This is a genomic window from Paraburkholderia phenoliruptrix (assembly GCF_902859825.1).
In the GTDB taxonomy this organism is placed as follows: domain Bacteria; phylum Pseudomonadota; class Gammaproteobacteria; order Burkholderiales; family Burkholderiaceae; genus Paraburkholderia; species Paraburkholderia phenoliruptrix.
Genome location: NZ_CADIKB010000005.1, coordinates 57,280 through 114,950 on the forward strand (window position 1 = coordinate 57,280; position 57,671 = coordinate 114,950).

Annotated in this window: 50 protein-coding genes and 1 pseudogene (2 of these 51 only partly in view); 42 read left to right on the forward strand and 9 right to left on the reverse strand. The window is 63.8% G+C overall.

Annotated features, from left to right (window positions below):
- The 4 genes from smc to def form a co-directional block, all read left to right on the forward strand.
- Nucleotides 1–1,663, forward strand: the final stretch of a protein-coding gene (gene smc / locus HV711_RS07900) for a chromosome segregation protein SMC (protein WP_035477464.1). 1,856 nt of this gene lie to the left of the window's left edge; the window shows 1,663 of its 3,519 coding nt (coding positions 1,857–3,519); the start codon falls outside the window, past its left edge; it ends in the stop codon at nt 1,661–1,663.
- Nucleotides 1,664–1,780: 117 nt separating this feature from the next.
- Nucleotides 1,781–3,091 (forward strand): cell division protein ZipA C-terminal FtsZ-binding domain-containing protein, encoded by a 1,311-nt coding sequence (locus tag HV711_RS07905; protein ID WP_013588805.1) that lies wholly within the window; start codon nt 1,781–1,783, stop codon nt 3,089–3,091.
- Between the two features lie 186 nt (nt 3,092–3,277).
- Nucleotides 3,278–5,344 (forward strand): NAD-dependent DNA ligase LigA, encoded by a 2,067-nt coding sequence (gene ligA, locus HV711_RS07910; RefSeq protein WP_035477462.1) that lies wholly within the window; start codon nt 3,278–3,280, stop codon nt 5,342–5,344.
- The gene (gene def, locus HV711_RS07915; protein WP_015003089.1) at nt 5,341–5,874 is read left to right on the forward strand and encodes a peptide deformylase; all 534 of its coding nucleotides are present in this window, start codon (nt 5,341–5,343) and stop codon (nt 5,872–5,874) included. The genes ligA and def overlap by 4 nt, the downstream gene beginning before the upstream one ends.
- A gap of 130 nt (nt 5,875–6,004) precedes the next feature.
- Here def and HV711_RS34075 read toward each other — a convergent pair whose 3' ends face one another.
- Genes HV711_RS34075 through map form a run of 3 tightly spaced genes read right to left on the reverse strand, consistent with a single transcriptional unit; the run spans nt 6,005 to nt 11,452 of the window.
- Nucleotides 6,005–8,026, reverse strand: a complete 2,022-nt coding sequence (locus HV711_RS34075; RefSeq protein WP_082201377.1) for a pseudouridine synthase — start codon at nt 8,024–8,026, stop codon at nt 6,005–6,007.
- Nucleotides 8,027–8,032: 6 nt separating this feature from the next.
- Nucleotides 8,033–10,612: a [protein-PII] uridylyltransferase gene (locus HV711_RS07925; protein ID WP_035477460.1), complete on the reverse strand. Its 2,580-nt coding sequence runs from the start codon at nt 10,610–10,612 to the stop codon at nt 8,033–8,035.
- 30 nt (nt 10,613–10,642) lie between these two features.
- Entirely contained in the window at nt 10,643–11,452 is an 810-nt protein-coding gene (gene map / locus HV711_RS07930; protein ID WP_013588799.1) for a type I methionyl aminopeptidase, read from the reverse strand.
- Nucleotides 11,453–12,002: 550 nt separating this feature from the next.
- On the opposite strand from map, the gene rpsB reads away from it, so the two are divergent.
- The 16 genes and pseudogenes from rpsB to HV711_RS08010 all read left to right on the forward strand — a co-directional run bounded on the left by rpsB (nt 12,003) and on the right by HV711_RS08010 (nt 28,421).
- The gene (rpsB, locus tag HV711_RS07935) at nt 12,003–12,755 is read left to right on the forward strand and encodes a 30S ribosomal protein S2 (protein WP_013588798.1); all 753 of its coding nucleotides are present in this window, start codon (nt 12,003–12,005) and stop codon (nt 12,753–12,755) included.
- Between the two features lie 202 nt (nt 12,756–12,957).
- Nucleotides 12,958–13,839 (forward strand): translation elongation factor Ts, encoded by an 882-nt coding sequence (gene tsf, locus HV711_RS07940; RefSeq protein WP_013588797.1) that lies wholly within the window; start codon nt 12,958–12,960, stop codon nt 13,837–13,839.
- Between the two features lie 216 nt (nt 13,840–14,055).
- Nucleotides 14,056–14,769: a UMP kinase gene (gene pyrH / locus HV711_RS07945; protein ID WP_006048674.1), complete on the forward strand. Its 714-nt coding sequence runs from the start codon at nt 14,056–14,058 to the stop codon at nt 14,767–14,769.
- A gap of 98 nt (nt 14,770–14,867) precedes the next feature.
- Nucleotides 14,868–15,428, forward strand: a complete 561-nt coding sequence (gene frr / locus HV711_RS07950; RefSeq protein ID WP_013588796.1) for a ribosome recycling factor — start codon at nt 14,868–14,870, stop codon at nt 15,426–15,428.
- A 153-nt stretch (nt 15,429–15,581) separates the two neighbouring features.
- Nucleotides 15,582–16,364 carry a polyprenyl diphosphate synthase gene (gene uppS / locus HV711_RS07955; protein WP_013588795.1) on the forward strand — a complete coding sequence of 261 codons (783 nt, stop codon included), beginning with the start codon at nt 15,582–15,584 and terminating at the stop codon, nt 16,362–16,364.
- Nucleotides 16,358–17,179: a phosphatidate cytidylyltransferase gene (locus tag HV711_RS07960; protein ID WP_013588794.1), complete on the forward strand. Its 822-nt coding sequence runs from the start codon at nt 16,358–16,360 to the stop codon at nt 17,177–17,179. Before uppS ends, HV711_RS07960 begins: the two co-directional genes overlap by 7 nt.
- A gap of 10 nt (nt 17,180–17,189) precedes the next feature.
- On the forward strand, nt 17,190–18,395 hold the full coding sequence (locus HV711_RS07965) for a 1-deoxy-D-xylulose-5-phosphate reductoisomerase (protein ID WP_015003079.1): 1,206 nt from the start codon (nt 17,190–17,192) through the stop codon (nt 18,393–18,395).
- Between the two features lie 7 nt (nt 18,396–18,402).
- Nucleotides 18,403–19,818 (forward strand): RIP metalloprotease RseP, encoded by a 1,416-nt coding sequence (gene rseP, locus HV711_RS07970; protein ID WP_035477458.1) that lies wholly within the window; start codon nt 18,403–18,405, stop codon nt 19,816–19,818.
- Between the two features lie 66 nt (nt 19,819–19,884).
- Nucleotides 19,885–22,197, forward strand: a complete 2,313-nt coding sequence (bamA, locus tag HV711_RS07975; protein ID WP_013588791.1) for an outer membrane protein assembly factor BamA — start codon at nt 19,885–19,887, stop codon at nt 22,195–22,197.
- A 47-nt stretch (nt 22,198–22,244) separates the two neighbouring features.
- Nucleotides 22,245–22,766, forward strand: coding sequence for an OmpH/Skp family outer membrane protein (locus HV711_RS07980; RefSeq protein ID WP_028363344.1), 522 nt, complete (start codon nt 22,245–22,247; stop codon nt 22,764–22,766).
- Between the two features lie 74 nt (nt 22,767–22,840).
- A complete protein-coding gene (lpxD, locus tag HV711_RS07985) occupies nt 22,841–23,965 on the forward strand; it encodes a UDP-3-O-(3-hydroxymyristoyl)glucosamine N-acyltransferase (RefSeq protein ID WP_028363343.1) in 1,125 nt (374 codons plus the stop codon).
- Nucleotides 23,966–24,169: 204 nt separating this feature from the next.
- Nucleotides 24,170–24,634, forward strand: coding sequence for a 3-hydroxyacyl-ACP dehydratase FabZ (fabZ, locus tag HV711_RS07990; RefSeq protein WP_006048683.1), 465 nt, complete (start codon nt 24,170–24,172; stop codon nt 24,632–24,634).
- A gap of 128 nt (nt 24,635–24,762) precedes the next feature.
- Nucleotides 24,763–25,551 carry an acyl-ACP--UDP-N-acetylglucosamine O-acyltransferase gene (lpxA, locus tag HV711_RS07995; protein WP_013588788.1) on the forward strand — a complete coding sequence of 263 codons (789 nt, stop codon included), beginning with the start codon at nt 24,763–24,765 and terminating at the stop codon, nt 25,549–25,551.
- 3 nt (nt 25,552–25,554) lie between these two features.
- Complete coding sequence (lpxB, locus tag HV711_RS08000; RefSeq protein WP_013588787.1) at nt 25,555–26,724, forward strand: lipid-A-disaccharide synthase; 1,170 nt, start codon at nt 25,555–25,557, stop codon at nt 26,722–26,724.
- Nucleotides 26,725–26,771: 47 nt separating this feature from the next.
- Nucleotides 26,772–27,533, forward strand: a complete 762-nt coding sequence (rnhB, locus tag HV711_RS08005) for a ribonuclease HII (protein ID WP_035477497.1) — start codon at nt 26,772–26,774, stop codon at nt 27,531–27,533.
- A gap of 100 nt (nt 27,534–27,633) precedes the next feature.
- Nucleotides 27,634–28,421: pseudogene (locus HV711_RS08010) on the forward strand (TrmH family RNA methyltransferase).
- A 9-nt stretch (nt 28,422–28,430) separates the two neighbouring features.
- Here the strand turns inward: HV711_RS08010 and ppsR are convergent.
- Complete coding sequence (gene ppsR, locus HV711_RS08015) at nt 28,431–29,246, reverse strand: posphoenolpyruvate synthetase regulatory kinase/phosphorylase PpsR (protein WP_012433432.1); 816 nt, start codon at nt 29,244–29,246, stop codon at nt 28,431–28,433.
- Nucleotides 29,247–29,769: 523 nt separating this feature from the next.
- On the opposite strand from ppsR, the gene ppsA reads away from it, so the two are divergent.
- From ppsA to HV711_RS08030, 3 genes are all read left to right on the forward strand, one after another.
- The gene (gene ppsA / locus HV711_RS08020) at nt 29,770–32,175 is read left to right on the forward strand and encodes a phosphoenolpyruvate synthase (RefSeq protein ID WP_013588783.1); all 2,406 of its coding nucleotides are present in this window, start codon (nt 29,770–29,772) and stop codon (nt 32,173–32,175) included.
- A gap of 166 nt (nt 32,176–32,341) precedes the next feature.
- Nucleotides 32,342–32,797, forward strand: a complete 456-nt coding sequence (locus HV711_RS08025) for an NfeD family protein (protein WP_035477456.1) — start codon at nt 32,342–32,344, stop codon at nt 32,795–32,797.
- Nucleotides 32,798–32,849: 52 nt separating this feature from the next.
- A complete protein-coding gene (locus tag HV711_RS08030) occupies nt 32,850–33,782 on the forward strand; it encodes an SPFH domain-containing protein (RefSeq protein WP_013588781.1) in 933 nt (310 codons plus the stop codon).
- 252 nt (nt 33,783–34,034) lie between these two features.
- Here the strand turns inward: HV711_RS08030 and smpB are convergent, their stop codons facing one another.
- A complete protein-coding gene (gene smpB, locus HV711_RS08035) occupies nt 34,035–34,481 on the reverse strand; it encodes an SsrA-binding protein SmpB (RefSeq protein WP_013588780.1) in 447 nt (148 codons plus the stop codon).
- A 100-nt stretch (nt 34,482–34,581) separates the two neighbouring features.
- Here smpB and HV711_RS08040 point away from each other — a divergent pair, with 100 nt between their 5' ends.
- A complete protein-coding gene (locus HV711_RS08040; RefSeq protein ID WP_015003071.1) occupies nt 34,582–35,019 on the forward strand; it encodes a type II toxin-antitoxin system RatA family toxin in 438 nt (145 codons plus the stop codon).
- On the forward strand, nt 35,016–35,348 hold the full coding sequence (locus HV711_RS08045) for an RnfH family protein (protein WP_028363335.1): 333 nt from the start codon (nt 35,016–35,018) through the stop codon (nt 35,346–35,348). Before HV711_RS08040 ends, HV711_RS08045 begins: the two co-directional genes overlap by 4 nt.
- 183 nt (nt 35,349–35,531) lie before the next feature.
- Here HV711_RS08045 and HV711_RS08050 read toward each other — a convergent pair whose 3' ends face one another.
- Nucleotides 35,532–36,509 (reverse strand): DMT family transporter, encoded by a 978-nt coding sequence (locus HV711_RS08050; RefSeq protein WP_035477455.1) that lies wholly within the window; start codon nt 36,507–36,509, stop codon nt 35,532–35,534.
- Between the two features lie 246 nt (nt 36,510–36,755).
- Between HV711_RS08050 and guaB the strand changes: the two genes are divergently transcribed.
- The 5 genes from guaB (at nt 36,756) to HV711_RS08075 (ending at nt 43,305) form a co-directional block, all read left to right on the forward strand.
- Nucleotides 36,756–38,216 carry an IMP dehydrogenase gene (guaB, locus tag HV711_RS08055; protein WP_013588776.1) on the forward strand — a complete coding sequence of 487 codons (1,461 nt, stop codon included), beginning with the start codon at nt 36,756–36,758 and terminating at the stop codon, nt 38,214–38,216.
- A gap of 6 nt (nt 38,217–38,222) precedes the next feature.
- Entirely contained in the window at nt 38,223–38,972 is a 750-nt protein-coding gene (locus tag HV711_RS08060; RefSeq protein ID WP_035477454.1) for a hypothetical protein, read from the forward strand.
- A gap of 127 nt (nt 38,973–39,099) precedes the next feature.
- A complete protein-coding gene (gene guaA / locus HV711_RS08065) occupies nt 39,100–40,683 on the forward strand; it encodes a glutamine-hydrolyzing GMP synthase (RefSeq protein WP_028363332.1) in 1,584 nt (527 codons plus the stop codon).
- Between the two features lie 440 nt (nt 40,684–41,123).
- On the forward strand, nt 41,124–41,408 hold the full coding sequence (locus HV711_RS08070; protein WP_013588773.1) for a DUF3303 domain-containing protein: 285 nt from the start codon (nt 41,124–41,126) through the stop codon (nt 41,406–41,408).
- Between the two features lie 517 nt (nt 41,409–41,925).
- Complete coding sequence (locus HV711_RS08075) at nt 41,926–43,305, forward strand: MFS transporter (RefSeq protein ID WP_035477453.1); 1,380 nt, start codon at nt 41,926–41,928, stop codon at nt 43,303–43,305.
- Between the two features lie 92 nt (nt 43,306–43,397).
- Here the strand turns inward: HV711_RS08075 and HV711_RS08080 are convergent, their stop codons facing one another.
- The 3 genes from HV711_RS08080 to HV711_RS08090 form a co-directional block, all read right to left on the reverse strand.
- Complete coding sequence (locus HV711_RS08080) at nt 43,398–43,805, reverse strand: hypothetical protein (protein WP_035477452.1); 408 nt, start codon at nt 43,803–43,805, stop codon at nt 43,398–43,400.
- A 105-nt stretch (nt 43,806–43,910) separates the two neighbouring features.
- Nucleotides 43,911–44,678: a glycosyltransferase family 2 protein gene (locus HV711_RS08085; RefSeq protein WP_035477451.1), complete on the reverse strand. Its 768-nt coding sequence runs from the start codon at nt 44,676–44,678 to the stop codon at nt 43,911–43,913.
- Between the two features lie 116 nt (nt 44,679–44,794).
- Nucleotides 44,795–45,496, reverse strand: a complete 702-nt coding sequence (locus HV711_RS08090; RefSeq protein WP_254604760.1) for a hypothetical protein — start codon at nt 45,494–45,496, stop codon at nt 44,795–44,797.
- Nucleotides 45,497–45,806: 310 nt separating this feature from the next.
- Between HV711_RS08090 and HV711_RS08095 the strand changes: the two genes are divergently transcribed.
- The 12 genes from HV711_RS08095 to HV711_RS08150 form a co-directional block, all read left to right on the forward strand.
- Nucleotides 45,807–46,568: an enoyl-CoA hydratase/isomerase family protein gene (locus HV711_RS08095; RefSeq protein ID WP_028363327.1), complete on the forward strand. Its 762-nt coding sequence runs from the start codon at nt 45,807–45,809 to the stop codon at nt 46,566–46,568.
- A 56-nt stretch (nt 46,569–46,624) separates the two neighbouring features.
- A complete protein-coding gene (locus tag HV711_RS08100) occupies nt 46,625–47,686 on the forward strand; it encodes an ABC transporter substrate-binding protein (protein ID WP_028363326.1) in 1,062 nt (353 codons plus the stop codon).
- 10 nt (nt 47,687–47,696) lie between these two features.
- Complete coding sequence (locus tag HV711_RS08105) at nt 47,697–48,794, forward strand: ABC transporter ATP-binding protein (RefSeq protein ID WP_028363325.1); 1,098 nt, start codon at nt 47,697–47,699, stop codon at nt 48,792–48,794.
- Nucleotides 48,795–48,805: 11 nt separating this feature from the next.
- Nucleotides 48,806–50,587: an ABC transporter permease subunit gene (locus HV711_RS08110; RefSeq protein WP_035477448.1), complete on the forward strand. Its 1,782-nt coding sequence runs from the start codon at nt 48,806–48,808 to the stop codon at nt 50,585–50,587.
- 26 nt (nt 50,588–50,613) lie between these two features.
- Nucleotides 50,614–52,164 carry an AMP-binding protein gene (locus tag HV711_RS08115; RefSeq protein WP_028363323.1) on the forward strand — a complete coding sequence of 517 codons (1,551 nt, stop codon included), beginning with the start codon at nt 50,614–50,616 and terminating at the stop codon, nt 52,162–52,164.
- A 61-nt stretch (nt 52,165–52,225) separates the two neighbouring features.
- Nucleotides 52,226–53,068, forward strand: coding sequence for an IclR family transcriptional regulator (locus tag HV711_RS08120; protein WP_013588763.1), 843 nt, complete (start codon nt 52,226–52,228; stop codon nt 53,066–53,068).
- Between the two features lie 113 nt (nt 53,069–53,181).
- Nucleotides 53,182–53,448, forward strand: coding sequence for a hypothetical protein (locus tag HV711_RS08125; RefSeq protein ID WP_013588762.1), 267 nt, complete (start codon nt 53,182–53,184; stop codon nt 53,446–53,448).
- A 219-nt stretch (nt 53,449–53,667) separates the two neighbouring features.
- A complete protein-coding gene (locus tag HV711_RS08130) occupies nt 53,668–54,234 on the forward strand; it encodes a TetR/AcrR family transcriptional regulator (protein ID WP_035477446.1) in 567 nt (188 codons plus the stop codon).
- A gap of 188 nt (nt 54,235–54,422) precedes the next feature.
- Complete coding sequence (locus HV711_RS08135; protein ID WP_028363321.1) at nt 54,423–54,848, forward strand: organic hydroperoxide resistance protein; 426 nt, start codon at nt 54,423–54,425, stop codon at nt 54,846–54,848.
- Nucleotides 54,849–55,170: 322 nt separating this feature from the next.
- Nucleotides 55,171–55,476, forward strand: coding sequence for a DUF485 domain-containing protein (locus HV711_RS08140; protein ID WP_013588759.1), 306 nt, complete (start codon nt 55,171–55,173; stop codon nt 55,474–55,476).
- Entirely contained in the window at nt 55,473–57,134 is a 1,662-nt protein-coding gene (locus HV711_RS08145; RefSeq protein ID WP_013588758.1) for a cation acetate symporter, read from the forward strand. Before HV711_RS08140 ends, HV711_RS08145 begins: the two co-directional genes overlap by 4 nt.
- A 280-nt stretch (nt 57,135–57,414) precedes the next feature.
- Nucleotides 57,415–57,671: the 5' portion of a VOC family protein gene (locus tag HV711_RS08150; protein ID WP_013588757.1), read on the forward strand. It continues 214 nt past the right edge of the window; the window shows 257 of its 471 coding nt (coding positions 1–257); it begins with the start codon at nt 57,415–57,417; its stop codon lies beyond the right edge, outside the window.

The window sequence follows — 57,671 nt, forward strand, 5'->3', positions numbered from 1 at the left end:
GCAGGCGCTCAGCCTGCGCTCGCAATTGCCCGAAGGCGGTTCGTTCGTCGTCAAGGCGGGGCATGTAGTGACGCGCGTCGGCGTGCAGCTGTATGCCGCGGACTCGGAGCAGGCCGGCATGCTGGCCCGTCAGCAGGAAATCGAAAACCTCGCGCGTCAGGTGCGCGCGCAGGCGCTGCTCGCCGACGAAGCGAAGGCCGCCGCGATTCGCGCCGAAGCTGCGCACACGCAGGCCGCGCAGGCCCTCACCGACGTGCGTCAGCAGGCCGAGCGCGCGACCCAGCGCGTGCATGCGCTGCAGCTCGACGTGCTGAAGCTCACGCAGGCACACGAGCGCTACACGCAGCGCAGCACGCAGATCCGCGAGGAGCTCGAGGAAATCCACGCGCAGGTCGAGGAACAGCGCGCGCTGCGCGCCGAGTCCGAAGCGAACTTCGAGCGCTACGACGGCGAGCTCGCGGAGCTGCAGGCGCGTTTCGAAGATCATCAACTGGCTTTCGAGGCGCTCGACGAAGCGCTGACCACGGCGCGCGGCGAGTCGCGCGATCTCGACCGCGCCGCCACGGACGCGCGCTTTGCCGCGCGCAATATGGCGAACCGCATCGACGAACTCAAGCGCAGCATTCAGGTCGCGCATGAGCAGAGCGAACGCGTGGCGGCCTCGCTGGAAGACGCGCGCGCCGAGCTCGAAACGATCAACGAGCAGACCGCGCACACCGGTCTGCAGGACGCGCTCGACATTCGCGCGGTCAAGGAAGAGGCGTTGCACGCCGCGCGTCTCGAACTGGACGATCTGACCGCCAAGCTGCGCGCCGCCGACGAAACGCGTCTGTCGACGGAACGCGCGTTGCAACCGCTGCGCGATCGCATCAATGAATTGCAGTTGAAGGAACAGGCCGCACGGCTGAACGGCGAGCAGTTCATCGAGCAGCTGGCCGCGGCCGGCGTCGACGAAGCGGAGCTGCAGGCCAAGCTCACGCCGGACATGAAGCCTTCGTATCTGCAGGGCGAGGTCACGCGCATCAATAACGCGATCATCGCGCTCGGTCCGGTCAACATGGCCGCGCTCGACGAGCTGAAGGCGGCGACCGAGCGCAAGACCTTCCTCGACTCGCAATCGGCCGACCTGACGAGCGCAATCGAAACGCTCGAAGACGCAATCCGCAAGATCGACGCCGAAACGCGCACGCTGCTGCAAGGCACGTTCGACGAAGTGAACCGTCATTTCGGCGAACTGTTCCCGCGTCTTTTCGGCGGCGGCCAGGCAAAGCTCATCATGACCGGCGACGAGATTCTCGACGCGGGCGTGCAGGTCATGGCGCAGCCTCCGGGCAAGAAGAATTCGACCATTCACCTGCTGTCCGGCGGCGAAAAAGCGCTGACCGCGACGGCGCTGGTGTTCGCGATGTTCCAGCTGAATCCCGCGCCGTTCTGTCTGCTCGACGAAGTGGACGCGCCGCTCGACGACGCCAACACCGAACGTTTCGCGAACCTCGTGCGCGCGATGTCGGACAAAACCCAGTTCCTTTTCATTTCGCACAACAAGATTGCGATGGAAATGGCGCAGCAACTGATCGGCGTGACGATGCAGGAGCAGGGCGTGTCGCGCATCGTTGCCGTCGACATGGAAACGGCTGCGGGTTTCGCCCAGAATATCGTTTAAGTTTTGTTTGAATCATGGAAGCGCGGGCGCCCGCGTCGAGCGCTGCGGCCGCGGGCCGCGCGACAACGTGGGGCGGGCGTGAGGCCGCGCACATAAAGAATTGCTGATGGAGCATGCATGGACGAGTTGACACTCGGTTTGATCGGCGCGGGTGCCGTGGTGGTCGGGGGCGTGGTCGTGTACAACGCGTGGCAGAGCGCCAAGGTGCGCCGCAAGATGCCGCGGCCGATGCCGGCGGACGCGGCGGAGAGCTTCGCGCGCGACGAGCACGAGGAACAGAGCCCGTTCATCGAACCGGCCCGGCCGACCACGCGCCGCGAGCCGGTGGTCGGTGCGGATGCGGCCGGCGACACGGCGTCGGCGCGCGTCGAGCCGACTTTTGGCGCGCCTGTGGGCGCGGCGCCGCTCGACACACCGGCGGATATTCAGGCGGAAACCACCACGCCGAACGGCTTTGTCGCGGGTGTGAATGAAGATGACGAGCAGCATGCCGCGCCGGACGAAACCGGCAAAGACGCAACGGCGGCCCGACCCGCCGGCGAGGCGCCGCGCGAGCCCGACGAGCAGATCGAACCGATAATGCCCGCGGCCACCACGATCTCATCGGCGCCGCCCGCCATCGTCGACCGGCGCATCGATTGCATCGTGCCGATTCGTCTGAACGGACCGGTTGCGGGCGACAAGGTGATTCCGCTCGCGCAGCGTCTGCGTCGCGCGGGCAGCAAGCCGGTGCATATCGAAGGCAAGCTAGAAGGCGGGGCCTGGGAGCTTCTGCAAAACGGCGCGCGTTATGAAGAGCTGCGCGCGGCCGCGCAGCTTGCCAACCGCAGCGGCGCGCTCAACGAACTGGAGTTCTCCGAGTTCGTGACCGGCGTGCAGCAGTTCGCCGACGCGCTCGACGCATCGCCGGAATTTCCGGACATGCTCGAAACCGTGGCGATGGCGCGGGAACTGGACGGCTTCGCCGCACAGTGCGACGCGCAATTGTCGATCAACGTGCTCTCGGACGGCGCGCCCTGGTCGGCCAACTACGTGCAGGCCGTCGCGTCGCAAGACGGTCTGCTGCTCTCGCGCGACGGCACGCGTTTCGTGAAGCTCGACGCGCGGCAGAGCCCCGTGTTCATGCTGCAATTCGGCGACACCAATTTTTTGCGCGACGACCTCACCTACAAGGGCGGCCAGATGATCACGCTGGTGCTCGACGTGCCCGTGGCCGACGAAGACATCCTGCCGTTCCGCCTGATGTGCGACTACGCGAAGTCGCTGGCGGAGCGCATCGGCGGCCGGGTGGTGGACGACGGCCGCCGCCCGTTGCCTGAGGCCGCACTGCTCGCCATCGAAAAGCAGTTGATGACGCTCTACGCGAAGCTCGAGCAGGCCGGCATTCCGGCAGGCTCGCCGGCCACGCGCCGCCTCTTCAGCCAGTAAGTCACCGGCGTTATCTGTGTGCCCGACGGCCGCGCGATGCGCGGCCGTTGTCGTTTCGGACAAGCCAACGCGCCGACTATAGCGCGCTCGCGTACCGCCCGAAACCTGGCCATTCGGCCGATGTAAAGGGGAACGCTTCCTGCGATAATCCACTGTCCGATTTCATTCAAAGAAGCGTTCTACAGCATGGCTCGAACTACCGCCTCGAACCCAGCATCCAGCGCTCCGGCCGAGCGTGCCGCGTGGCTGCGCGCGGAACTTGAACGCGCCAACTACGCGTACTACGTGCTGGACCAGCCCGACTTGCCCGACGCGGAATACGATAAGCTGTTCAAGGAGCTGGAAAGCATCGAGGCGCAGCATCCGGATCTGATCGTGCCGGATTCGCCCACGCAGCGGGTGGGCGGCGAGGCGGCGAGCGGCTTCGAGCCCGTCGTCCATGATCAGCCCATGCTGTCGCTCAACAACGGTTTCGCCGACGAAGACATCGTCGCGTTTGACAAACGCGTAGGCGATGCGCTCGGCAACAATGCGAAGGAACCGCCGGTGCCGGTCGACTATGCGACGGAGCTGAAATTCGACGGCCTCGCCATTTCGCTGCGCTATGTCGACGGCGTGTTCGTGCAGGCCGCCACGCGCGGCGACGGCACGACCGGCGAGAACGTCACGGCAAACATCCGCACCGTTCGTTCCATTCCGCTCAAACTGAAGGGCAAGCGCGTGCCGCACATACTCGACGTGCGAGGCGAAGTGCTGATGTTCAAGCGCGACTTCGAGCGCCTGAACGAACGGCAGCGTGCGGCGGGCCATAAGGAGTTCGCCAATCCGCGCAATGCCGCCGCGGGCAGCCTGCGCCAGCTCGACCCGAAGATCACCGCGCAACGGCCGCTGTCGTTCTTCGCGTATGGCATTGGCGTGTTGGACGGTATGGAGATGCCGGCCACGCATAGCGAACTGCTCGACTGGTACAAGGAACTTGGCCTGCCGGTCAATTCGGAGCGCGCGGTCGTGAAGGGCGCGGAAGGTTTGCTGGCGTTTTTCCGTGCGGTAGGCGAGAAGCGCGACAAGCTGCCGTACGACATCGACGGCGTGGTGTACAAGGTCAACCGGCGCGACGAACAGGACGCGCTCGGCTTTGTATCGCGTGCGCCGCGTTTTGCGCTCGCTCACAAGTTTCCGGCGCAGGAAGCGCTCACGAAGCTCGTCGCCATCGACGTGCAGGTGGGCCGCACCGGTGCGATTACGCCGGTCGCGCGGCTCGAGCCGGTGTTCGTCGGCGGCGCCACGGTCACCAATGCGACGCTGCATAACGAAGACGAAGTGCGGCGCAAAGACATCCGGATCGGCGACACGGTGATCGTGCGGCGCGCCGGCGACGTGATCCCGGAGGTGGTGAGCGCGCTTCTCGACCGTCGTCCGGACGACGCGCGCGAGTTCGTCATGCCCACGCATTGTCCGGTGTGCGGCTCGAGCATCGAGCGTCTGCCCGACGAGGCGATTGCGCGTTGCACGGGCGGCCTGTTCTGTCCGGCGCAGCGCAAACAGGCACTGTGGCATTTCGCGCAGCGGCGGGCCTTGGACATCGACGGACTGGGCGAAAAAATCATCGATCAACTGGTCGAACAGAACCTCGTGCGCACGCCCGCCGATCTGTTCAACCTCGGCTTCTCGACGCTTGCGGAGTTGGACCGTTTCGCCGACAAATCCGCGCAGAACCTGCTCGACTCGCTCGAAAAGGCCAAGCACACTACGCTTGCACGTTTCATCTACGCGCTCGGCATCCGGCATGTCGGCGAATCCACGGCGAAAGATCTGGCGAAACACTTCGGCTCGCTCGATCCGATCATGGAGGCCTCGGTGGAGGCGCTGCTCGAGGTCAACGACGTGGGACCCGTCGTGGCCGAATCGATCCACCAGTTTTTTGCCGAAGAGCACAACCGCACGGTGATCGAGCAGTTGCGCGCGCCGGGCAAAGTCACGTGGCCCGAAGGTCCGCCCGCGCCCAAGGCGCCGCAAGGTGTGCTGGCCGGCAAGACGATCGTGCTGACCGGCACTTTGCCGACTCTTGCTCGCGAAGAGGCCAAGGAAATGCTCGAAGCGGCGGGCGCCAAAGTGGCCGGATCGGTGTCGAAGAAAACAGACTATGTGGTGGCGGGAGCCGAAGCTGGCAGCAAGTTGGCGAAGGCCGAGGAACTCGGCATTCCGGTACTCGACGAAGATGGTATGCGTAAGCTCCTGGAGGGGCAGTCATGATCCGCGAAATTCTCAAGATGGGCGATCCACGCCTCTTGCGTATTGCCGATCCGGTCGATCATTTCGATACGCCGGAACTGCATGAGCTCATTAAAGACATGTTCGAGACCATGCACGACGCGAACGGGGCGGGGCTCGCCGCGCCGCAGATCGGCGTCAATCTGCAGGTGGTGATATTCGGGTTCGGCAGCAACGAGCGCTATCCGGATGCGCCGCCCGTGCCGGAAACGGTGCTGATCAATCCGACCATCACGCCGGTCTCTCTGGATATGGAAGAGGGCTGGGAAGGCTGCCTCTCGGTGCCGGGCTTGCGCGGCGCGGTGAGCCGCTTTTCGATGATCAAATATCATGGCTTCGATCAGTACGGCAAGCCGATCGACCGTGTCGCCGAAGGTTTTCATGCGCGCGTCGTGCAGCACGAGTGCGACCATCTGATCGGCAAGCTGTACCCCATGCGCATCACTGACTTCGCGAAGTTCGGCTTTACCGAAGTGCTGTTTCCGGACCTGGATCCGAATAGCGACGATTGATGCTGCGCCTCGCGGGCGGCAAATCGGTGGGCGTTCCGCGGCAATGAAAAACCCACGCGATCGCGTGGGTTTGATGAGAGGGTCGGCCTGAATCGGGCCGTCTGGTTATCGGACAGGTTGAAAAGACCGCTCAGAACGACTCGTCCGGACCCAGGTAGCGCCATTGTCCCGGCGGCAGCGCGCCGAGCATCACGCGGCCCATCCGCACGCGTTTCAGGCCGATGACTTCAAGGCCGACGAGTTCGCACATCCGGCGAATCTGGCGCTTCTTGCCTTCGCGCAGCACGAACCGCAACTGCTCGCCGTTTTGCCAGCTCACTTGCGCCGGCTTGAGAGGAACATCGTCGAGCGAAAGGCCGTGGCGCAACAGCGCGAGGCTTTCCGGCGGGAAGTGACTTTCAACGTCGACGGTGTGCTCGCCGTAGGCGACGCGCACCAGGTATTCCTTGTCGATCTCCGAATGGCCGCCGATCAGCTGTTTGGCGATGCGGCCATCTTGCGTCAGGACCAGCAAGCCCGTCGAATCGATGTCGAGACGTCCGGCCGGCGCCAGCTGGCGCAAGTGAGCGACGGAAAAGCGGATGTCCGAGCGGTCGCCTTCCCAGCGGTTTTCCGGCGTGACGAGCGTGATGGCCGGCTGGTAGCCGTCTTCCGCCTGGCCCGACACGTAACCGACTGTCTTATGGATCAGCACCGTGACCTGGCTCGCTTGCGCGGCTTCGGCCGCCGGGTCGATCTCGATCCGCTGATCGGGGCGAACCTTGGTGCCGAGCGTGTCGATCCGCTCGCCGTCGACGAGCACCCAGCCTTTTTCGATCCACTCGTCCGCCTCGCGACGCGAGCAAAGGCCGAGTTCCGACATGAGCTTCGAGAGGCGCAGCGTGCCGGGCGCATCTTCGATGTCGCGACGCGGCGTGCGCGGGGCCGTATCCACGTGCGAGTGCTGCCCGGCCGGGGCGGTGCTGCGCGGCTTGCCTGCTCGCGGGGCGCTATCATTGGCCCGGCGCCGGGCGGCTGCAGGCGCTTTATCGAAGCTGCGTGTTCCGCGGTCGGTGCGGTCGCTCCGGTCGCTACGCGCCGCCGTGCGGTCGCCGAACTCCCGACGGGCCGACCCGCCGTCGCTTTGTTCGTCGCGTGGCGCGCGTGCCGGACGGTCCGCGCGCTCGCCGTAGCCGCTCTTCACCGGCCTTGCAAAGCTTCGCTCGCCGCGTTCGGCGCGCTCGCCGGCCGGGCCACGGGGCGTGCGCTCACCGCCAGCGCGATCCTCGAACCGTCGCGGTCCACGCTCGCCACTGCCTGCGCGATCTTCAAAGCGGCGCGGCCCACGCTCGGCGCGCTCGCCGGCTGGGCCACGGGGCGCGCGCTCACCGCCAGCGCGATCCTCGAAACGTCGCGCTGCGCGCTCGCCACCGCCTGCGCGATCCTCAAAGCGGCGCGGCCCACGCTCGGCGCGCTCGCCGGCCGTGCCACGGGGCGGCCGTTCGCCGCCAGCGCGATCCTCGAACCGTCGCGGTCCGCGCTCGCCACCACCAGAACGATCTTCAAAGCGGCGCGGTCCACGCTCGGCGCGCTCGCCGGCCGTGCCGCGGGGCGGGCGTTCGCCGCCTGCGCGATCCTCGAAACGTCGCGATACGCGTTCGCCACCGCCTGCACGATCGTCAAAGCGGCGCGGTCCACGTTCACCGCCGCGTTCCGCTGTCCCCCCAGCGCCCTGGCCGCGTTCATCACCACTCCGGCGCGGCGCTCGTTCGCCGCGCTCGCCGCCACCGGCAAAGCCACGCGCCGCTCGCTCACCGCCGTCCCGACGCGTCCCACGTTCACTGCTCGCCTCCGGGCGGCGTTGAGGCGCGCCGCTCGTGCTTTCGCGGCGCGGCGGCCGATCCGACGTCACCCGCCGTGCCGCGCCTGCATCGCCGCCACGCGCAAAAGTACCTTCGTCGCGACGCTCCGTGGTTCCTCGCGCGCCCGCCGGGCGCTTGCCACCCGCCGACGATGCTCTCGCACCTTGGCCGCGCGTCCCCGCGGGGCCCGACGTCGACGGTTGAGGTCCCGCCGGCCGGCTCGGCTTGCGTGCCGATGCGCTGCCGCTACGGACAGGGGCGCGTTCGGACGAAGCCGGCCGCGGATGCTTGGCTGTTAATTTGACTCGCATGAAATCTCACACTGCGATCGCGCGCAGCAGTTCCGTCTCGACCTGAATTTGCAGCCGGTTGTCCGACAGCCCGTGCCCGTCCAGCAGGAACACGTCCTCGACGCGTTCCCCCAACGTGTTGATCCGCGCCGACGCGACGCCGACACGGTGTTCGGCGAGCACGCGCGCGATCGAATAAAGAAGGCCCGGCCGGTCGTTGGCCGACACGGACAGGATGTAGTATTGGCCGCGCTCGTCGGCCCGAAGATCGACGCGCGGCGTAACGGGGAAGGTGCGCGAGAGACGCGACAGGCGGCCCTTCGACGGCCCCGGCAACCAGGTGCCGTCGCCGGTGAGGCGTGCCGTCAGTTCCTGTTCGACGAGATTGGCAATGTCGCGGTAATGCACGTCCTCTTCGGTATGTGCGACGAGGAAGTTGTCCAGCGCATAGCCGTGCCGCGTGGTGCTGACGCGTGCATCGAGCACCGACAACCCGTTGCGGTCGAAGTACGCGCAAATGCCGGCAAACAGATCCGGCTGATCTTTCACATACACGAGCACCTGAAGCGCCTCGCCGATAGGCGAGGGGCGGGCCCGCACGATCGGCGCGGGCGTTTCGACATAGCGGTACAGCACGCGCGTCTGCCACGCAATGTCCGCGGCGTCGTGGCGCAGAAAATAGCCGACGTCGAGCTTGTCCCACAGCGTCTTCTGCGCGCCTTCCGGCACGGTTTCGAGGCGCAGCAGCGCGAGCGCTTCTTCCTGCCGCGACTCGAGTTCCGAGTGCGCATCCGGCCGCGCGCCCCCGAGCACGGCGAGCGTCGCGCGATACAGGTCTTCCAGCAGCTTGCCTTTCCACGTGTTCCAGACTTTGGGGCTCGTCCCGCGGATGTCGGCCACCGTCAGCAGATATAGCGCCGTCAGGCGGCGCTCGCTGCCGACCAGTTCCGCGAAACGCTTGATAACCTCCGGATCGCTCGTGTCCTGTTTTTGCGCAACCTGGCTCATGGTCAGATGCTGTTGCACCAGCCAGACCACGAGTTCGCCGTCTTCGCCTTCGATGCCGTGATTGCGGCAGAAGCGCCGTGCGTCGGCCATGCCGAGCGTCGAGTGGTCGCCGCCGCGGCCCTTGGCGATATCGTGGAAGAGCGCCGCGACGTAGAGCACCCATGGCCGGTCGAAGCCGACGATCAACTGACTGCAGAACGGATATTCGTGCGCGTGTTCCGCGACCGCGAAGCGCCGCAGATTGCGCAGCACCATCAGAATGTGCTGATCGACCGTGTAGACGTGATACAGGTCGTGCTGCATCTGGCCGACAATGCGCCGGAAGTTCAGCAGATAACGTCCGAGCACGCTCGTCTGGTTCATGAGGCGCAGCGCGTGCGTGATGCCGGCCGGCTGCTTCAGGATGTCCATGAAAAGGCGCCGGTTTTCCGGATCGCGCCGCCAGTGCTGGTCCATCACGTCGCGGGCGTTGTAGATCGCGCGCAGCGTGCGCGCCGACAAACCCTTCACGCCGGGCGTCTGCTCGTAGAGCAGGAAGGCTTCGAGAATGGCGTTCGGCTCGCGCTGGAACAGGTCGTCGCTGGCAATTTCGAGCATGCCCTGTTTTTCGACGAAACGGTCCGACAGCACCCGCGTGATGCCGCTCGTGTTGGGAAAGAGCTGCGCCTCGATGTTCTGGATCAGGATCGTCGCGAGCTGCGTGACGGCCTTCGCCGCCCAGTAATAACGGCGCATCAGCTGTTCGCTGGCGCGCTTGGTCGCGGTCGGCTGGTAGCCGAAGCTCTCGGCCACCGGCGTTTGCAGGTCGAATACCAGAATGTCCTGGCGACGGCCGGCAGTGACGTGCACGCGTGCGCGCAGCGACTTCAGAAAGCCTTCGTTGCGCCTGAGCTCCTGCGCTTCGCGCTCGGTGATGAGTCCGCGCGCTTCGAGTTCGCGCCAGCTGCTGCCGAAACCCGCTGCCTGCGTGACCCAGAGAATGAGTTGCAGATCGCGCAAGCCGCCCGGGCTTTCCTTGATGTTCGGTTCGAGGGCGTAGGGCGTGTCCTGGAATTTGGCGTGGCGCTGACGCATTTCCAGCACTTTCGCCTGAAAGAACGCTTTCGGGTCGAGCGCCTCGCGGTAGCGTCTCGCGAAGTCGTCGAACAGGGCGGCGCTGCCCGTAATGCGCCGCGCCTCGAGCAGCGACGTGCGCACGGTCACGTCGTTAGCGGCTTCCTCGAGACACTGCGAGACGCTGCGCACGCTGCTGCCCAGTTCGAGCCCGAGATCCCACGCGAGGCTGATGAACCGCTCGATGCGCGCTTCGAGATGCTCGAGCGGCGCGTCCGGCAGCAGCACCAGAATGTCGATGTCCGAATGCGGCGCCAGTTCGCCGCGCCCATAGCCGCCGACCGCGAGCAGCGCGAGGTCGGCCGGAAGTTCGCAGGTGTTCCAGGCGGCGCGCAGCGAGTCGTCGGTGGTGCGGGCAAGCGCCGCCATCAACGCCTCGACGTTCGTGGCGGTCCTGAAGCGTTCCAGCAACTGGGCTTTGGCCACTTTGTAATCCGCCTTGAGCGACGTGGCATGCGATGGGGCGACGGCTGGAACACTACTCATGAGCGGCGGGCGGTAAAGAGACGAATGCGGTCAGGCCGTGGCGGCGACGACCGGCGGGCGCGCGGGCGTGCCGGCGGAGACGGTCAGCACGTCATAGCCGGTTTCCGTCACGAGCACCGTGTGTTCCCATTGCGCGGAGAGGCTGCGGTCTTTCGTCTTGACGGTCCACTGGTCCGGCATGGTGCGGATGTCGCGGCGGCCGGCGTTGATCATCGGCTCGACGGTGAAGATCATGCCCGCCTGCAGTTCGAGGCCGGTGCCGGGGCGGCCGTAGTGCAGAATCTGCGGGTCTTCGTGAAACACCGTGCCGATGCCATGGCCGCAATACTCGCGCACCACGCTGTAGCCTTGCGCCTCGGCGTGTTTCTGGATGGCATGGCCGATGTCGCCGAGATGCGCGCCCGGGCGCACCTGGTCGATGCCGAGCCACATGCATTCGAACGTAGTCTGCACGAGGCGTTTTGCAAGGATCGAACCCTCGCCGACAATGAACATCCGGCTCGTGTCGCCGAAATAGCCGTCCTTGATGACGGTGATGTCGATATTGAGCGCGTCGCCGTTCTTGAGCGTTTTTTCGCCCGGAATGCCGTGGCAGATCACGTCGTTCACGGAGATGCAGGTGGCCTTGGGGTAAGGCGGGTAGCCGGGCGGCTGATAATTCAGCGGCGCGGGCACGGTGCCCTGTTCCTTCAGCATGTATTCGTGGCACAGGCGGTCGAGTTCGCCGGTCGTGACGCCGGCGGTGACGAACGGCGTGATGTAGTCGAGCACTTCGCTCGCGAGTCTGCAGGCGACGCGCATGTGCGCGATATCGTGTTCGTTTTTGAGCGTGATAGCCATGAGTCGGGCCTGAAATGCGATTTATTGCGGGATTATCGCACCATATTCCCCGTGCCGCAGTCTTTTGCCCGGTTTCGGCTGCTGTGGGGATGCGCTTTTCGGGCCGCTGGCTGGCGGTTTGTCCCTAGTTTGCGCGACCTTCGCGGATAAGGCCTGCTTTGCCCGCGCCCGCCCGTGGTCCACGCCTTCAATTGCGCCTGGGCACCGCCGGGTGCAACCCGCGGCCCGCAATGGCAGCTACCGGGCGGGTTGAGTCGGCCGATAGTCCCATGCTATAATGTTTGGCTAAGTCGATTCCTTTTTTGGCCTTTGCTGTGGTGAGTTTGAATTACCCGACCATTAGTGAGGCCAAGGGGCGGTTCGAAGCTTCCCGTGGCGCTACCGCCTGAGCCACGGGTCGAATGTTGCAGTACCAGGTAGTACCAGGCGGCAAACTCGCAAGCCGGCGCACCCAGGGTGTTCGCGGCGCTCAGCCTTACCGCACAAGACGTGCAGGGCAGCGCCTCGGATACGGCAGCCGGCTTAAGACCCAACCCTCGCGGAGATTTTCATGGCAGTTACCATGCGTCAGATGCTGGAAGCCGGTGTCCACTTCGGTCACCAAACGCGCTTCTGGAACCCGAAGATGGCCCCCTTCATTTTCGGTCATCGCAACAAGATTCACATCATCAACCTCGAAAAGACGCTGCCGATGTACAACGACGCGCTGAAGTATGCGCGTCAACTGGCGGCGAATCGCGGCACCATCCTGTTCGTTGGCACGAAGCGCCAGTCGCGCGACACGATCGCCCAGGAAGCGCAGCGCGCCGGCATGCCGTACGTGAACGCACGCTGGCTCGGCGGCATGCTGACCAACTTCAAGACGCTGAAGGTGTCGATCAAGCGCCTGAAGGACATGGAAGCAGCGCTGGAAGCTGGCGAAACCGAGCGCATGAGCAAGAAGGAAGCGCTGCTGTTCGAACGCGAAATGCTCAAGCTGCAAAAGTCGATCGGCGGCGTGAAGGACATGGGCGGTATTCCTGACGCGATTTTCGTGGTCGACGTCGGCTACCACAAGATTGCCGTGACCGAAGCGAACAAGCTCGGCGTGCCGGTTATCGCCGTGGTCGACACGAACCACTCGCCGGAAGGCATCGACTACGTGATCCCGGGTAACGACGACGCAAGCAAGGCTGTCGCCCTGTACGCGGCTGGCGTTGCGGACGCCATCCTCGAAGGCCGTGCGAACGCGGTCAACGAAGTGGTGCAGGCTGCCCGTGGTGACGACGGCGACGAGTTCGTCGAGGTCAACTCGGAGGCGTAAAGCTGCCCCGTGTCCGGCAAAAAAGGGGGCTTTCTACAGGCCCCCTTTTTTTAAGCCGCGACGTTGTAGCGGGGCGCCGGCCAAGGCTGGAGCGGTGCCCTCAGCGTTATCCGTAAAAAATTCGCGTAACGTTGAAACGAATTCTTGCCGCCGGCATCGAAGTGCGGGCGGCGTGTGACAGACGGAACTCAAGGAGCAAATGATGGCGGCAATTACCGCAAGCATGGTTGCAGAACTGCGCGCAAAGACCGACGCGCCCATGATGGAATGCAAGAAGGCGCTGACGGAAGCCGACGGCGACATGGCGCGCGCCGAAGAGCTGCTGCGCGTGAAGCTGGGCAACAAGGCGAGCAAGGCGGCATCGCGCGTCACGGCTGAAGGCGTGGTCGCGTCGTTCATCGACGGCAATGCAGGTTCGCTCGTCGAACTGAACTGCGAAACCGACTTCGTCTCGAAGAACGACGACTTCCTGGCGTTCTCGAAGAAGATCGCCGAGCTGGTGGCGAAGCAGAATCCGGCTGACGTCGCGGCGCTGTCGGCTCTGCCGCTCGACGGCGAGACCGTCGACGCAGTGCGTCTCGCGCTCGTCGGCAAGATCGGCGAAAACCTGTCCATCCGCCGTTTCGTGCGCTTCGAAACGTCGAACAAGCTGGCGGCGTACCTGCACGGCACGCGCATCGGCGTGCTGGTCGAATACACGGGCGCCGACGAGCAGGTCGGCAAGGACGTGGCCATGCACATCGCCGCAATGAAGCCGGTTTCGCTGTCGTCGGAAGACGTGCCGGCGGATCTGATCGCCAAGGAACGCAGCATCGCCGAACAGAAGGCGGCCGAATCGGGCAAGCCGGCTGAAATCGTCGCCAAGATGGTCGACGGCAGCGTGCAGAAGTACCTGAAGGAAGTGTCGCTGCTGAACCAGCCGTTCGTTAAGAACGACAAGCAGACCATCGAGCAGATGCTGAAGGCCGGCAATGCGAGCGTCCAGAAGTTCGCGCTGTTCGTGGTGGGCGAAGGCATCGAGAAGAAGCAGGACGACTTCGCGGCTGAAGTGGCCGCTCAAGTGGCTGCTGCAAAGCAACAATAAGTATCGCCGGTCTCAATCTGTACCGTTGTACCCGCGGCACGGCAAGACTGTGCCGCGGTCGGCAGCGCCGCAAGGCTGCACGCGGGTCGATCCTCGCAGTGCAGCCGCCGTTGGCGGACCTCCGGGGTCCGTGAATTTGGCGGCGCTTGCCCGAATCAGCGTTTCACCCCTACATTAGTCCCTTGTTGTTGCCCTCTGCGCGATCTGGATACCTCTATGCCCACTGCCTACAAACGCGTCCTGCTCAAACTCTCCGGTGAAGCTCTGATGGGCGACGATGCCTTCGGCATCAATCGCGCGACCATCGAACGAATGGTGGCGGACGTGGCCGAAGTGGTCCGTCTCGGAACGCAGTTGGCCGTGGTGATCGGCGGCGGCAATATCTTTCGCGGCGTGGCAGGCGGCGCGGCCGGCATGGATCGCGCTACGGCCGACTACATGGGCATGCTGGCCACCATGATGAACGCGCTGGCGCTGCAGGACGCCATGCGCCATGCGGGTATCGAGGCGCGCGTACAGTCCGCGCTGCGCATGGACCAGGTGGTCGAGCCGTATATCCGCCCGCGCGCGATTCGCCAGCTCGAAGAAGGCAAAGTCGTGATTTTCGCGGCCGGCACCGGCAACCCGTTCTTCACGACCGACACGGCCGCTGCGCTGCGCGGCTCGGAAATCGGCGCCGAAGTCGTGCTGAAAGCCACCAAGGTGGACGGCGTCTATTCCGCCGACCCGAAGAAAGATCCGAGCGCGACGCGCTACACCACGATCAGCTTCGACGAGGCAATCGGCCGCAACCTGCAGGTCATGGACGCCACCGCGTTCGCGCTGTGCCGCGACCAGAAGCTGCCGATCCGCGTGTTTTCGATCGTCAAGCCGGGTGCGCTCAAGCGCATCGTGCTCGGCGAGGACGAGGGCACCCTCGTCCACGTGTAAACTCTCGTTCACATAACGTGGGCTTTGTGCGAGCCCGGGCCGCCGCATACCTCGCGTGCCGGCCGGCTCGCCCGTTTTGAAGGTTGGGAGGTTTAAAAATGTCTGTGGCTGATATCAGGAAGGGCGCTGAGCAAAAAATGCAGCGTTCCATCGACGCGTTCAAGAACGATCTGTCGAAAATCCGTACGGGCCGTGCGCACACGGGCCTGCTCGATCATATCCAGTGCGACTACTACGGCTCGCCGGTGCCTATTTCCCAGGTCGCCAACCTCACGCTGATCGACGCACGCACGATCGGCGTGCAGCCGTGGGAAAAGAAAATGGTGCAGGTCGTCGAAAAGGCGATTCGCGAGTCGGACCTCGGCCTGAACCCCGCCACGCAGGGCGATGTGATCCGCGTGCCGATGCCCGCGCTGACCGAAGAGCGCCGCCGCGAACTGACGAAAGTGGTCAAGAGTGAAGCGGAAACGGCCAAGGTCGCCGTGCGCAACCTGCGCCGCGACGCGAACGAGCAACTGAAGAAGCTCGTGAAGGACAAGGAAATTTCGGAAGACGACGAGCGCCGTGCAGGCGACGACGTGCAGAAGCTGACGGACAAGTTCGTCGCGGAAATCGACAAACTCGTCGCGACCAAAGAAGCAGAGATCATGACGGTATAAGGCTGCGAGGCTCCGAACAGAACGCCGGCGTATTCCGGCGTTACTGTGTAGCCGGGGCGCGCCTGAAGTCCAAGTCGTGAAGCGCCAGGTCTGGGAGCACTCACCACTTTCAGGATTTTTTCTTCTTCTTTTGCAGTTATTGTCCCGACGGCCATGACCTATACCAGCTCAACCGTGCGCGTGCCTGATGTCGCCGCGGTGCCGCGACATATCGCGATCATCATGGACGGCAACGGCCGTTGGGCCACCCAGCGCCGCTTGCCGCGCGTGGCCGGTCATACGCGCGGCGTCGACGCGGTGCGCGCGACCGTCGAGGCCTGCGCCCGGCAGGGCGTCGAATATCTGACGCTGTTTGCTTTCAGTTCCGAAAACTGGCGCCGCCCAAACGACGAAGTGTCGTTCCTGATGCGCCTGTTCGTCACCGCGCTGGAGCGCGAAATCGGCAAACTGCATGCCAACGGTATCCGTTTGCGCGTGGTCGGCGATCTCGAACGTTTCGACACCCGCATCCGCGACCTGATCAGGCGCGCGGAGACCAAGACCGCGCGCAATACCCGTCTTACGCTGACCATCGCGGCCAATTACGGCGGCCGCTGGGACATCATGCAGGCCACCCGCAAGCTCGTCGAACAGGCGGCGCAGACGGGCGAAGCGGTCGAGGTGAACGAGGAATCGTTCGCCGAGCATCTGTCCATGGCCTACGCACCCGAGCCGGACCTGTTTATCCGCACGGGCGGCGAGCGGCGTGTGAGCAATTTCCTGCTCTGGCAGCTCGCCTACACCGAGTTCTATTTCACCGACACCTTCTGGCCCGATTTCGACGCCGACGCACTCGGTCGCGCCATTGCTTCGTACGGCGAGCGTGAGCGCCGTTTCGGCCGCACCAGTGCACAGCTCGAGCCGCAATCGCAAAACGTCGATTCGCTTCCATGCTAAAAACCCGTGTCATCACGGCGGTTGTCCTCCTGGCGGTGTTTTTGCCCGTCACGTTGTTCGCACCGGTCGGCGCGTTTGGCGCGTTAATCGCTTTCGTCGTCGTATTCGCCGCGTGGGAGTGGGCCCGTCTGCTGAAGCTGGGCGGCGCCGGCCCGGTGATCTACGCGCTCGTGGCGGCTGTTGCGCTCGTCGCCAGTACCCGCCTTGGCATCGGCGTGGACGACGCGCGGCCCTTTTACAAGGCGGCGGCCATTTTCTGGGTGATCGCCGGCCCGTTCGTGCTGCTGCGCAAGCCCACGCTCGCACAAGGCGCGTGGCGCAGCTTTCTGTTTCTTGCCGGGATTGTGATATTCGTCGCGTGCTGGCATGCTCTCGTCGCCGCGCGCCTGCAGGGCGTGCCTTTCGTGCTGTCGCTGCTGCTGTTGGTATGGCTCGCCGATATCGGCGCATACTTCTCGGGTAAGGCGTTCGGCAAGCACAAGCTCGCGCCCGCCATCAGCCCGGGCAAGACGTGGGAGGGCGCGATCGGCGGCTGGGTGGCGGTCATGATCGTCGCCCTCGCGGCCGTCCTTCTGCATGCGTTCGAGCCAACCCTGTATTCTGCGTTGTGGGCGCGCTGGGGCGCCCCGCGCGCGCTGCTTGCGCTGACCGTGCTGGTGGCGTTCAGCGTGGTGGGCGACCTTTTTGAATCGATGATGAAACGCCAGGCCGGTGTGAAAGATTCGAGCGGCCTGTTGCCGGGGCACGGCGGCGTGCTCGACCGCATCGACGCACTGTTGCCGGTGCTGCCGCTCGCCATGCTGCTCCTCGGCTAGAGAAAGAGATATGCACAAACGTCTGACATTGCTCGGTTCCACGGGCTCGATTGGAGACAGCACGCTCGACGTCGTCGCGCGTCATCCGGAGCGCTTTTCGGTGTATGCGCTCACCGCGCACCGCAACGGCGACAAGCTCGTCGAGCAATGCCTGCGCTTCCGGCCCGAAGTTGCGGTGGTCGGCGACGCCGACACGGCCGCGCGGGTCGCGGCAAAGCTGCGCGACGCAGGCTGCAAGACCGAGGTGACGCACGGCGCCGAGGCGCTCGTTCAGGTCTCGAAGAGCGACGGCTGCGACACCGTGGTCGCGGCAATCGTCGGCGCCGCCGGCCTCGCGCCGAGCCTCGCCGCCGCGCGCGCCGGCAAGCGCATCCTGCTCGCAAACAAGGAAGCGCTCGTCATGTCCGGCGCGATCTTCATGGACGCGGTCCACGACAACGGCGCGGTTCTGCTGCCGGTCGACAGCGAACACAACGCCATTTTCCAGTGCCTGCCGCGCGAAGCCGCGCTGCATGGCGGCGTCTCCAAGATCATTCTGACCGCGTCGGGCGGCCCGTTTCGCACGCGCGAACCGGCCACGCTCGTCGACGTGACGCCGGAAGAGGCCTGCAAGCATCCGAACTGGGTCATGGGCCGCAAGATTTCGGTCGATTCCGCCACCATGATGAACAAAGGCCTCGAAGTGATCGAGGCGCATTGGCTGTTCGGTCTGCCGGGCGAACGAATCGACGTGCTGATCCATCCGCAAAGCGTGATCCATTCGCTCGTGTCCTATGCCGATGGCTCGGTGCTCGCGCAGCTCGGCAATCCCGACATGCGCACGCCGATCGCCCATGCGCTCGCGTTCCCGGATCGCGTGGATTCCGGGGTCGCGCAGCTGGACCTCGCTGAAATCGCGTCGCTGTCGTTCGAAAAACCGGATTACGCGCGGTTCCCTTGCCTCGCATTGGCCATGAAGGCGCTCGCCGAAGGCGGCGTCGCCAGCGCGGCGCTGAACGCCGCTAACGAAATTGCTGTTGAAGCGTTCCTGTCACGCCAGATCGGCTTCATGGCCATCGCGCAGGTGGTCGACTCGGTGCTCAACGCGTTGCCGAATCGCAGCGCGCACGCGCTCGAAGACGTGATCGAAGCGGACGCCGCCGCGCGCCGCGCCGCTGCCGAATTCATCGCACGTCTGCCCGACGCCGCCCGCCGCACGGAACGCGCCGTCCAGTGAGGCGACTATGAATCTGCTGATCGAAGTGCTCGCCTTCGCGGTTGCGATTGGCGTGCTCGTGGTCGTCCACGAATATGGGCATTACAGCGTGGCGCGGCTGTGCGGCGTCAAGGTGCTGCGCTTTTCGATCGGCTTCGGCAAGCCGCTTTTCCAGTGGGTCAGCCCGAAAAGCGGCACGGAATGGACAATCGCCGCGCTGCCGCTCGGCGGCTATGTGAAGATGCTCGACGAGCGCGAGACCGGCCAGGCGCCGATCCCCGCCGAAGCGTTGCCGCATGCGTTCAACCGGCAGTCGGTGTGGCGCCGCATTGCGATCGTCGCGGCCGGCCCGGTCGCCAATTTCCTGCTGGCCATCGTGCTGTTCAGCCTCGTGTTCGCCACCGGCGTAACGGAGCCGGCGGCGATCCTCGCCACGCCGGCACCCAACACGGCCGCTGCGGTGGCCGGTTTCGAAGGCGGCGAAACGGTGGTGGCCGTGCGCGCGGAGAATGCCGCCGAATCCGAGCCGGTGCGCTCCTGGTCCGACTTGCGCTGGAAACTGCTCGGCGCGGCGTTCGATCACAAGCGCGTCGTGCTGAGCGCAAAAGGCGCGGACGGCACGTCGGACTTCCAGCTGGACCTGCGCGGTCTCACTGAAAAAGATGTCGACGACGACTTCATGTCGCGCCTCGGTTTCGAGCCTGGCGGCGGCAAGCTGACGGTCGCGGGCGTGCAGCCGGGCAGTGCGGCGCAAAAGGCGGGGCTTCGTCCGGGCGACCGTTTGCGCGCGATCAACGGTATCGCGACTGACAATGCCACGGCCTTCATCGCGTATGTAAAATCGCACGCCGGCCAGCCGCTGACCCTGCAGGTGGAGCGGGCGGGCGCGGGGCGGACGCAAACGCAAGCGCAGGGCCAGGCACCGGGCAAGCTCGAAGATATCCGCATCGTGCCGCAAGCACAGCGCGACCCGGCAACCGGAGAGCAGGTCGGCCGCATCGGCGCCGAACTCGCGACCCAGGTGCCGTCCATCAACGTGCGTTATGGACCTGTCGAAAGCCTTCGGCTGGGCGCGCGTCGTACATGGGATCTCGCGGCGTACTCGGTGCGCATGTTCGGCCGCATGATCGTCGGCGACGCATCGCTCAAGAATCTGTCGGGTCCGGTAACCATCGCGGATTACGCAGGAAAGAGCGCACGTCTAGGTCCTTCTGCATTTTTGTCGTTTCTTGCCCTCGTCAGTATTAGCCTCGGTGTACTGAACCTGCTACCAATTCCGGTATTGGACGGGGGGCATCTGTTATATTATTTGGTTGAAGCTGTGACCGGTAAAGTTGTCTCCGATCGCTGGCAACTCGTTTTTCAGAGGGCGGGTCTCGCCTGCATCGTCGCTTTGTCGGCGATTGCACTGTTTAACGATCTCGCTCGTTTAATCCACTTTTAAAGTGTCCGGCGGCGCTCACATGGCGGCCGTCCGGCCTGATGCAGCTATACACACTGGGGAAGCACGTTGTTTAAACCTCATCGCTTTGTTCCGAAGACGGTTATAACCGCGGCACTCGCCGCGCATGGGCTGGTTGCTCACGCAACGACGCCGTTCGTGGTGCAGGACATCCGGATCGAGGGGTTGCAACGCGTCGAACCTGGTACCGTGTTCGCCTATCTGCCCATCAAGCAGGGCGATACGTTTACCGACGACAAGGCGTCCGAAGCCATTCGCGCGCTGTACGCAACGGGCTTCTTCAACGACGTCAAGATCGCCACCGAAGGCAATGTGGTGATCGTGCAGGTGCTGGAGCGTCCGGCCATCGGCACGATCGACTTCGCGGGCATTCACGAGTTCGACAAGGAAAACCTGACCAAGGCGCTGCGCGCGGTCGGTTTGTCGCAAGGCCGTTACTACGACAAGGCGCTCGTCGACAAGGCGGAGCAGGAACTCAAGCGCCAGTACCTGACGCGCGGCTACTATGCGGCCGAAGTCACCACCACGATCACGCCGATCGACCGCAATCGCGTCTCGGTGCTGTTCTCGGTGGCGGAGGGCCCGAGCGCCAAGATTCGCCAGATCAACTTTATCGGCAACAAGGCGTTCAGCACCGGCACGCTGCGCGACGAAATGCAGCTGTCCACGCCGAACTGGTTCTCGTGGTACACGAAGAACGACCTGTACGCGAAAGACAAGCTCACCGGCGACCTCGAAAATATCCGCTCCTACTACCTGAACCGCGGCTATCTCGAGTTCAATATCGAGTCGACCCAGGTGTCCATCACGCCGGACAAGAAGGACATGTATCTGACGGTCACGCTGCATGAAGGCGAGCCGTACACCATCTCGAGCATCAAACTTGCCGGCAATCTGCTCGATCGCGAGCCCGAGCTCGCCAAGCTCATCAAGATCAAGCCGGGCGACCGCTTCTCGGCCGAAAAGCTGCAATCCACGACCAAGGCGATCGTCGACAAACTGGGCGAATACGGCTACGCATTCGCGACCGTCAACGCGCAGCCGCAGATCGACCAGGCCAATCACAAGGTCGACCTGACGCTGCAGGTGGACCCGAGCCGCCGCGTCTACGTGCGCCGCATCAACGTGGTCGGCAACACCCGTACGCGCGACGAAGTGGTGCGCCGCGAAATGCGCCAGCTCGAAAGCTCGTGGTTCGACTCGAACCGCCTCGCGTTGTCGAAAGACCGTATCAACCGTCTTGGCTACTTCACGGACGTCGACGTGACCACGGTGCCGGTGGAAGGCACGCCGGACCAGGTCGACGTGGACGTGAAGGTCGCCGAAAAGCCGACCGGCGCGATCACGCTCGGCGCGGGCTTCTCGTCAACGGACAAGGTGGTGCTGTCCGCGGGCGTCTCGCAGGACAACGTGTTCGGCTCGGGCACGAGCCTCTCTGTGAACGTCAACACCGCCAAGACGTACCGTACCCTGACGGTCACGCAGGTCGACCCGTACTTCACGGTGGACGGCATCAAGCGTATTACCGACGTCTATTACCGCACATATCAGCCGCTGTACTACTCCACCGATTCGAGCTTCAAGATCGTCACCATGGGCGGCGACCTGAAGTTCGGCATTCCGTTTTCGGAAGTCGACACGGTCTACTTCGGCGCGGGTCTCGAGCAGAACAAGCTCGACGTCGACGCGAACACGCCGGCGTCGTACAAGCAATACGTGCAGGACTTCGGCCGTGTGTCGAACAACGTGCCGGTCACGGTGGGCTGGTCGCGCGACGCGCGTGACAGCGCGCTCGTGCCGAGCCGCGGATACTTCACGCAGGCGAACGCGGAGTACGGCACGCCGATCGGCGGCACGCAGTACTACAAGGCCGACATCAACGCGCAGTACTATTACTCGTTCGCGCGGGGCTTCGTGCTGGGCTTCAACTTCCAGGGCGGCTACGGCAAGGGCATGGGCGGCAAGCCGTACCCGATCTTCAAGAACTACTACGCGGGCGGCATCGGTTCGGTCCGCGGCTACGAGCCGAGCTCGCTGGGTCCGCGCGACAAGACGACCGGCGACCCGATCGGCGGTTCGAAGCTGCTCGTCGGCAATATCGAATTGACATTCCCGCTGCCGGGCACCGGCTATGATCGCACCTTGCGCGTGTTCACGTTCCTCGACGCCGGTAACGTCTGGGCGGACGCGAGCAGTGCGGCCACCTCGAACGGCGCCAATGGTCTGCGCTACGGCTACGGTGTCGGTCTCGCGTGGATTTCGCCGATCGGGCCGCTCAAGTTGAGTCTGGGCTTCCCGCTCACCAAGCACACGGGCGACCAGTATCAGAAGTTCCAGTTCCAGATTGGGACGGCGTTCTGATCCGCGCCGCGGACGGCTCGCCAAACAACAGTATCGAGAGGATCACTTTGCTAACCGGTATGTTTTCGAAACGTGTGGCTTGCGCGCTGGCGCTGGCATTGACGCTGGGCGTCGGAGTGGCGCACGCGCAGGAAGCCAGGATTGCCGCGGTGAATTCCGACCGGATTCTGCGGGAATCGGCCGCGGCGAAGGCGGCCCAGGTCAAGCTCGAGGCCGAGTTCGCCAAGCGCGACAAGGACCTCGCGGACATGGCGCAGAAACTCAAGTCCATGTCCGATTCGCTCGACAAGAACGGCGCCTCCATGTCGCCCACGGACCGTGCGCAAAAGCAACGCGATCTGTCGCAGCTCGACACCGACTTCCAGCGCAAGCAACGTGAATTTCGCGAGGACCTGAACCAGCGCCGCAATGAAGAACTGGCGGCGGTGCTGGACCGCGCGAACAAGGTGATCAAGCAGATCGCCGAGGCGCAGCACTATGACCTGATCGTGCAGGAAGCGGTGTACGTGAGCCCACGCATCGACATTACGGATCAGGTGCTGAAGGCGCTGGCGGCTTCGGGCAACTGAAGGCGACGGGCACGAAAAGTCCAAAGATACGTCGCACCAACAGGTTGTAGTGAACAGCAGGAGACAGGATAGGCATGGCTTTTACGCTCGAGGACATCGTTCAACGGTTCGGCGGTGAAGTAGTGGGAGACGGTTCGCAGCGCGTCGGCAGTCTGGCGCCGCTCGACCAGGCAGGCCCGGACCAGCTGGCGTTCCTCGCCAACCCGAAGTACCTGTCGCAAGTCGAAACGACTCGCGCGGGTGCGGTCCTGATCAATGCCGACGACCTCGCCAAGCTCAGCTCGCACAGCGGCCGTAACTTCATCGTCACGCCGAATCCGTACGCTTACTTCGCGCGCGTCGCGCAAACCTTCATTGACCTCGCCACGCCGAAGGTTGCGCCGGGCATCCATCCGAGCGCGACGATCGATCCGTCCGCGCAGGTCGCCGCGAGCGCGGTGATTGGACCGCACGTCACGGTGGAAGCGGGTGCGGTGATCGGCGACAATGTGCGGCTCGACGCGAATGTGGTGATCGGCCGCGGCACGCGCATCGGCGCCGGTTCGCATCTGTATCCGAACGTGGCCGTCTACCACGGCTGCAAACTCGCCGAACGCGTGATCGTTCACGCGGGCGCGGTCATCGGCTCGGACGGCTTTGGCTTCGCGCCGGATTTCGTCGGCGAAGGCGAGGCGCGTACCGGTAGCTGGGTCAAGATTCCGCAGGTCGGGGGCGTGTCGATCGCGGCGGACGTCGAAATCGGCGCGAACACCACGATCGACCGCGGCGCGATGGCCGACACGGTCATCGAGGAGTGCGTGAAGATCGACAACCTCGTGCAGATCGGGCACAACTGCAAGATCGGCGCATACACCGTGATTGCCGGCTGCGCGGGCATTGCGGGCAGCACGACCATCGGCCGCCATTGCATGATCGGCGGGGCGGTCGGCATTGCCGGCCATGTGACGCTGGCCGACTACGTTATCGTCACGGCCAAGTCGGGCGTGTCGAAGTCGCTGTTGAAGCCCGGCATGTACACCAGCGCGTTTCCGGCTGTGAATCACGCCGACTGGAACAAAAGTGCGGCCTTGCTGCGCAACATCGACAAGCTGCGCGACCGTATCAAGGCGCTGGAAAGCGCCGCAGCCCAGCAGCCGGGCAGTCAGCCGGCGCGCGGAGCAGCGGGCGCGGCCGACCCGGCGCGGGGCGATAAAAGCTAGATTTCCCGGCGGGCCGCCGACACCGCGTAAAATAGCGGGCGAACACAGTTAAGCGAAGGCGGTTGCCGCGACCCGGTGGCACGGCAACCCATTCACGGCGAGCGTCGACAGCAAGCACTCAGAACGGCTCTCAACCCGCTGACAATCCACCTGCACCAGCATCCGCAGTCATCATCGCGCAGTCAATGCGCGAGCAGAAACACCATGAGCACCGAAAAAATCAATCTCGACATTCATAAGATTCTCACGCTGCTGCCCCATCGTTACCCGATCCTGCTGGTCGACCGGGTGCTCGAACTTGAGCCGCACAAGAGCATCAAAGCGTTGAAGAACGTGTCGATCAACGAGCCGTATTTCCAGGGGCACTTTCCGACGCGCCCGGTCATGCCGGGCGTGCTGATCCTCGAAGCGCTCGCGCAAACGGCGGCGCTTCTGACGTTCTCGGAAGAGCCGAGCGATCCGTCGAACACGCTGTACCTGTTCGTCGGTATCGACAATGCGCGCTTCAAGCGCGTCGTGGAACCGGGCGATCAGCTCATCCTGAACTGCACGTTCGAGCGGCATATGCGCGGCATCTGGAAGTTCAAGGCGCGAGCCGAGGTGGACGGCGTCGTGGCGGCGGAAGCCGACCTGATGTGCGCGGTGCGTCACACGGACAAGGACGCCTGACGTCCCGTGCAAGCGCCGCGCGCGCGAGGGCGCCCGAGTCGACGTTCGGCCAGCCGGCGCCTCCCGCAGCGCAGCCGGCTCGCCGCGGCGCACCCCAGACAACGCAACAGAATCAGAAGCGAGGACGCATGAGCAGGATTCATCCCACTGCGATCATCGAACCGGGCGCACAACTCGACGAATCCGTCGAAATCGGACCGTATGCCGTGATCGGCGCGCACGTGACGATCGGCGCGCGGACCACGATCGGCTCGCACAGTGTGATCGAAGGTCACACCACCATCGGCGAAGACAACCGCATTGGCCATTACGCGTCGGTCGGCGGCCGTCCGCAGGACATGAAGTACAAGGACGAGCCGACGCGGCTCGAAATCGGCCACCGCAACACGATCCGCGAGTTCACCACGATCCACACCGGCACGGTGCAGGACGCCGGCGTGACCACGCTCGGCGACGACAACTGGATCATGGCGTACGTGCACATCGGCCACGACTGCCACGTCGGCAACAACGTGGTTCTGTCGAGTAACGCGCAAATGGCCGGCCATGTGACGATCGGCGACTTTGCGATCGTCGGCGGCATGTCGGGCGTGCATCAGTTCGTGCGCATCGGCGCGCATTCCATGCTGGGCGGGGCGTCCGCGCTCGTGCAGGACATTCCGCCGTTCGTGATCGCGGCCGGCAACAAGGCGGAGCCGCACGGCATCAACGTGGAAGGTCTACGCCGCCGCGGCTTTTCGCCGGACGCCATCTCGGCCCTGCGCTCGGCATACCGTCTGCTGTACAAGAACAGCCTGTCGCTCGAGGAAGCCAAGGCGCAACTGCGCGAGCTCGCGTCCGCCGGCGGCGACGGCGACGAGCCGGTGGCCACGCTGCTGGCATTCGTCGAAGCGTCGCAGCGCGGCATCATCCGCTAAGCGATGGCATTGCAACCCAGTCCGCTGCGCATCGCCATGGTGGCCGGCGAGCCGTCCGGCGACCTGCTGGCCTCGTCGCTGCTGGGCGGCCTCGCGAGCCGCTTGCCTGCCGCCGCGCATTACTACGGCATTGGCGGCCCCCGCATGATCGCCACGGGTTTCGACGCCCATTGGCCGATGGAAAAACTGTCCGTGCGCGGCTATGTCGAAGCGCTGCGGCACATTCCCGAAATTCTGCGCATCCGCAACGACCTGAAGCGCCAGTTGCTGGCTGAGCCGCCTGCAGTGTTCGTCGGCGTGGATGCGCCCGATTTCAACTTCGGGCTCGAGCATCCGCTGCGCGAGGCGGGCATTCCGACCGTCCACTTCGTGTGCCCGTCCATCTGGGCGTGGCGCGGCGGGCGCATCAAGAAGATCGCCAAGGCGGTCGACCACATGCTGTGCGTGTTTCCGTTCGAAACCGCGCTGCTCGAAAAGGCGGGCGTTGCCGCGTCCTATGTGGGCCATCCGCTTGCCGACGAGATCCCGCTCGAACCGGACACGCTCGGTGCGCGCCGCACGCTGGGTCTCGCGGAAAGCGGTCCGGTCATCGCGGTCTTGCCCGGCAGCCGCCGCTCGGAGATCGACCTGATCGGGCCGACGTTTTTTGCCGCGATGGAAATGATGCAGCACCAGGAGCCCCGCCTGCGCTTCGTGATGCCGGCGGCCACGCCCGCTTTGCGCGAGATGCTGCGTCCGCTGGTCGATTCGCACCCGGGGCTTGCGCTCACCATTACGGACGGCCAGTCGCAACTCGCCATGACCGCGGCCGACGCGATCCTCGTGAAAAGCGGCACGGTCACGCTCGAGGCTGCGCTTCTGAAAAAGCCGATGGTGATCTCCTACAAGGTGCCCTGGCTGACCGGTCAGATCATGCGCCGGCAGGGCTATCTGCCGTACGTGGGCTTGCCGAACATTCTGGCCGGGCGCTTCGTCGTGCCGGAAATCCTGCAGCATTTCGCGACGCCTCAGGCGCTCGCCGAGGCCACGCTGAAACAGTTGCGCGACGAAGCCAACCGGCGCACGCTGACGGAAATCTTCACGGAGATGCATCACGTGCTGAAGCAGAATACCGCGCAGCGTGCGGCGGAGGTTGTCGCGAGCATCGTCGAAAGGCGTGGGGCGCGGCCGTGACCAAGCCGCGCGCCAGCGAGCGCCCCGGCGCAACAGCCGCCGCAGGCATGCCGCGCCGCAAGGCCGGCGCCAGCGCGGCCAGTCGGCAGGTGGGCCTGAACTTCGAGACGGCGGACGACATCGTCTGCGGCGTCGACGAAGCCGGGCGCGGGCCGCTGGCCGGCCCGGTCGTCGCCGCGGCGGTGATTTTCGATCCGTCAAAGCCGATGATTCGCGGCCTCGACGATTCCAAAGCGCTCACCGCAAAAAAACGCGACGAACTGTACGAGAAGATCGTCGACCGCGCGCTCGCTTACTGCATTGCCTCGGCAACCGTCGAGGAAATCGATTCGCTGAACATCCTGCACGCCACCATGCTGGCAATGAAACGTGCCGTGGAGGGCCTCGCGGTCACACCCACGCTCGTGAAAGTGGACGGCAATCGCTGCCCGATGCTGAGCATCCACAGCGAAGCGGTGATCGGCGGCGACGCGCTGGTGAAAAGCATCTCGGCGGCGTCGATTCTCGCCAAGGTCACGCGCGACCGCATGCTGCTCGAGTTGCACCAGACTTATCCCATGTACGGTTTCAATGCGCATGCCGGCTACGGCACGCCGCAGCATCTGGCGGCGTTGCGCGAGCATGGGCCGTGCGAACATCACCGACGCTCGTTCGCGCCCGTGCGCGAAGCGCATCTGCGGTTCGGCACCGGCGTGCCGTTGCCGGCAGGCGAGATTATCGCGGTGCCGGAGATGCTGGCCGACGGCATGCTGGACGATGCGCTGCTCGATACGGATGCTTTCGGCGAGCGCAGCGGCGCGGGAGCATGAGGCGCGAGCGTCCACGTGACGCTGCGGCGCATGCAGCGCCGCCGTACTGCCTGCCGACCATCGCGAACTCTTTTCCTCATTCATCACGCCCTCGCTGCCTGTGAAAGCCATCACCTCGCGGGACAATCCGCTCTATAAACGCCTGAAGGCGCTGGCCGGCTCGACGCACCAGCAGCGCCGCAGCGGCCACGCGCTGCTCGAAGGCTTTCATCTGGCGAGCGCGTATCTGGACGTCGCGGGCCAGCCGGACATGTGCATCGTCACCGAAGGCGCGCTTGCCCATGACGAAGCGCAGGCCATCGTGTCGCGCATCGAGGATCACCGCATCGTTACGCTGCCGGATGCGTTGTTCGGGCAGCTGTCGAACGTGGTGCACGGCGTGGGCATGCTTCTGCTCGTGGAAAAGCTCAGCGCGCCGTTACCGGATACCGTCGAAGAAACGTGCATCGTGCTCGACGGTGTGCAGGACGCGGGCAACGTCGGCTCCATTTTGCGCAGCGCGGCCGCGGCCGGCATTCAACGGGTGTTCTGCGCGCCGGGCACGGCGTACGCGTGGTCCTCGAAGGTGCTGCGCTCAGGCATGGCGCGCACTTCCTGTTGCAGATTCACGAAGATGTCGACGCCGCTGCATTGATCGGGCGTCTCGCGGTGCCGATCGTCATCACCGATTCGCACGGAGCCGAGGCGATTGACGAGTGCGACCTGAGCGGCGAACTGGCCTGGGTGTTCGGCAACGAAGGCGCGGGCGTCTCGCAAGCCTGGCGCGACGCGGTCTCGTTGCGGGTGACGATTCCGCAGCCGGGCGGCATGGAGTCGCTCAACGTGGCGGCGGCGGCCGCCGTCTGCATGTTCGAGCAGTGCAGACAGCAACGCGCGCGCCGCGCATAGGAAGGCTCGTCAGTACGACGGCCGGTCCAGTTTGATTTCCTGCAGGATCGTGGTTGCGATCTCCTCAATCGACTTGTGCGTCGACGACAGCCACTTGATGCCCTCGCGACGCATCATCGCTTCCGCTTCGTTGATCTCGTAACGGCAATTTTCCGGCGCCGCATATTTGCTGCCCGGCCTGCGCTCGTTGCGGATTTCCGAAAGCCGCTGCGGATCGATCGACAAGCCAAACATTTTCTGCCGGTGCGCCAATAGGGGCGTGGGCAGTTTGCCGCGCTCGAAATCTTCCGGAATCAGCGGATAGTTGGCCGCTTTCACGCCGTATTGCATGGCGAGGTAAAGGCTCGTGGGCGTCTTGCCGCTGCGTGACACGCCGACGAGGATCACGTCGGCGTCCGCCAGATTGCGGTTCGACTGGCCGTCGTCGTGCGCGAGCGAGAAGTTGATCGCCTCGATCCGGTTCTTGTATTCCTCGGTGTCCGCGTTCTGGTGACCGCGTCCCATTGCATGGCTCGACTTGAGCTCCAGTTCCTGTTCGAGCGGCTCGACGAAGGTCTGGAACATATCGAGCACGAGCGCATTCGAGCCCTTCACGATCTGATTCGACGCGCTGTCCACGAGCGTCGTGAAGACGATCGGACGACGGCCGTCCTGGACGATGGCCTCATTGATCTTTTCGAGCGTGGCGTATGCCTTCTCGGTCGAATCGACAAAAGGCACGCGAACCAGGCGGAATTTCTGGTCGAACTGGGAGAGGATCGAATGCGCGAAGGTTTCGGCAGTGATCCCGGTACCGTCGGAGACGATGAATACGGTGGGCGGCATCAGTGGGACAGGGAACGTGAGCGGCAAAAAGCGCTCGAATGGAACATGGCTGCATCGGCTTCGCTGCGCGGTGGCTGACCGCTCTACAGCGCCGTCGAAGCAGCGCGCCGTGGGCACCGCTACTGCGCCGGGACGGCCGGGGAACTCTTTGACAGCATGGAAAGAGCGCCACGGCACATTCGGGCGCGATTCGAGGCGCAATTCTCGTCCGACCGTCACATTTCGAGAGTCGGCACGGTAGAATAGCGGCAACCTGTTGGATAAGCAATTGCAGGCGATTGGCGCCTAACTCACTGCGAACGGTCGTTCAACGCGCCGCTATCCGGCGCCAACGTGAACGCAACGCGCTAAATCGGGCGCTAATTCCGTTCATTCGCCTTCTTCGTCGCGCTAATGTGCGGCGCGGCGCAAGCGATTGTTTCTCCAACAGGTTGTGCAAGACGTGAGGTCACGCTTCCAATGAGCGTCTCGCGTTCGAGCCCACTTGCACAGCCGTGAATTTCTTTCACACTTAGGGGCTTGTATGACTAACGCAGTTACCGTCGCAAAGGATAAGGCGTATGTAGTTCCGTTCGAGCAGTTGCGGATGACCGATGTGGAGATTGTCGGCGGCAAGAACGCGTCGCTTGGCGAGATGATCAGTCAACTCGCCGAAGCCGGCGTGCGCGTGCCGACCGGTTTCGCCACGACGGCACTGGCTTTCCGCGACTTCCTGCATCACAACAACCTGACCGAACGCATCGCCAAACGTCTCGAGACGCTCGACGTCGACGACGTGAAGGCGCTCGCCGAAGCGGGCAAGGAGATCCGTCAATGGATCGTCGAGGCGCCGCTGCAGCCCAAGCTCGAGGCTGATATTCGCGCAGGCTTCGACACACTGCAGAACAGCTCGCCCGAAGAGCTGTCGTTTGCCGTGCGCTCGTCGGCAACGGCGGAAGACCTGCCCGACGCATCGTTCGCGGGTCAGCAAGAGAGCTACCTCAATGTGGTCGGTATCGAAGACGTGCTCGATCGCATGAAGCACGTGTTCGCGTCGCTGTACAACGACCGCGCTATTTCCTATCGCGTCCACAAAGGTTTCACGCATGCTGAAGTTGCGTTGTCGGCGGGCGTGCAGCGCATGGTGCGCTCCGACGTGGGCGCGGCCGGCGTGATGTTCACGCTCGACACCGAATCGGGCTTCAAGGACGCGGTGTTCATCACGTCGAGCTACGGCCTCGGCGAAACGGTCGTGCAGGGCGCGGTGAATCCGGACGAGTTCTACGTCTACAAGACCACGCTCGCGCAAGGTAAGTATCCGATCATCCGCCGCTCCATCGGCTCCAAGCTCATCAAGATGGAGTTCACGAAGGCCGGCGAAGAAGGCCGCGTGAAGACCGTCGACGTGCCGCACGAGCAGCGCAACCGCTTTTCGATCACCGACGAAGACGTGATCGAACTGGCGAAGTACGCGGTCATCATCGAAAAGCACTACGAGCGTCCGATGGACATCGAGTGGGGCAAAGACGGCCGCGACGGCAAGATCTTCATCCTGCAGGCGCGCCCGGAAACGGTGAAGAGCCAGGCTTCCGGCAAGGCGGAGCAGCGCTTCAAGCTGAAGGGCCAGTCGAACGTGCTCGCCACCGGCCGCGCGATCGGCCAGAAGATCGGCGCGGGCCCAGTGCGCGTGATTCACGATCCGTCGGAAATGGACCGTGTGCAGCCGGGCGACGTGCTGGTCGCCGACATGACGGACCCGAACTGGGAGCCGGTCATGAAGCGCGCTTCCGCGATCGTCACGAACCGTGGCGGCCGTACCTGCCACGCGGCCATCATCGCGCGTGAACTCGGCGTGCCGGCCGTGGTCGGCTGCGGCGACGCAACGGACGTGCTCAAGGACGGCGCGCTCGTGACGGTTTCGTGCGCCGAAGGCGACGAAGGCAAGATCTACGACGGCCTGCTCGAAACCGAAATCACCGAAGTGCAGCGCGGCGAACTGCCGCCGATTCCGGTGAAGATCATGATGAACGTCGGCAACCCGCAACTGGCTTTCGACTTCTCGCAACTGCCGAACGCAGGCGTGGGTCTCGCGCGCCTCGAGTTCATCATCAACAACAATATCGGCGTTCACCCGAAGGCGATTCTCGAATATCCGAACGTCGATCAGGACCTGAAGAAGGCGGTGGAAAGCGTCGCTCGCGGTCACGCGTCGCCGCGCGCGTTCTACGTCGACAAGCTGACGGAAGGCATTGCCACGATCGCGGCGGCGTTCTATCCGAAGCCCGTGATCGTGCGCATGTCCGACTTCAAGTCGAACGAGTACAAGAAGCTGATCGGCGGTTCGCGCTACGAGCCGGACGAAGAGAACCCGATGCTCGGCTTCCGCGGCGCGTCGCGCTACATCGCCGAAGACTTCGCCGAAGCGTTCCAGATGGAATGCGTCGCGCTGAAGAAGGTGCGCGAAGAAATGGGCCTCGACAACGTCGAGATCATGGTGCCGTTCGTGCGTACGCTGAAGCAGGCGGAGCGCGTGGTCGGGCTGCTCGAGAAGTTCGGCCTGAAGCGCGGCGAGAACGGCCTGCGTCTCATCATGATGTGCGAAGTGCCGTCGAACGCGATTCTGGCCGAAGAATTCCTGCAATACTTCGACGGCTTCTCGATCGGTTCGAACGACCTCACGCAGCTCACGCTCGGCCTCGACCGCGACTCCGGCATGGAACTGCTCGCCGTCGACTTCGACGAGCGCGATCCGGCGGTGAAGTTCATGCTGAAGCGTGCGATCGAAACGTGTCTGCGCCTGAACAAGTACGTCGGTATCTGCGGTCAGGGTCCGTCGGATCATCCGGATTTCGCGCAATGGCTGACGGATGAGGGCATCAAGTCGATCTCGCTGAACCCCGACACGATCATCGAGACGTGGCAGCAACTGGCGAAATCGTCGACGAAGTAAGCGCCGCGCGTGCCGCGTCCTACGCGGCACGCATAACGAAGCTGGGGCCGATCAACGGTCGCTGAAAGGCACGCTCAACGGCGTCTCTGAATGCCGGTCATTTGCCTGCGCTTCGTGCTATAAACACCCCGGTAGATCCGGGGTGTTTTGCTTTGTGGAGGCCAACGTGGCGCCAGGTGGATTGTTCTGGTGGGTCGGGGCAGGCGTGCTGATCGTGCTCGAGTTGCTGAGCGGCACTTTCTATCTGTTGATGATCGCGCTGGGGTGCATCGCGGCGGCCATCGCACATATCGCGGGTGCAACCGCCGACGTGCAGTTCGCCGTCGCCGCGGTCGTCGCGCTGGCGGCTGTGCTCGTGCTGCGGCGTTCGCGCTTTGGCCGCAAGGCGCGCAAGGAGGCGTCGCGCAACCCCGACGTCAATCTCGACATCGGGCAAACGCTGACCGTGCCGGCCTGGCAGCAGCGTCGCGCGCGCGTGACCTATCGCGGCGCGCAATGGGACGTCGAGCTCGCGCCCGGCGAGCCGGAGGACGCGCAGACTTACGAAATCACGGAGTTGCGTGGCAGCTGTCTCGTCGTGGCGGCGAAGCAGCCGGCGAGACATCACGCCAAACCGCTCTGAGCGTCGCCAATTCGCCGATTTAATTAATCGAACTGAAGGTGGGAGGGGGTAAATGGATTCGACCATCGTCGGGGCAGTCCTGCTTGTCATTGTGATCGTGCTGGCGGCGCAGACCATCAAGATCGTGCCGCAGCAGCATGCGTGGGTGCTGGAGCGGCTCGGCCGCTATCACCGCACGCTCACGCCCGGCCTCAGTTTCGTGTTCCCGTTCGTCGACCGGATTGCTTACAAGCACATCCTCAAGGAAATTCCGCTCGAGGTGCCGAGCCAGGTCTGCATCACGCGCGACAACACCCAGTTGCAGGTAGACGGCGTGCTGTATTTCCAGGTGACGGATCCGATGAAGGCGTCGTATGGATCCAGCAACTTCGTCTTCGCGATCACGCAGTTGTCGCAGACCACGCTGCGCTCGGTGATCGGCAAGCTGGAACTCGACAAGACTTTCGAGGAGCGGGACTTCATCAACCACAGTATCGTCTCCGCGCTCGACGAAGCCGCGGCGAACTGGGGCGTCAAAGTCCTACGCTACGAGATCAAAGATCTGACGCCGCCGAAGGAAATTCTTCACGCAATGCAGGCGCAGATCACCGCCGAGCGCGAGAAGCGCGCGTTGATCGCGGCATCGGAAGGGCGCAAGCAGGAGCAGATCAATATCGCGTCGGGCGGTCGGGAAGCGGCGATCCAGAAATCCGAAGGCGAGCGGCAGGCGGCGATCAATCAGGCGCAAGGTCAGGCCGCGGCCATTCTCGCGGTGGCGGAGGCGAATTCACAGGCCATTCAGAAGATTGCGGCCGCGATCCAGTCGAATGGTGGCATGGAAGCGGTGAACCTGAAGGTCGCCGAGCAATATGTGAATGCGTTCGGCAATGTGGCCAAGCAGGGCACCACGCTGATCGTGCCGGGCAACCTCGCAGACATGAGTTCGATGATCGCGTCGGCGCTCGCCATCGTGAACAAGGGCAAGGGCGTGGCGGACGCGCGCTGAGGGCGGCGCCTCAACGCGCCCTGCGATGAGGCGCCGGCAAAAAGAATGGCCCGCATCATGGATGGCGGCCCATTTTCGTTCGAGAACCAAAAAACACGCGGGGGCTTGCGCAAAGTGCGGCCTATCCGCGCAACGCAGTCCGCCCTACGCAGTCCGCCCGACCCAGTCCGCCCGATCCAGTCCGCCCGATCCAGTCCGCACAACGCGGCATCCACCGCAGGCCGGGCGAACCTCCGGCGCGATGCGTGAACTTCAGGTCGGCGAGCGCATCAAACGCGCCTTTTCGCGCTCCCAATCGCGTTTCTTTTCAGTCTCGCGCTTGTCGTGCAGCTTCTTGCCCTTGGCAAGACCGATCTCGCATTTGACGCGGCCGCCCTTGTAATGGAAGTTCAACGGCACAAGCGTATAGCCGCGCTGCTCGACCTTGCCGATCAGTTTGCTGATTTCTTCGCTGTGCAAAAGGAGCTTGCGCGTGCGGACCGGGTCGGGGTTGATGTGCGTCGAGGCTTCGGGCAGCGGGCTGATGTGCGTGCCGATCAGGAACAGCTCGCCGTTCTTGATCACGACATAGCCTTCCTTGATCTGGCCGCGCCCGGCGCGCAGTGCCTTGACCTCCCATCCTTCGAGCACGAGCCCTGCCTCGTAGCGCTCTTCGATCGAATAGTCGAAGAACGCTTTTCTGTTGTCGATAATGCTCATGAATGGAAAGTGCCCAACTCGTTTAAAATTACGATTTTAGCAAAGCGGGGCAAGGAAAGCCCGCGGCGCCCGTCCACCCTTGCCACGTGCTGTTCAATTTATGGCAGATGTCCAGAAAACCGTGTTGATCCGTCATTCGGCGGAGCAGATGTTCGACCTCGTCACCGACGTCGCCGATTACCCAAACTTCCTGCCGTGGTGCGGCGGAGTCGAGATCCGTCATCGGGACGAAACCAGCATGGAGGCGAAGATCGACATCAACTTCAAGGGCATCAAGCAGCACTTTGCGACGCGCAACAGCATGGAGCGGCCCACGCGCATCGACATGGAATTCGCAGACGGGCCGTTTCGCAAGTTCACCGGTTTCTGGCGCTTCACGCCGTTGCGCGCGGACGCCTGCAAGATCGAGTTCGCGCTGCACTACGAGTTCACCAACATCCTGCTCGAGAAGATCATTGGGCCGGTGTTCAATCATATCGCCAATACTTTTGTCGAATCTTTCGTGAAGCGCGCGGATCAGCGCTACGGCAAGCTATGAGCGGGCGTCTGTCGGTTCAGGTCTGTTATGCGCTCGCGAACGAGCAGGCGCTCGTCGCCGTGGAACTGCCGGCGGGCGCCACGCTCGGAGAGGCAATCGAGGCGAGCGGCCTGCTCAGGCGTTATCCTCAGATCGATCTCGAAACGCAACAGGTCGGCATATTCGGCAAGCTGAAACCGCTCGATACAGTACTCGCCGACCACGATCGCGTGGAGATTTACCGGCCGCTGCTGGTGGATCCGAAAGTGGCGCGCCAGCGCCGCGTCGAGAAGACCCGCAAGGCGGGCTCAATCGAAGGGCGCCGCTGGCTCAACAAGGATTCGCGGTAAGGGCTGGCCGGGGGGCGCCGGCAAATCCCGGGCGCGGGCAAATCAAACGGCGCTGTCGGCCGCTTTATCCGCTCTGACCGCTTTTATCCGCTTCAGGCGATCCAGCCGCTCCAGCCGCTGCGTCCGCTCGTCCGGTGCGTCCGCTCCTCTGCTTTTCACGGCCAGTTTCCCGAACACCGCGTCTCAGTGCGCCGAGCCCTGCGCGTTGTTCGCGACCCGCGCGGTGCCGCCCGAATCGTCGTCCGCATGCTGGCGCACCGACCAGCACACGCCCGCCACCAGCAGCAGGATCGCGGCCAGTTCCAGCGGCCGCGGCAGGCGGCCGTCGTAAATAAACGCATAGAGCAGGGCGAACAGCGTCTCGAACACGATCAACTGGCCCGAAAGCGTCAGCGGCAGCCGCTTCGACGCCGCATTCCAGAGCCCGTTGCCGAGCCACGACGCGCCGATGGCGAGGCAGAAATTGAGCAGCCAGAAGCTATGCCAGCGGCCTTGCGCGAGTTCGCCCTGCGGGCCGCCGGCCGGCAGGATGGCAATCGCGAGCCACAGCGCGGCGCCGAGCAGGCCCGTCACGACGCCCCACAGCACGGACCATTCGTTGCCGCTGAAATGCGTCTGCCGCTGCAGATAGCGGGCGTTTTCGACGGCGAACCAGGTCCAGCAGCCGAGCGCGCCCACCGCGCAGGCAAGGCCGAGCAGTCGGGTCGGCACGCTGCCGGGCGCCCCGCCGGCCGTCATGAAGACGTCGATGTTGATGCAGCCGATGCCCGCCAGCACCAACGCGAGCGGCCAGGCGAGGCGGGCGAGCGGCACCGCGCCGCGATCGCCGCGGCCCATCAGCGTGACGGTGACGGGCAACACGCCGACGATCAGCGACGCCGGCGCGATGCCGACGAGGTGGACCGCGGCCGTCAGCAGCAGGTAGTACAAAAGATTGCCGACCAGCGCGAGCTTGACGAGCGCGGCGAGGTCTTCGCGCGTCAGCCGTTTGACGAGCGAGCGCGCCACGGGCAGGGCGGCCGCAAGCGACACCACGCCGTACAGGGTGTAGCGGCCGGCGGACAGCAGCAGCGGCGAAAAGTCCGGCAGCACGCGCGGCACGAGAAAAACCATGCCCCACAGGGCTCCGGCCATGACGCCATAGGCCACACCGCGCTGCATCGACTGCTCCTGCAAAGAACTGGAATCGTCGCAAGCGTAGCGGCTCCGTCCCGAGGCCGTCTTGTTTGATTCTGCATTCGGGCCCGAGCAAACGAAACGCGATCGAACCGGAGGCGAACGGCGAAGCGAAATCGGCGGGGCAAAAGCCATTAAAAAAACCGGCGGAAATTCGCTAAGCTGCTGTTCGCGCAGTGAAAAGCGGGGAGGTATCGCGTATAATTCGCTTTTGCGCCTATAGGATTTGCCATGCGTCTGATCCAAACAGCACTCACGTTCGATGACGTGCTCCTCGTCCCGGCCTTCTCCGATGTTCTGCCGCGCGACACCAGCCTCAAGACCCGGCTGACCCGCAACATCTCTCTGAATATGCCGCTCGTGTCCGCCGCCATGGACACCGTCACCGAAGCCCGCCTCGCCATTGCCATGGCGCAAATGGGCGGTGTCGGCATCATCCACAAGAACCTCACGGCGGCCGAGCAGGCGCGTGAAGTCGCCAAGGTCAAGCGTTTCGAGTCGGGCGTGGTGCGCGATCCGATCACGGTGCCGCCGCAAATGAAAGTGCGCGACGTCATCGCGCTGTCGCACCAGCATGGCATTTCCGGCTTCCCGGTGGTGGAAGGCTCGCAGCTGATCGGTATTGTCACCAACCGCGACCTGCGCTTTGAGGAGCGTCTGGACGAGCCGGTGCGCAGCATCATGACGCCGCGCGAGCGTCTCGTGACGGTCAAGGAAGGCACCTCGCTCGCCGAGGCGAAGGCGCTGATGCACAGCCACCGCCTCGAGCGCGTGCTCGTCATCAACGACGCATTCGAACTGCGCGGCCTCATGACGGTCAAGGACATCACCAAGCAGACCGAGCACCCGGACGCCTGTAAAGACGAGCACGGCAAGCTGCGCGCGGGCGCGGCGGTCGGCGTCGGCGCGGACAACGAAGAGCGCGTGGAACTGCTGGTGCAGGCCGGCGTGGACGTGATCGTGGTCGACACCGCGCACGGCCACAGCAAGGGCGTGCTCGAGCGCGTGCGCTGGGTCAAGCAGAACTTCCCCCATGTCGAGGTGATCGGCGGCAACATCGCCACCGCGGCGGCCGCCAAGGCGCTCGTCGAATACGGCGCGGACGGCGTGAAAGTGGGCATCGGGCCGGGCTCGATCTGTACCACGCGGATCGTCGCCGGCGTCGGCGTGCCGCAGGTTACCGCCATCTCCAACGTCTCCGAAGCGCTGCGCGGCACCGGCGTGCCTGTCGTCGCGGACGGCGGCGTACGCTTCTCGGGCGACGTGAGCAAGGCGCTCGCCGCTGGCGCGAGCGCGGTCATGATGGGCAGCATGTTCGCCGGCACCGAAGAAGCGCCGGGCGAAGTGTTCCTGTACCAGGGCCGCCAGTACAAGTCGTACCGCGGCATGGGCTCGGTCGGCGCAATGAAGGACGGCGCGGCGGACCGCTACTTCCAGGACAACTCGGCGAATATCGACAAGCTGGTGCCGGAAGGTATCGAAGGCCGCGTCGCCTATAAGGGTTCGGTCAACGCGATCCTGTTCCAGCTGATCGGCGGCGTGCGCGCGAGCATGGGCTACTGCGGCTGCCGCACCATCGCCGAGATGAACGAAAAGGCCGAGTTCGTGCAGATCACCGGCGCGGGCTTGCGCGAGTCGCACGTGCACGACGTTCAGATCACCAAGGAAGCGCCCAACTACCACGTGGACTAAACGCCAATGAAGCCATTGCTGCGCGCTGTACTCGTCGTCGATGCATTATTGCTGCTCGGGTTCGGCCTGCTGTTCCTGCTGACGCCCTGGACTTCGTTGTACGACGCGCTGCTGCTGGTGCAAACGCAGCCGGCGCTGGTGGGCCAGGCGTTTGGCGTCGCGCTCGTCGGGCTCGCGTGGCTTGCCTTGCATGCGTCGTTCGACGGGGCGCTGACGTCGTCGGTGGCAAGGGCGGTCGGTCACGTGAACTGGCTGACCGGCGTGCTGATGCTGGTCTGGCTGCTCGGGCTGCATACGCCGTCGCTGAACGGCTTCGGCCAGATCGTCGCGGTGCTCACCGGTGTGGTGCTGCTCGTGCTCGGTCTGGGCGGCGTGCGTTTGGCGGGCGCGGTGCGGCGGCGCGAAAAGCTCCGCGCGGCCGAAGCTGTGGCGGCCGAGCGCGCCGACAGGCAGGCTGCAAAAGACGCCGCAAAAAACGCGGCGAACCGGGAGGCAAACCGCCGTGAACCGGTGGTGCCGGCCACGGCAGGTTTTCCGGTGTATCGCGCGGAGCCGGTAGGCGAGCCCGCCGTGCCTGCCGCGCACGAGGCACGGCCGCTAGACCCGGCGTCCTCGGCACCTTTGCGCGCAACGACGGGCGAAGCGCCGAGCCCGTCGGAGCGCGCGGCACGAGCTGAAGCCGCCGCCGCGCGCGACGAGGCCCGTGACGCCGCCGCCGATGCGCCGCATGCGCCCCGGCCTCCGTTTCATGGTTGAACCGCTCGCCGCCGCTCGTCTGCCGAAGCAACCCGGCCGTTCGTTCCCTCGTGGACCGCTTTGAATTCAACGCCGCGCTGTATGCGCGGCATTCCGTATCCGCTCACTTTTGAAACCGTCCGCTGCCATGCACGACAAGATCCTGATTCTCGACTTCGGTTCGCAAGTCACCCAACTCATTGCACGTCGCGTTCGCGAAGCCAACGTCTATTCGGAAATTCATCCGTATGACGTCGATGCGTCGTTCATTCGCGACTTCGCGCCGAAGGGCGTGATCCTGTCCGGCGGCCCGAGCTCCGTCACGGAAACCGACACGCCGCGCGTGCCGCAAGTGGTGTTCGAACTCGGCGTGCCGGTGCTCGGCATCTGCTACGGCATGCAGGCCATGGCCGAGCAACTGGGCGGCAAGGTCGACATCGGCCATCTGCGGGAATTCGGTTACGCCGAAGTGCGCGCGCGCAATCACACGAGCCTGCTCGAAGGCATCAGCGACTTCACGACGCCGGAAGGCCACGGCATGCTGAAGGTGTGGATGAGCCACGGCGACAAGGTGCTGGAAATGCCGCCGGGCTTCGCGCTGATGGCATCGACGGAATCGTGCCCGATCGCCGCGATGGCCGACGAGAAGCGCCATTTCTACGGCCTGCAATGGCATCCGGAAGTCACGCACACGGTGCAGGGCCGCGCGATGCTCGAACGTTTCGTGCTGCAGATTTGCGGCGCACGGGCCGATTGGGAGATGGGCCATTACATCGACGAGGCGGTCGCGAAGATCCGCGAGCAGGTCGGCAACGAGCATGTGATTCTCGGGCTGTCGGGCGGTGTGGATTCGTCGGTGGCGGCGGCGCTCTTGCATCGCGCGATCGGCGATCAGCTCACGTGCGTGTTCGTCGACCACGGCCTTTTGCGCCTGAACGAAGCGGAGCAGGTCATGGCGACCTTCGCGGATCACCTCGGCGTGAAGGTGATTCACGTGGACGCGAGCGATGTGTTCCTGCGCAAGCTGGAAGGCGTGACGGATCCGGAGGCGAAGCGCAAGATCATCGGCGCGGAATTCGTCGAAGTGTTCCAGACCGAAGCCGGCAAGCTGACTGACGCGAAGTGGCTCGCGCAGGGCACGATCTATCCGGACGTGATCGAGTCGGCGGGCAAAGGCAAGAAGGCGACGCAGACCATCAAGAGCCACCACAACGTGGGCGGCCTGCCGGAGACGCTGAACCTGAAGCTGCTCGAGCCGCTGCGCGAACTCTTCAAGGACGAAGTGCGCGAACTCGGCGTGAAGCTCGGCTTGCCGCCGGCCATGGTGTACCGCCATCCGTTCCCGGGCCCGGGTCTCGGCGTGCGGATTCTCGGCGAAGTGAGACGCGATTTCGCGGATCTGCTGCGCCGCGCGGACGCGATTTTCATCGAAACGCTGCGCACGTTCATCGACAAGGAAACCGGCAAGTCCTGGTACGACCTGACGAGCCAGGCGTTCGCGGTGTTTCTGCCGGTGAAGAGCGTCGGCGTGATGGGCGACGGCCGCACCTACGAGTACGTGGTCGCGTTGCGCGCCGTGCAGACCCTGGATTTCATGACCGCACACTGGGCCCATTTGCCGCACGAGCTGCTCGGGCATGTGTCGAATCGCATCATCAACGAAGTGCGCGGGATCAACCGGGTGGTGTATGACATCTCGGGGAAACCGCCGGCGACGATTGAGTGGGAGTAATTCAGGATCCTCTGCAGTGGTCTGCAGCGGTCCACAAACCCTTGATTTCCCCAATGAAGTCAAGGGTTGCGTCCCCCTTGATACCGCCACCCGGCGTAACGGTACATCTCCCCTCAAACGCGCCCCCCGCGCGGCAATGCCAAAACCTCCGGCAAAGCCCATCACTGCACAATCCACCCCAGCAGTTGCTTCATGCGATCCGACACCAGCCACGGCGGCGTCGCTATAAAAGTTGGCCATTCGCTGCTGTATTCCGACGATGTCGATTCCGTGGGCCCATCTATGATGAGCTATGCGCCTCGTGGCCTCATGCCGATCGTGTAGATAGGAAGACTATCCAACCTCGATCCCGGACGTTAAAGCGCCGCGGCATCGCGGCGTATGGCGTGTCGCTGGTCCGCCACGAGCCGGCCTCGCTCATCTCCGCACTGGAGGCTGCAATGAAATACATCGTTCAATGGAAGGGGCTACCGACGACACAACGGCCTGCAATCGAGCGTTTCCTCAAAACGGGTGGCCGTCCGCCCGAAAACGTCCAGCTTCTCGGGCGCTGGCATGCGATCGGCGAGCTGAGCGGCTTTGCCATCGTCGAGGCAACCGATGCGAGCGGACTCGCACGATGGGTGCTTCAATGGGGTGATCTGTTCGCGTTCACGTGCGCTCCCGCGATGTCCGACGAAGAACTCGGCGCCACGCTTGCCGCTCATCAGGCGGCGTCGGCATAAGACGCGGTAAAAGAAGAGGCGAGTCGGCGCCCCAATGCGTCGGGGAATCGCGCTGCCCGGCTCGCTCCCCACGCCGAAGAATCACAAATACATCCTAAGCCGCAGCCCGTTCCGCAGAACGAGCTGCGAGCAGTTTGCCGACCCTGTCCTCGCGGCGGAATGTCAACAGACCCGCGCCGTCTCGCCCTCTCCTGGCTGCATCGCCTCGCCGAGGCTCCTCAGGAGCGCACCGGCCGGCCCCATCGCCCAGGCCCGAGCCTGTGTTCGGGGGCCAGGAATTCCATCGGCCTTACGGTAGCGTAAACGCGCATTATGTTGCATCGACTAAGTGCTTTATAGTGCAGCGCGATGCGACACTCCACGGCCCACAAGGTCTCGTACAAGACAGTCCTGCATCGTTTCATCTGATGATTGACGGCCACCCGGCCGTTCGCCGCCTCTGTCGAGCGATGCGCCATGCTGCGGGCACAGGCGGTCTCATTGCACGCGGTAACTCAGCCAGTCAAGGAGATTTGGCATGCGGAAAATCAACGTCCACCGCTTTTGCGAAGACGCGCGCTTTACGCGTCTGCATGCGACCGTGCTGTCGCTTTGCACGCTGGTGATCATCTTCGACGGCTACGATCTGGCGGTCGCCGGCATCGCGTTGCCTTCCATCATGGCCGAGATGGGCATCAAGGCGACCAGCGCCGGCTTCATGGTGAGTTCCGCGCTCTTCGGCATGATGTTCGGCGCGGTGTTCTTCGGGACCATCGCCGATCGCGTCGGGCGGCGCTGGACCATTGCCGCCTGTGTGCTGCTGTTCAGCATGTTCACGGCTGCCGCGGGTTACGCGAAAGACCCGGTCACGTTCGGCGTGTTCCGCTTCATCGCCGGTCTCGGGATTGGCGGTGTGATGCCGAACGTCGTCGCGCAGATGTCCGAATACTCGCCGCGCCGGATCCGCAGCACAATGGTCACGCTCATGTTCAGCGGCTATTCGATTGGCGGCATGCTGGCGGCGCTCGTCGGCAAAGGCATGATCGAGCGGTTCGGCTGGCAATCCGTGTTCATCGCGGCGGGGTTGCCCCTGCTGGTGATTCCGTTCGTTTTCTGGCTGATGCCCGAGTCCATGGCCTTTCTTGTCCGCTCCGGCCGCACACAGGCATTGCAAGGCATTCTCGCGCGCCTCGTGCCGGCTCATGAGCCGAAACACGACGATCGCTTTGTGCTGTCCGACGACGAAGCAGCGGGCAGCGCCGCCATCGGCAAGCTGTTTCAGAACGGACGCGCGCTCGGAACCGTCCTGCTGTGGACGGCATTCTTCATGTGCCTCTTCATGGTGTACGCGCTCAGTTCATGGCTCACGAAGCTGATGGCCGGCGCGGGCTACACGCTCGGCTCGGCGCTGACGTTCGTGCTGGTGCTGAACTTCGGCGCGATGATCGGTGCGATAGCCGGCGGCTGGCTCGCGGACCGCTTCAACATCAACCGCGTGCTCGCGTCCATGTACGCGCTCGCCGCGGTGTCGATCAGCCTGCTCGGCATGCATCTGCCGACGTGGGCGCTGTTCATCGTGGTGGGACTTGCCGGAGCATCGACTATCGGTACGCAGATTCTCACTTACGCCTACGCCGGGCAGTTCTATCCGTCGTCGATCCGGTCGACGGGAATCGGCTGGGCATCGGGAGTGGGCCGAAGCGGGGCGATTCTTGCGCCGATCATCATCGGCATTCTGGTGGAAATGGCGCTGCCGCTGAGCCTGAACTTCGTGGCCATTGCGTTGCCCGCAGTCGTCGCGACGATCGCCGTGCTGGTGATGAACCGATCCCGGTCTGACGAACCCGCACCGGGACAGGCAGGCGCGCAACGGGAAATCGGCGCGGGCAGTCCGCTGCCGGCGGCGGGTGAAAGATAAGATCAGTACGCCAGATTTTAAGGAGTGCAGGTGAATTCGCGTGGGGTTATGCCAAGAGCGTCATTAACGACCGCATGCGGCCGCGCGCGGATTCACTGATCGAGTTCGGCGGATTGAGGTCGCCCGCGATTTTTCTCCACTCGCCGGTCAGCGCCGGTTTCTGGCGGCGCTGTGGGAGCACATGCCTCCAGCGCGACGACTGCGCGTTTCGCGAGGTCAACCGTTTCATTGCATGCATTGACGTCGCGCAGCATCGTGCAACGCGTGCCCCAGCCGAGCTTCGACAACATCGCGCGCAACCTGGTGAGCGCCGCTTGCGGCGAGCCGGTGTCGGCAATGAGCGAGGCCGTGTCGAACGCGCTGCCCGCCGGGCTCGTGATTACCGTCGGACAGCTCGATGCCGCGTCGGCGCTCGACACGAGGAGCGCCAGTGCGAGCCCGACGGTGCCCGTGCACAAACCCGCGGGAACAGCGAAACGCGTATTCGGCGATACGGTCATGGGGAACTCCCGGTCGGCGCCGCTGAGAAGTCGATCGCGTGAAGCGATCCAGTATCCACGGCGCAAGTTGTCCGCTCGCAGCCGTCGACGAAAGGAAAGGGCGCGTCAACGATCGCGACAGCGCCGCGAAAACGCCTTGCGATACTTGCGGCGCGTATAAGCCGCAGCGTAAAGCGCCAAAATCAAACCGACACGACCGTCGCGGAAATTCCCCTTGCGTATGTACCACTTCATGAATGCGCCGATCGGACTCGTCAAGCCCTTGAGCCACAGCACGGCAGCCGGTTCGTGTTTGTGCCGCAGGTCGAGAGCGGCGAGGTCTGTGTACAGATCGAGCTTTTGTCTGATCTCGGCGGTGTTCTCGAACGTATGATGAACGAGCGGCGCCTCGATCCGTCCGCCGCTGGCATGGCCCATCAGCGTTTCATGCACGCTGTGCCCGGTGAAATACAACGTGTCGCGTCGATAGATACGGATCGGGTAGTCCGGACACGACACGGGCATCAGCGCGTGGATGAGCTTGCCCATGACCGCCCAGTCGCGCCTGACCGCGTAGGCGTCGTGCACAAAACCACGACCTTTCAATGCGAGGACTTCGTCGATCAGCGCATCGCTCGCTACTTCGTCGCTGTCGAAAAACATCACGGTTTCATGCAGGCACAGGTCGTTGGCGAATTGACGTTGAGCGCGAAAGTTATCGAATGCGCGGTGCACGATTCTCGCGCCGTGCCGTGCGGCAATCGCGAGCGTGGAGTCGCGGCTGCCGCTGTCCACAATCAGTAAATCGTCTGCGGCGCGCCTCGCGGCGGTCAGAACCTTGTCGAGATGACGCTCGCTGTTATAAGTGAGGATGTAGACGGATAGGGGAGTCAAACAGGAACCTGCAACGGTGAGTCAGCCGGTTCGCGTTTTGCCGTCCGGCCATGCAATGTGTGCAGTAGCAAGGTTCCGGCCTGACCTCCTGACGCGCGGCGTGGGCCGTGCCGGCGCTACGGGCGACCCGTGGAGGAGCGGAATTGGCTTTCGAGCATATCCGCGAGCCGCCACACGGGACATGGCCTGCGACACAGGCCGTCGAAGCCGGCCTCGCGGATGTCGCCCGGACTCTCGGGCGGGAACACGTTTGTCATGGCGACCAGCAGAACCGCATTGAACGCGGGATCGCGGGCGGCTTTGCGGACGAACCGGAAGCCTTGCGCCCGGCATAGCCGCGTGTCGATCAGCAGCGCGCGCGGCTTCCAATGCCCGAGAATCAGTTCAAGATTTTCGATGGTGGATGTCGCGACAGAAATAAAACCCTTGAGTCTCAGCAACAGGGCGATGGACTCTCCGGCCGGCACATCCGCGTGCGCCACCACGACACTGCGCGAGTCGACCCGGCTGGAAGAGCGCTTTTCGCGCCACAAGGCGAACTGTCCCTCATCTTCATGCGGCGGACGTTGACTCATTGCGCGGGATCTGGGTCCACGTGGTTGACTGCGCGTTAGCAGAAGCTGGGCGCCGGCACAATTTCGGTGCGGCCCGGTCGGTGGATGATTCCACATCGTTGCAAGGCCGTCTATGGCGATCACTGCCACCTCCTGTGACTTTTCGGCCAGCCGATTGAGACGACCGTTGTTTTTGTGCGACGCGTCGCAGTCCTCAATACGCGAATTCCCGCTTATCACCGGCTTTTGCCGGGAAGCGGGCATGCTTTCATACAAAACACCCGATTCTCGCGCCGCGCAAACGTGGATACGATTTGTAAGGCGTCAGCGTTCCCAAACGTTCGGCGCGTGTGTTTGTTTTTCAGCCGCAGCTTGTCTGCGGCTTTTTTCTGGGCGCGCGCCATCACTTCCCCGCTGGGTCCGCATGGACGCGCCCGGCGATGTCGCCCGCCGCCTGCGCCCGCACGCATTCCCCTTGCGCTCTCCTTACTTTCTCTCTGGTAAACCCGGTTGCATCGCTATTTTGGTGAGCATATATTGCTATTCACCATCAACTATTGCGATGCGATAAATCATGAGCAATGATGTGCTGTTCTCGAATCACGGCCGCGTCGCGGTCATCACCCTCAACCGCCCGGAGCGCCTGAACGCGTGGACCACGCCGATGCGCGAGACGATTATCAAGGCGCTGGAACGCTTCAACCGGGATCCGGACGTGGCGGCGATCATCATGACGGGGGCCGGCAATCGCGCATTCTCGGCAGGCCAGGACCTGTCGGAAGCTCATGATTTCGACGGCGAACGCGCGGTCGCGTGGGTCAAGGAATGGCAGCGCTACTACACGGCGCTGCGCAGCCTGTCCAAGCCGCTCGTCATGGCGCTGAACGGCACGGCCGCGGGCTCGGCATTCCAGGTGGCGCTGCTCGGCGACATCCGCGTCGGCCATCCCGGCGTGCGCATGGGGCAGCCGGAGATCAACGCGGGCATCGCCAGCACGACAGGACCGTGGATCATGAACGCGATGCTCGGCATGTCGCGCACCATCGAACTCACGCTGACAGGCCGTTTGATGGACGCGGAAGAGTGCCATCGCATCGGCCTCATCCATCACCTCGTGGAAGAAGGCAAGGTGTTCGAGAAGGCGCTGGAAATCGCCAGCGAACTTGCGGCCAAGCCGCCCGTTGCCATGCGGCTCGACAAGCAGCGTTTCCGGGAAATGACGGAGCCCGGCTTTATCGACTGCATTGAAGCGGGCGAGCGCATTCAGCGCGAAGCCTACGACTCCGGAGAGCCCGCACGCATGATGGAAGAGTTCTTCCGCCAGCGCGCAAAGTAGCCGGCCAAGGCCAAAGTCGGGCTGTTCCCTCTCAACTTAGTGCGGAGACCTGAACAATGACGCAAGACTTCAATCCGGCGCGCCGCCGTATTCTTCACGGCGCGGGCGCGCTTGCCGTGGCGGGCGCGCTGCCGCTCGCCGCCCGTGCACAGGCGAAGCAGATCGTGGTGTCGGACCCGGGCGGTCCTTACACGACGGCTTATCGCGAGGCGTTCTACGATCCATTCGAGAAAGCGACCGGCATCAAGGTCGTGAGCGTCGCGCGCGAATCGCAACCCGTAGCGCAATTCGCAGCGATGGTGCAGACGAAGAATTATGTGTGGGACGTCACCACGCTGACGCTTTCGGCCGATATTCCGTACCTCGAAGCAAAGGGGCTGCTTGAGCCGATCGGCCTGAAGGCCAGCGACTATCCGGACGTCATGCCCGAGGCCATCGCACCTAACTGGCTGGGCGTGGATGTGTATTCCACCGTGCTCGCGTATCGCGCCGACAAGTTCAAAGGCAACGGGCCGAAGTCGTGGGCGGACTTCTGGGACGTGAAGAAATTCCCGGGCCGCCGCTCGCTGCGGCGCAGTCCGCTCGACACGCTCGAACAGGCGCTGCTTGCCGACGGCGTGCCGCTCGACAAGCTGTATCCGCTCGACGTCGACCGTGCGTTCAGGAGCCTCGACAGGATCAAGCCGCACGTCAACATCTGGTGGACCTCCGGCGCCCAGGCCATGCAGGCCATTCAGAGCGGCGACGTCGACATGATCTCGACGTGGAACGGCCGCGCGCAAGCGGCGAAAGACGGGGGCGCGCCGGTCACGATCGTCTGGAACGAGGGGCTGTATTCGATCGAAGGCTGGGGCATCCCGAAGGGCACGCCGCGCGCGGACGCGGCGAAGCAATTCGTTCGTTTTTGCGCGGATGCGAAGCGCCAGGCGCTGCTCACGCGCACGCTCGCTTACGGTCCGACCAACCGGAAAGCGTTTGAGGCGATTTCGAAAGATCGCGCGACGCTGTTGCCCACGGCGCCCGACAACCTCCGCGACATGCGGTTGCCGAGTCCGCAATGGTGGGAGGAGAACCGTCAGAAAGTCACCGAACGGTTCAATTCATGGATCATTTCGTGAGGACTGCACGATGAGTTCGAAACTCGAGGCGATAGGCATTGCAAAGCGTTACGGCGATGCGGTGGCGTTGGAGGCGACGGACCTCGCCGTGCAGGCGGGCGAATTCCTGACGCTGCTCGGTCCCTCGGGTTCGGGCAAGACCACGCTCCTGCAAATGATCTCGGGTCTCGTCGCGCCGAGCGCGGGGCGCATCGAGATCGACGGGCGCGACGTCACGCATGTCGAGCCGGGCAAGCGCGGCATCGGCATGGTGTTCCAGAGCTATGCGCTCTTTCCGCACATGAGCGTGTGGGACAACGTCGCGTACGGTTTGCGCATGCGCCGCAAGTCGCGCGATGAAGTACGCGCAGCCGTGGACGGCGCGCTCGCCATGGTGCGCATGAGCGAGTACGCCAAGCGCTTTCCGAAGGAGCTGTCCGGCGGGCAGCAGCAGCGCATTGCACTCGCGCGCTGCTTCGCGTACCGGCCTTCGGTGATTCTGCTCGACGAGCCGCTCGGCGCGCTCGACAAGAAATTGCGCGAGCACATGCAGTCCGAAATTCGCCGCTTGCATAAGGAGCTCGGCGCAACCTTCGTCTACGTGACGCACGATCAGGACGAAGCGCTCACGCTCTCTGACCGCATTTGCCTCATGAATCAGGCGCGCATCGAGCAGGTGGGCACGCCCGCCGATCTGTACGACCGTCCGGCGACACGCTTTGCGGCCGGCTTCATCGGCCATTCGAATCTGCTCGAAGGTGCACTCGACGAATCGCGCGGCCCGAGCGGCGAACCCATCCTGCTCGCGGCGGGCGGCCGCATTCCTCTGCCGATAAACGCGATGAACGCCATCAAGGCGCCGAACGGGAAAGGCGCCTCTGCGGCTTTCGCTGCCCGTCACACGCTGCTCGTCAGGCCCGAAGCGCCGCGCCTTGTCGAACCGGCGAGCGGTTTTGTCGACGGCACGATTGCGGACGTGGTGTTCTTCGGCAGCGACACGCGCGTGCAACTCGCGATGGACGACGGCAGCGAACTCACCGTGCGTTGCGAGCGCAGTCTGTCGCCGCGCGTCGGCGACAAGGTGGGCCTCGTGTGGGACCCGTATCGCACGACGCTGTTGCAAAGCTGAAAGGGATCAGAATGACCATCGCTCTTCATGCGCAGCGCGAAAGCGGAGCCTCCCGGCGCGGCCGGTCGGTGTGGCTCGCGCGCTGCATGCGCTTTTTGCCGATCGTGCCGACGCTGCTGTTTCTGCTGGTGTTCTTCATCATGCCGGTCGGCGAGATTCTGCAAGGCGGACTGGTCGACGCGAACGGGCAAGTGGGCCTTGCGCAGTTCGAGCGCATTGCGCGCACGCCTGTCTATGCAAAGGTGCTGTGGATCACCTTTGCGATCTCGTTCATGACGGCGGCGCTTTCCATTCTGCTCGGCTATCCGGTCGCCTACCTGCTGAGCCGCCTGTCGGAGCGCGCACGCGAACGCTGGCTGCTGTGGGTCATGCTGCCGTTCTGGACGAGCTATCTCGTCAAGACCTATGCGTGGATGCTGCTGCTCTCGAAGACCGGCGTGCTGTCGACAATCGCGCTCGCGCTTGGCCTCGTGCGCGAGACGAGCGGCACCATTCCTTCGCTGACGGGCGTCCTGATCGGCATGGTGCATTCCATGCTGCCGCTCGCCGTCATGACGATGCTGCCTGTCATGCGCGGCATCGACGACCGCCTGACGCAAGCCGCCGAAACACTCGGCGCCGAGCGCAGCACGAGTTTCTTCACGGTATTTCTGCCGCTGTCGTCGCCCGGCGTGGCGGCGGCCGGTCTGCTGGTGTTCATTTCCAGCCTTGGCTTCTTCATTGTCCCCGCACTTCTCGGCTCGCCCAAAGAAACGATGATCGCGCAACTGGTGATCTCGTCGGTGCTGGAACTCTTCGATATGCGCTTTGCCGGCGCACTGTCGACCGTGCTGCTCGTCTGCTCGATCGTGATCTTCTTCATCTACGACCGCATGGTGGGTCTCACGTCGCTCACCGGCGAAGTGGCGGAGCGTCAGCGCGGCTCGCGCGCGCAAGGCCTCAAACTCGCGCTTCTGATGACGGCGGGGCGCGTCTTCGCGCCTTTCGTGATGCGCCGCAAGGCTCACGGCGGGGAGGGCGCGCGCGCGGCGAGCCCGCTGGGTCTCTATACCTGCGTCGTGATGCTGGTGCTCGTCGTGCCCGTGCTCTCGGTGATTCCTTACGCGTTCACGAAGAGCGACTACATTGCGTTTCCGCCGAGACTGTTCAGCGTTCGCTGGTTCGGCACATTCATGGATTCGCCGGTGTGGCAAAGCGCGGTGATCCGCTCATTCGAAGTCGGCCTCGGCACGGCGTTGCTGTCGCTGCTGCTCGGCTTCGGCGCGACGCTCGCCATGACGCGCATGCCGCGCCGCGCGAGCAAGCCCGTGTTCGCGCTGCTCGTCGCGCCGCTCATCGTGCCGCGTATCGTGGTGGCCGTCGGTTTGCTTTATCTGTTCGGGCGCTTTGGGCTGACGGGCACCAACCTCGGCCTCGTGATCGGCCACACGGTGCTCGCCATTCCCTATGTCGTCGTCACGCTCGCGGCGGGTTTTCAGCGCTTCGACTGGCGTCTCGACGACGCGGCGCGCGTGATGGGCGCGTCGCCGTTGCGGCGCATCACGTCGATCGTATTGCCGCTGCTGATGGCGAGCGTGACCGCTGCGTTCCTGTTCGCCTTCCTCGTTTCCTTCGATGACCTGACTATCGCGATCTTCGTTTCCGGCGGCATCAACTCGACGCTGCCCAAGCAGATGTGGGACGACATCCAGCTCGCCATCACGCCGACACTCGCGGCCGTGTCGAGCACCCTGGTCATTCTGATCGCGCTCGTCGTCGCGGCTTCTTCCTGGTTCAAGCGCCGCGCGCGCTAACTTCCGGTCAATCAACTGATTTGCACATGCATCGTTATCCAGAATATTTCGCCCATCGGCACGCCAACGACGAACTCGACTGCGCGCCGCTGCTCGCGGCAGGTTTGCGCCGCGATCCCGCGCGTACCGTCGTGCATTTCGAGGACCGCGCCATTACCTGCGAAGATGCTGCCCGTCACGTGGCGCAGCTGCAGCGCTGGTTTGCCGAACGCGGTCTCGCGCAAGGCGATCGCATCGCCGTGATGCTCGGCAACAGTCCCGAACATATCCATCTGATCTACGCGCTGCATTTGAGCGGACTGGTGTGGGTGCCCGTGAATACCAAGCTGCGCGCGGCAGGCCTCGAATATCTGCTCCAGCATGCCGAGCCCAGACTCTTTGTCGTCGACGACGAGTTCGACGCGGTGACGGCGGAACTCGATTGCGGCGCCGCCGAGCGCACGCATCTGCCCGCGTTCGACGCGAGCGATAGCAGCGCCGGTTTCGCGACGCCCGCGATCGGCGTGCACGATCCGCTGTGCATTATCTACACGTCCGGCACGACGGGCGCGCCGAAGGGCGTCGTGTTCACGCACCGCATGATGCGCATCGCGAGCGAGGCCGCGCTTCGTGTCGCCGACGTGCGTCATGGCGACCGGCTATTTCTGTGGGAGCCGCTGTGTCATATCGGCGGGGCGCAGATGCTGCTGCTGCCGTTCCTCGAAAACGTCACGCTGCATGCGGTGCCGCGGTTTTCCGCATCGCAATTCTGGCCGCAAGTGGCACACGCGGGCGCGACCCAATTGCACTATCTGGGCGGTGTGCTCGATATCCTGATGCAGTTGCCCGAGAGCGAGCAGCCGGCTGCGCATACGCTGCGCGTCGCGTGGGGCGCGGGCGTGAGCGCTTCGTCGTGGACCTCGATTGAAACGCGGCTCAAGGTGTCGTTGCGCGAGTGCTACGGCATGACCGAATGCTCGAGCTTCGCGACGGCGAACCTCACTGGCAAGCCTGGTTCGATCGGCCGTGCGTTGCCGTGGATCGACCTTGAACTGCTCGACGAAAACGGTCTGCCTGTAAAGGACGGTGAAGCCGGGGAGATCGTGTTGTCGAGCAAGGTGGAGGGCACATTTTTGCCGGCGTATCTGAAGAACCCCGAGGCAACCCGGGCCGCGTTGCGCAATGGCAGGCTGCACACCGGCGACCGCGCGCGCCGCGATGCAGAGGGCGATCTGTTTTTCATCGGCCGCCAGACGGACAGCATGCGCGTGCGCGGCGAGAACGTTTCCGCATGGGAAATCGAGCGCATTTTCGCGGCGCATCCGGCGATTCGCGCGAGCGCCGCCATTGGCGTGGCCTCGGAAATCGGCGAGCAGGACATTCTGCTCAACGTGCAGTTCAAGGGCGAGCCCGTCGCCTGGCCGGCGCTGCACGCGTGGGCGCGCGAGCGGCTCGCGAGTTTTCAGTTGCCGCGCTATTACCGGGCGGTGCCCGGTTTCGAGCTGACGGCGAGCGAGCGCGTGAAGAAGCATCTGATTTCGCGCAGTACCGAAGATGCGTGGGACAGGCTGGTGGCGGTCAGGCAGTCATTAGCGTAGTCAGTTCGGTCATGAGCGCTATGCGATAATTTCCCATTCAATTCAGACAGATACCGACGTAATGAGCGACGAGCCCAAAGCCGCGCGCAAGCGCAACACTTCGGCGGCAAGACTGCCCGCGGAGGCAGCCGACCCGACCGCGTCTTCGCTCTACGTGCAGTCGGTGGAGAAGGCCATGAAGGTGCTCACCGCGTTCGACGGCAGCAAGCGCCAGCTGTCGCTCTCCGAGATCGCGGCGTCCACCGGCTTCGACATGAGCGCAACGCAGCGTTTCACCTATACGCTCGCCGCGCTCGGCTATCTTTTCAAAGACCCGGACAGCCGCAAGTATGAACTGTCGCCGCGGCTGCTCGACTTCACTTATCACTATCTGACGTCTAACGATCTGGTGAGCCGCGCGACGCCTTATCTGCAGCAGCTCGGCTCGGAGACGGAAGAGGCGACGAACCTCACGGTGCTTGACGATACCGACATTGTGTTCGTACTGCGTATCGTCAGCCGCAACGTGTTCAACGCGCACGTCATTACCGGCTCGCGTCTGCCCGCGTATTGCACGGCGCCGGGCCTCGCGATTCTGGCGACCCTGCCCGACGGCGAGATCGACGACATTCTCTCGCGCACGAACCTCGTGCCTTATACGGCCTCGACCGTGTACCAGCCGCGCAAGATCAAGGAACGGATCGTGCAGATCCGCAAGCAGGGCTATGCGCATACGGAAGACGAGTACTTTGTCAGCGATATTTCGACGGCGGCGGCTATCACGAACGCGCACGGGCGCGGCATCGGCGCGGTGAATATCGCGGTGGCGCGCTCGCGCTGGCAGGCTGACCGCGACGAAAAGCGTTTCGCCGACCTCGTCATTTCCACCGCCTCTGCCATTTCCACGCGCCGGCGCATCGAATGAACGCGCGCTACCGCGCACTGCGTCTGGGTGATGCTGTCGCCACGATTCCGCTCGCGGCACGCTGCATGCTGTCTTAGTGAAAACGGCAAGCGCCGTGACACCAGGAGACAGAGATGAGAGCGTTGAAGGTTGCCGGCATAGCGCTGGTTCTCGGCATGACGAGCGTGGCTTACTCGCAACAGAGCGGTAATGCGCCAGCGAACAGCGGCACGCAGACCGGAAAACAGGTTCAGCCAGGACAGGCCGGCCAAGCGGCGAATAAACCGGCGGAACTCGGCGCGCCGGGCAACAAGCCCGGAAGTCTGATGGACAAGCGCGCGAACGCGATGTCGCCGGAAGGCGCGTCGGCGCCCTCGCGCACCGGCGAGGTGAAGCAATAGCGGCAGCGCTGGGGCGGGACTGTCGCTGGGCGGCCCGGCAGGCGTTCGGGCCGCTCGACGTCGTGTCGAGGTACCGTCGCGACCGCGGCGGATCGGGGCGGCGCGCGCGTTGCGCCGCCCACAAAGACCTCGCGCCATTCGCCATCGCGAACAGTATGTTGCATTCCATAGAAACAACCGGGCTTGACAGTCTATCTGCAAGTAGATAGAGTTCAACCCATGGACACGACAGCTTCAGTGCGCGAACAGATTCTCGACCACGCCATCACGTTGATCATGATGCGCGGCTATAACGGTTTCAGCTATCGGGATCTGTCGAGCCTCGTTGGAGTAAAGACGTCGAGCATTCACTATTACTTTCCGTCAAAAGACGACCTCGTCCTCGAGGCAGTGAGCACCTATAGCAGCGAAGTGCAGAGTACTCTAAAGGGGATCGACGAATCGTTGCCGGCGGAAGTGCGGCTCGGCAAGTACACGAAGCTGTTCGGACGCACGCTCGGCGACGGGCACCAGATCTGCCTGTGCGGCATGCTCGCGGCCGACATCGAAACGTTGCCGGATAACATCCGCCAGGCGGTGCAGGCGTTCTTCAAGGCGAACGAGAAGTGGCTCGCCAAGGTGCTGGCTGAAGGTGCGCAAGCCGGTACGCTGGCAGTCAACGGCAAGCCGGAGAATGCGGCGCGGGCGCTCTTCGCAGCCTTCCAGGGCAGCGTGCTGGCGAGCCGGTTGTTCAATACGAAAGCACGGCTTGAAGATGTCGAAGCGTCGGTCAGGATCGTGCGGTAGCGGAAGTTGGCAAGCAAGGTGGGAAGGCGGTCTTTCTGCTTGCCGTATTGTCTACCTTTCAGTAGATAGTCTTGAGTAAGTGATAGTCTGGAAAAGTTGTGCGTTTCAAATATCAAGTTCTGTCCTGCCATCTATCTTTCGATAGATAGATGAATAAACTTTAAACCTGTTCATAAAGGAGCTTCACCATGTCGATCGAAAAAGTCCTGTATCGCGCTCATGCTCACGCTACCGGTGGTCGCGACGGCCGCGCCGTCGTGCCGGAAGGCAAGCTCGACTTCAAGCTGACCACGCCGCGCGAGCTCGGCGGGGCAGGCGGCGACGGTGCGAATCCCGAGCAACTGTTCGCGGCCGGCTACAGCGCGTGCTTTCTCGGCGCGATGAAGTTCGTCGCTGCTCGCGACAAGATTGCCATTCCCGCGGATGTGTCGATTGACGGCAGCGTCGGTATCGGCGCGATTCCCAACGGTTTCGGCATCGAAGTCGAACTGAAGATTTCGCTGCCGGGCATGGTGCGCGACGCCGCACAGGCGCTCGTCGATAAAGCGCATATTGTTTGCCCGTACTCGAATGCGACGCGCGGCAATATCGACGTGACGCTGACTATCGTCTAACGGCTCCCATCCTTGCATGTAGCCAGTAATTAATGCATTGAAAACGGGTTCCGGCCCAGCGCTCCTGGTTTGCGCTGCCGGAACTCGCGCGATGAGTGCTGCATGAGTGCTGCGCCAATCGGCCGCACTCCGCAGCACTTTGCAGCATGCACCGCGCACTGCAGTCTCCTCTCAGCGTAAACCCCGCCACCAGAAAAGCCCTGCCGTAAGAACCGGGTAAGCGGACGCTTTTAACGTATCGTCGAGCGCATCGAAACAACGAAAACACATCGCATGCGCGAGCGCATTGATTTGGCGAAAGATACTCAAGCAGGAGACGGAGATGGACGTGAAACTCGCGGACAAGATCAGATCGAACGCGGCCTACCGCGAACTGGTGCGAAAGCGCTCGCGGCTCGGATGGACCTTAACGGCGCTGGTGCTGGTCGTCTACTACGGCTACGTGCTGCTCATTGCATTCAACAAAGAAATGCTCGCGGCGAAAATCGGCGCGGGCGTCACGACGTGGGGCATGCCGATCGGGCTCTTCGTCATTGTGTTCACCGTGGTGATCACCGGCTTTTACGTGCGGCGCGCGAACAGCGCCTACGACGAACTCACCGACCAGATCAAGCGGGAGGCCGCATGAACACGCGCCGATTCATCGTCGGCGGCGCGCTTTTCGCCGCTGCTTCAAGTTGCTTTGCCGCGGGCGCGGACCTCGGGCAGGCGGTCAAGCAGGCGACCAACTGGACGGCGATCTGCATGTTCATCGCGTTCGTGATCGCAACGCTTTTCATCACCAAATGGGCTGCGAGAAGGACGCGTTCGGCAGCGGAGTTCTACACGGCGGGCGGCGGCATCACCGGCTTCCAGAACGGCCTTGCGATAGCGGGCGACTTCATGTCCGCCGCCTCGTTCCTCGGTATTTCGGCTGCCGTCTACACGAACGGCTATGACGGTCTTATCTATTCGATCGGCTTTCTCGTGGGCTGGCCGATCATCACGTTCCTCATGGCCGAACGGCTGCGCAACCTGGGTCGCTTCACATTCGCCGACGTGGCCGCTTACCGCTTCAAGCAAGGACCGATACGCGCATTCGCCGCGTCCGGCACGCTCGTCGTGGTCGCGTTCTACCTCATCGCGCAGATGGTGGGAGCCGGCCAGCTCATCAAGCTGCTGTTTGGACTGGAGTACTGGATCGCGGTGGTGATCGTCGGCGCACTGATGATGGTGTATGTGCTCTTCGGCGGCATGACGGCGACGACGTGGGTGCAGATCATCAAGGCATGCCTGCTGCTCGCGGGCGCCTCGTTCATGGCCTTCATGGTGCTGTGGCAGTTTCATTTCAGTCCTGAGGCGCTCTTCGCGAAGGCCGTCGAAGTGCACGAGAAGAAAGCGTCGATCATGGCGCCGGGCAACTTCATCAAGGACCCGATCTCGGCCATCTCGTTCGGCATCGCACTGATGTTCGGTACGGCCGGCCTGCCGCACATCCTGATGCGTTTTTTTACAGTGCCGAATGCGAAGGAGGCGCGCAAGTCGGTGTTCTGGGCCACCACGTGGATCGGCTATTTCTACATTCTCACGTTTATCATCGGCTTCGGTGCGATCGTGCTCGTGAGCACCAACCCGGTGTTCAAGGACGCGGCCGGCAAGCTGCTCGGCGGCAGCAACATGGCAGCCGTGCATCTGGCCAACGCGGTGGGCGGCAACGTGTTCCTCGGCTTTATCTCAGCCGTTGCGTTTGCAACGATTCTCGCGGTGGTCGCGGGACTGACGCTCGCCGGTGCGTCGGCCGTGTCGCACGATCTGTATGCAACCGTGTTCAAGCATGGCAAGGCGTCGAGCGCGAACGAGCTCTTTGTGTCGCGTATCACGACTGTCGTGCTCGGCATCGTCGCGGTGGTGCTCGGCATCGTGTTCGAGAAGCAGAACATTGCGTTCATGGTCTCGCTCGCGTTCGCGGTGGCGGCCTCGGCGAATTTCCCCGTGCTGTTCTTGTCCGTGCTGTGGCGCGGCTGCACGACGCGCGGCGCGGCGATCGGCGGCTTCCTCGGACTTCTCTCGGCCGTGCTGCTGACGGTGTTGTCGAAGGCGGTGTGGGTCGACGTATTCCACTACGCAAGCGCGCCGTTTCCGTATGCGTCGCCCGCGCTTTTTTCGATGGCCATCGGCTTCGCCGGTATCTGGGTTTTCTCGGTCACCGACAAATCGGCCCGCGCACGCATCGACCAGGCCGGCTTCGACGCCCAGGCGGTGCGCTCGGAAACCGGCATCGGCGCGGTGGAGGGCGCGAGCCACTAGTTCGCTGCTGAATGCATCGGGTCGGTGGCGGCGCGACCTGTCGCGCGCGCCGCCCCGGGCGCCCGTGCGAAACGGCGCGGGCGCGCGCCGGCACAGTGTATAAGCGCGAAACGCTCCCTATAATCGGCGCTGAATGGGGCGACGGAAGCTGTGTCTGGGAAGACCCGGCGGAGCAACAAAAAATTTTCCCGAACATGTCGATTCCGCTGGTCTTTCTTCGTCGTCTCCATAAGCGGCATGGCAGGGCCGCCCTCTGACCGATATTGACAGGAGACTCGCGATGACGATTCAGAAGATCACCCCTTTTCTCTGGTATTCGAATGAGGCCGAGGAGGCCGCCGCTTTCTACGCGGGCATCTTTCCCGACTCGCGCGTCGTCCGCGTCACAGCGGTGCCGGCCGCCGGGTCGACGAAGGTCGTCGAATTCGTGCTGTTCGGCCAGACGTTCTTCGCGATGAGTTCGGGCGGCAAGGAGCCCTTCAATCACGCGGTGTCGTTCCTCGTCAGTTGCGCGGATCAGGCGGAAATCGACCGGTA

What these genes read in the sequence shown, in the direction of transcription:
- HV711_RS07905 (WP_013588805.1), top strand. Translation starts at nt 1,781, where the DNA reads ATGGACGAGTTGACACTCGGTTTGATCGGCGCGGGTGCCGTGGTGGTC.
- ligA (WP_035477462.1), top strand. Translation starts at nt 3,278, where the DNA reads ATGGCTCGAACTACCGCCTCGAACCCAGCATCCAGCGCTCCGGCCGAG.
- def (WP_015003089.1), top strand. Translation starts at nt 5,341, where the DNA reads ATGATCCGCGAAATTCTCAAGATGGGCGATCCACGCCTCTTGCGTATT.
- HV711_RS34075 (WP_082201377.1), bottom strand. Translation starts at nt 8,026, where the DNA reads ATGCGAGTCAAATTAACAGCCAAGCATCCGCGGCCGGCTTCGTCCGAA.
- HV711_RS07925 (WP_035477460.1), bottom strand. Translation starts at nt 10,612, where the DNA reads ATGAGTAGTGTTCCAGCCGTCGCCCCATCGCATGCCACGTCGCTCAAG.
- map (WP_013588799.1), bottom strand. Translation starts at nt 11,452, where the DNA reads ATGGCTATCACGCTCAAAAACGAACACGATATCGCGCACATGCGCGTC.
- rpsB (WP_013588798.1), top strand. Translation starts at nt 12,003, where the DNA reads ATGGCAGTTACCATGCGTCAGATGCTGGAAGCCGGTGTCCACTTCGGT.
- tsf (WP_013588797.1), top strand. Translation starts at nt 12,958, where the DNA reads ATGGCGGCAATTACCGCAAGCATGGTTGCAGAACTGCGCGCAAAGACC.
- pyrH (WP_006048674.1), top strand. Translation starts at nt 14,056, where the DNA reads ATGCCCACTGCCTACAAACGCGTCCTGCTCAAACTCTCCGGTGAAGCT.
- frr (WP_013588796.1), top strand. Translation starts at nt 14,868, where the DNA reads ATGTCTGTGGCTGATATCAGGAAGGGCGCTGAGCAAAAAATGCAGCGT.
- uppS (WP_013588795.1), top strand. Translation starts at nt 15,582, where the DNA reads ATGACCTATACCAGCTCAACCGTGCGCGTGCCTGATGTCGCCGCGGTG.
- HV711_RS07960 (WP_013588794.1), top strand. Translation starts at nt 16,358, where the DNA reads ATGCTAAAAACCCGTGTCATCACGGCGGTTGTCCTCCTGGCGGTGTTT.
- HV711_RS07965 (WP_015003079.1), top strand. Translation starts at nt 17,190, where the DNA reads ATGCACAAACGTCTGACATTGCTCGGTTCCACGGGCTCGATTGGAGAC.
- rseP (WP_035477458.1), top strand. Translation starts at nt 18,403, where the DNA reads ATGAATCTGCTGATCGAAGTGCTCGCCTTCGCGGTTGCGATTGGCGTG.
- lpxD (WP_028363343.1), top strand. Translation starts at nt 22,841, where the DNA reads ATGGCTTTTACGCTCGAGGACATCGTTCAACGGTTCGGCGGTGAAGTA.
- fabZ (WP_006048683.1), top strand. Translation starts at nt 24,170, where the DNA reads ATGAGCACCGAAAAAATCAATCTCGACATTCATAAGATTCTCACGCTG.
- lpxA (WP_013588788.1), top strand. Translation starts at nt 24,763, where the DNA reads ATGAGCAGGATTCATCCCACTGCGATCATCGAACCGGGCGCACAACTC.
- lpxB (WP_013588787.1), top strand. Translation starts at nt 25,555, where the DNA reads ATGGCATTGCAACCCAGTCCGCTGCGCATCGCCATGGTGGCCGGCGAG.
- rnhB (WP_035477497.1), top strand. Translation starts at nt 26,772, where the DNA reads ATGCCGCGCCGCAAGGCCGGCGCCAGCGCGGCCAGTCGGCAGGTGGGC.
- ppsR (WP_012433432.1), bottom strand. Translation starts at nt 29,246, where the DNA reads ATGCCGCCCACCGTATTCATCGTCTCCGACGGTACCGGGATCACTGCC.
- ppsA (WP_013588783.1), top strand. Translation starts at nt 29,770, where the DNA reads ATGACTAACGCAGTTACCGTCGCAAAGGATAAGGCGTATGTAGTTCCG.
- HV711_RS08030 (WP_013588781.1), top strand. Translation starts at nt 32,850, where the DNA reads ATGGATTCGACCATCGTCGGGGCAGTCCTGCTTGTCATTGTGATCGTG.
- smpB (WP_013588780.1), bottom strand. Translation starts at nt 34,481, where the DNA reads ATGAGCATTATCGACAACAGAAAAGCGTTCTTCGACTATTCGATCGAA.
- HV711_RS08040 (WP_015003071.1), top strand. Translation starts at nt 34,582, where the DNA reads ATGGCAGATGTCCAGAAAACCGTGTTGATCCGTCATTCGGCGGAGCAG.
- HV711_RS08045 (WP_028363335.1), top strand. Translation starts at nt 35,016, where the DNA reads ATGAGCGGGCGTCTGTCGGTTCAGGTCTGTTATGCGCTCGCGAACGAG.
- HV711_RS08050 (WP_035477455.1), bottom strand. Translation starts at nt 36,509, where the DNA reads ATGCAGCGCGGTGTGGCCTATGGCGTCATGGCCGGAGCCCTGTGGGGC.
- guaB (WP_013588776.1), top strand. Translation starts at nt 36,756, where the DNA reads ATGCGTCTGATCCAAACAGCACTCACGTTCGATGACGTGCTCCTCGTC.
- HV711_RS08060 (WP_035477454.1), top strand. Translation starts at nt 38,223, where the DNA reads ATGAAGCCATTGCTGCGCGCTGTACTCGTCGTCGATGCATTATTGCTG.
- guaA (WP_028363332.1), top strand. Translation starts at nt 39,100, where the DNA reads ATGCACGACAAGATCCTGATTCTCGACTTCGGTTCGCAAGTCACCCAA.
- HV711_RS08070 (WP_013588773.1), top strand. Translation starts at nt 41,124, where the DNA reads ATGAAATACATCGTTCAATGGAAGGGGCTACCGACGACACAACGGCCT.
- HV711_RS08075 (WP_035477453.1), top strand. Translation starts at nt 41,926, where the DNA reads ATGCGGAAAATCAACGTCCACCGCTTTTGCGAAGACGCGCGCTTTACG.
- HV711_RS08080 (WP_035477452.1), bottom strand. Translation starts at nt 43,805, where the DNA reads ATGACCGTATCGCCGAATACGCGTTTCGCTGTTCCCGCGGGTTTGTGC.
- HV711_RS08090 (WP_254604760.1), bottom strand. Translation starts at nt 45,496, where the DNA reads ATGCCCGCTTCCCGGCAAAAGCCGGTGATAAGCGGGAATTCGCGTATT.
- HV711_RS08095 (WP_028363327.1), top strand. Translation starts at nt 45,807, where the DNA reads ATGAGCAATGATGTGCTGTTCTCGAATCACGGCCGCGTCGCGGTCATC.
- HV711_RS08100 (WP_028363326.1), top strand. Translation starts at nt 46,625, where the DNA reads ATGACGCAAGACTTCAATCCGGCGCGCCGCCGTATTCTTCACGGCGCG.
- HV711_RS08105 (WP_028363325.1), top strand. Translation starts at nt 47,697, where the DNA reads ATGAGTTCGAAACTCGAGGCGATAGGCATTGCAAAGCGTTACGGCGAT.
- HV711_RS08110 (WP_035477448.1), top strand. Translation starts at nt 48,806, where the DNA reads ATGACCATCGCTCTTCATGCGCAGCGCGAAAGCGGAGCCTCCCGGCGC.
- HV711_RS08115 (WP_028363323.1), top strand. Translation starts at nt 50,614, where the DNA reads ATGCATCGTTATCCAGAATATTTCGCCCATCGGCACGCCAACGACGAA.
- HV711_RS08120 (WP_013588763.1), top strand. Translation starts at nt 52,226, where the DNA reads ATGAGCGACGAGCCCAAAGCCGCGCGCAAGCGCAACACTTCGGCGGCA.
- HV711_RS08125 (WP_013588762.1), top strand. Translation starts at nt 53,182, where the DNA reads ATGAGAGCGTTGAAGGTTGCCGGCATAGCGCTGGTTCTCGGCATGACG.
- HV711_RS08130 (WP_035477446.1), top strand. Translation starts at nt 53,668, where the DNA reads ATGGACACGACAGCTTCAGTGCGCGAACAGATTCTCGACCACGCCATC.
- HV711_RS08135 (WP_028363321.1), top strand. Translation starts at nt 54,423, where the DNA reads ATGTCGATCGAAAAAGTCCTGTATCGCGCTCATGCTCACGCTACCGGT.
- HV711_RS08140 (WP_013588759.1), top strand. Translation starts at nt 55,171, where the DNA reads ATGGACGTGAAACTCGCGGACAAGATCAGATCGAACGCGGCCTACCGC.
- HV711_RS08145 (WP_013588758.1), top strand. Translation starts at nt 55,473, where the DNA reads ATGAACACGCGCCGATTCATCGTCGGCGGCGCGCTTTTCGCCGCTGCT.